This is a genomic window from Streptomyces avidinii (assembly GCF_014650695.1).
Taxonomy (GTDB): domain Bacteria; phylum Actinomycetota; class Actinomycetes; order Streptomycetales; family Streptomycetaceae; genus Streptomyces; species Streptomyces avidinii.
Map to the genome: position 1 here is coordinate 252449 of NZ_BMVL01000001.1, position 56987 is coordinate 309435.

General features: G+C 71.8%; 53 protein-coding genes (2 of these 53 running past the window's edge). 26 read left to right on the forward strand and 27 right to left on the reverse strand.

The genetic code is table 11. From position 1 onward, the window contains the following. Window positions 1-336 carry the 3' portion of a cysteine desulfurase/sulfurtransferase TusA family protein gene (locus tag IE257_RS01175; RefSeq protein WP_189963619.1) on the forward strand. It extends 1044 nt beyond the left edge of the window, so the window shows 336 of its 1380 coding nt (coding positions 1045-1380); its start codon lies off the left edge, out of view; its stop codon occupies window positions 334-336. 188 nt (window positions 337-524) lie between these two features. Here the strand turns inward: IE257_RS01175 and IE257_RS01180 are convergent, their stop codons facing one another. Then, the gene (locus tag IE257_RS01180) at window positions 525-1499 is read right to left on the reverse strand and encodes a carbohydrate kinase family protein (protein WP_189963621.1); all 975 of its coding nucleotides are present in this window, start codon (window positions 1497-1499) and stop codon (window positions 525-527) included. A gap of 131 nt (window positions 1500-1630) precedes the next feature. On the opposite strand from IE257_RS01180, the gene IE257_RS01185 reads away from it, so the two are divergent. Together IE257_RS01185 and IE257_RS01190 are read left to right on the forward strand one after the other, a co-directional pair. Next, on the forward strand, window positions 1631-1870 hold the full coding sequence (locus IE257_RS01185) for a hypothetical protein (RefSeq protein ID WP_189963623.1): 240 nt from the start codon (window positions 1631-1633) through the stop codon (window positions 1868-1870). Between the two features lie 72 nt (window positions 1871-1942). Beyond that, window positions 1943-3391 (forward strand): hypothetical protein, encoded by a 1449-nt coding sequence (locus tag IE257_RS01190; RefSeq protein WP_189963625.1) that lies wholly within the window; start codon window positions 1943-1945, stop codon window positions 3389-3391. 128 nt (window positions 3392-3519) lie between these two features. Here the strand turns inward: IE257_RS01190 and erpA are convergent, their stop codons facing one another. Further along, a complete protein-coding gene (gene erpA, locus IE257_RS01195) occupies window positions 3520-3876 on the reverse strand; it encodes an iron-sulfur cluster insertion protein ErpA (RefSeq protein WP_030010511.1) in 357 nt (118 codons plus the stop codon). A gap of 293 nt (window positions 3877-4169) precedes the next feature. On the opposite strand from erpA, the gene nadA reads away from it, so the two are divergent. Beyond that, window positions 4170-5357 (forward strand): quinolinate synthase NadA, encoded by a 1188-nt coding sequence (gene nadA, locus IE257_RS01200; protein ID WP_189963628.1) that lies wholly within the window; start codon window positions 4170-4172, stop codon window positions 5355-5357. A 123-nt stretch (window positions 5358-5480) separates the two neighbouring features. On the opposite strand, the gene IE257_RS01205 is transcribed toward nadA, so the two are convergent. The 3 genes from IE257_RS01205 to IE257_RS01215 form a co-directional block, all read right to left on the reverse strand. Continuing rightward, entirely contained in the window at window positions 5481-8609 is a 3129-nt protein-coding gene (locus IE257_RS01205) for an efflux RND transporter permease subunit (RefSeq protein WP_189963630.1), read from the reverse strand. A 136-nt stretch (window positions 8610-8745) separates the two neighbouring features. Continuing rightward, on the reverse strand, window positions 8746-9474 hold the full coding sequence (locus IE257_RS01210) for a response regulator (protein WP_189963632.1): 729 nt from the start codon (window positions 9472-9474) through the stop codon (window positions 8746-8748). A gap of 34 nt (window positions 9475-9508) precedes the next feature. After that, window positions 9509-10330: an adenosylcobinamide-GDP ribazoletransferase gene (locus tag IE257_RS01215; RefSeq protein ID WP_189963634.1), complete on the reverse strand. Its 822-nt coding sequence runs from the start codon at window positions 10328-10330 to the stop codon at window positions 9509-9511. Between the two features lie 70 nt (window positions 10331-10400). Between IE257_RS01215 and IE257_RS01220 the strand changes: the two genes are divergently transcribed. Further along, entirely contained in the window at window positions 10401-11186 is a 786-nt protein-coding gene (locus tag IE257_RS01220) for a hypothetical protein (protein ID WP_189963636.1), read from the forward strand. A gap of 69 nt (window positions 11187-11255) precedes the next feature. Here IE257_RS01220 and pspAA read toward each other — a convergent pair whose 3' ends face one another. Both pspAA and IE257_RS01230 read right to left on the reverse strand, forming a co-directional pair. Further along, on the reverse strand, window positions 11256-11534 hold the full coding sequence (gene pspAA / locus IE257_RS01225) for a PspA-associated protein PspAA (protein ID WP_189963638.1): 279 nt from the start codon (window positions 11532-11534) through the stop codon (window positions 11256-11258). A gap of 13 nt (window positions 11535-11547) precedes the next feature. Beyond that, entirely contained in the window at window positions 11548-12342 is a 795-nt protein-coding gene (locus tag IE257_RS01230; RefSeq protein ID WP_189963640.1) for a PspA/IM30 family protein, read from the reverse strand. A 262-nt stretch (window positions 12343-12604) separates the two neighbouring features. Between IE257_RS01230 and IE257_RS01235 the strand changes: the two genes are divergently transcribed. Next, entirely contained in the window at window positions 12605-13213 is a 609-nt protein-coding gene (locus tag IE257_RS01235; protein WP_229920042.1) for a DUF3043 domain-containing protein, read from the forward strand. A 101-nt stretch (window positions 13214-13314) separates the two neighbouring features. After that, on the forward strand, window positions 13315-14058 hold the full coding sequence (locus IE257_RS01240; RefSeq protein ID WP_189963643.1) for a class I SAM-dependent methyltransferase: 744 nt from the start codon (window positions 13315-13317) through the stop codon (window positions 14056-14058). 36 nt (window positions 14059-14094) lie between these two features. On the opposite strand, the gene IE257_RS01245 is transcribed toward IE257_RS01240, so the two are convergent. After that, on the reverse strand, window positions 14095-14307 hold the full coding sequence (locus IE257_RS01245) for a hypothetical protein (protein ID WP_030389078.1): 213 nt from the start codon (window positions 14305-14307) through the stop codon (window positions 14095-14097). Between the two features lie 92 nt (window positions 14308-14399). Between IE257_RS01245 and IE257_RS01250 the strand changes: the two genes are divergently transcribed. The 5 genes from IE257_RS01250 (at window position 14400) to IE257_RS01270 (ending at window position 20732) form a co-directional block, all read left to right on the forward strand. After that, window positions 14400-15605 (forward strand): bifunctional adenosylcobinamide kinase/adenosylcobinamide-phosphate guanylyltransferase, encoded by a 1206-nt coding sequence (locus tag IE257_RS01250; RefSeq protein WP_189963645.1) that lies wholly within the window; start codon window positions 14400-14402, stop codon window positions 15603-15605. A 160-nt stretch (window positions 15606-15765) separates the two neighbouring features. Next, the gene (cobT, locus tag IE257_RS01255) at window positions 15766-16821 is read left to right on the forward strand and encodes a nicotinate-nucleotide--dimethylbenzimidazole phosphoribosyltransferase (protein WP_189964693.1); all 1056 of its coding nucleotides are present in this window, start codon (window positions 15766-15768) and stop codon (window positions 16819-16821) included. A gap of 83 nt (window positions 16822-16904) precedes the next feature. Next, a complete protein-coding gene (locus IE257_RS01260; RefSeq protein ID WP_189963647.1) occupies window positions 16905-18770 on the forward strand; it encodes a phosphatidylglycerol lysyltransferase domain-containing protein in 1866 nt (621 codons plus the stop codon). 53 nt (window positions 18771-18823) lie between these two features. Continuing rightward, window positions 18824-19474: a hypothetical protein gene (locus tag IE257_RS01265; protein WP_189963649.1), complete on the forward strand. Its 651-nt coding sequence runs from the start codon at window positions 18824-18826 to the stop codon at window positions 19472-19474. 76 nt (window positions 19475-19550) lie between these two features. Beyond that, window positions 19551-20732, forward strand: a complete 1182-nt coding sequence (locus IE257_RS01270) for a sensor histidine kinase (RefSeq protein ID WP_189964695.1) — start codon at window positions 19551-19553, stop codon at window positions 20730-20732. Window positions 20733-20924: 192 nt separating this feature from the next. On the opposite strand, the gene IE257_RS01275 is transcribed toward IE257_RS01270, so the two are convergent. The 5 genes from IE257_RS01275 to IE257_RS01295 all read right to left on the reverse strand — a co-directional run bounded on the left by IE257_RS01275 (window position 20925) and on the right by IE257_RS01295 (window position 27650). Continuing rightward, the gene (locus tag IE257_RS01275; protein WP_189963650.1) at window positions 20925-21734 is read right to left on the reverse strand and encodes an endo alpha-1,4 polygalactosaminidase; all 810 of its coding nucleotides are present in this window, start codon (window positions 21732-21734) and stop codon (window positions 20925-20927) included. After that, window positions 21731-22426, reverse strand: coding sequence for a spherulation-specific family 4 protein (locus tag IE257_RS01280; protein ID WP_229920043.1), 696 nt, complete (start codon window positions 22424-22426; stop codon window positions 21731-21733). Before IE257_RS01280 ends, IE257_RS01275 begins: the two co-directional genes overlap by 4 nt. Beyond that, on the reverse strand, window positions 22423-24006 hold the full coding sequence (locus IE257_RS01285; RefSeq protein WP_189963652.1) for a hypothetical protein: 1584 nt from the start codon (window positions 24004-24006) through the stop codon (window positions 22423-22425). Before IE257_RS01285 ends, IE257_RS01280 begins: the two co-directional genes overlap by 4 nt. Continuing rightward, window positions 24003-25529, reverse strand: coding sequence for a GT4 family glycosyltransferase PelF (gene pelF / locus IE257_RS01290; RefSeq protein ID WP_189963654.1), 1527 nt, complete (start codon window positions 25527-25529; stop codon window positions 24003-24005). The genes IE257_RS01285 and pelF overlap by 4 nt, the downstream gene beginning before the upstream one ends. A gap of 93 nt (window positions 25530-25622) precedes the next feature. Beyond that, on the reverse strand, window positions 25623-27650 hold the full coding sequence (locus tag IE257_RS01295; protein ID WP_189963656.1) for a hypothetical protein: 2028 nt from the start codon (window positions 27648-27650) through the stop codon (window positions 25623-25625). A gap of 345 nt (window positions 27651-27995) precedes the next feature. Between IE257_RS01295 and IE257_RS01300 the strand changes: the two genes are divergently transcribed. The 6 genes from IE257_RS01300 to IE257_RS01325 all read left to right on the forward strand — a co-directional run bounded on the left by IE257_RS01300 (window position 27996) and on the right by IE257_RS01325 (window position 37640). Further along, window positions 27996-29534, forward strand: coding sequence for a leucyl aminopeptidase (locus IE257_RS01300; protein ID WP_189963657.1), 1539 nt, complete (start codon window positions 27996-27998; stop codon window positions 29532-29534). A gap of 377 nt (window positions 29535-29911) precedes the next feature. After that, window positions 29912-31300 (forward strand): dihydrolipoyl dehydrogenase, encoded by a 1389-nt coding sequence (lpdA, locus tag IE257_RS01305; RefSeq protein WP_030731050.1) that lies wholly within the window; start codon window positions 29912-29914, stop codon window positions 31298-31300. 54 nt (window positions 31301-31354) lie between these two features. Then, window positions 31355-33145 (forward strand): 2-oxoglutarate dehydrogenase, E2 component, dihydrolipoamide succinyltransferase, encoded by a 1791-nt coding sequence (sucB, locus tag IE257_RS01310; protein WP_189963659.1) that lies wholly within the window; start codon window positions 31355-31357, stop codon window positions 33143-33145. A gap of 261 nt (window positions 33146-33406) precedes the next feature. After that, window positions 33407-34030, forward strand: a complete 624-nt coding sequence (locus tag IE257_RS01315) for a GntR family transcriptional regulator (RefSeq protein WP_189964699.1) — start codon at window positions 33407-33409, stop codon at window positions 34028-34030. A gap of 252 nt (window positions 34031-34282) precedes the next feature. Then, window positions 34283-36967 carry a pyruvate dehydrogenase (acetyl-transferring), homodimeric type gene (gene aceE, locus IE257_RS01320; protein ID WP_189963661.1) on the forward strand — a complete coding sequence of 895 codons (2685 nt, stop codon included), beginning with the start codon at window positions 34283-34285 and terminating at the stop codon, window positions 36965-36967. Window positions 36968-37121: 154 nt separating this feature from the next. After that, a complete protein-coding gene (locus IE257_RS01325) occupies window positions 37122-37640 on the forward strand; it encodes a DUF4240 domain-containing protein (protein WP_052876275.1) in 519 nt (172 codons plus the stop codon). On the opposite strand, the gene IE257_RS01330 is transcribed toward IE257_RS01325, so the two are convergent. Next, window positions 37641-38411, reverse strand: coding sequence for an SDR family NAD(P)-dependent oxidoreductase (locus tag IE257_RS01330; protein WP_189963663.1), 771 nt, complete (start codon window positions 38409-38411; stop codon window positions 37641-37643). It abuts the gene before it with no gap. Between the two features lie 86 nt (window positions 38412-38497). On the opposite strand from IE257_RS01330, the gene IE257_RS01335 reads away from it, so the two are divergent. After that, a complete protein-coding gene (locus tag IE257_RS01335; protein WP_189963665.1) occupies window positions 38498-39154 on the forward strand; it encodes a TetR/AcrR family transcriptional regulator in 657 nt (218 codons plus the stop codon). Window positions 39155-39212: 58 nt separating this feature from the next. Here IE257_RS01335 and IE257_RS01340 read toward each other — a convergent pair whose 3' ends face one another. Beyond that, the gene (locus IE257_RS01340; protein ID WP_189963667.1) at window positions 39213-39776 is read right to left on the reverse strand and encodes a hypothetical protein; all 564 of its coding nucleotides are present in this window, start codon (window positions 39774-39776) and stop codon (window positions 39213-39215) included. 443 nt (window positions 39777-40219) lie between these two features. Beyond that, a complete protein-coding gene (locus IE257_RS01345; protein WP_189963671.1) occupies window positions 40220-41650 on the reverse strand; it encodes a hypothetical protein in 1431 nt (476 codons plus the stop codon). Between the two features lie 283 nt (window positions 41651-41933). Between IE257_RS01345 and IE257_RS01350 the strand changes: the two genes are divergently transcribed. Continuing rightward, a complete protein-coding gene (locus IE257_RS01350) occupies window positions 41934-42791 on the forward strand; it encodes a hypothetical protein (protein WP_229920045.1) in 858 nt (285 codons plus the stop codon). Window positions 42792-42945: 154 nt separating this feature from the next. On the opposite strand, the gene glnA is transcribed toward IE257_RS01350, so the two are convergent. After that, window positions 42946-44355 (reverse strand): type I glutamate--ammonia ligase, encoded by a 1410-nt coding sequence (glnA, locus tag IE257_RS01355; RefSeq protein WP_189963674.1) that lies wholly within the window; start codon window positions 44353-44355, stop codon window positions 42946-42948. Window positions 44356-44540: 185 nt separating this feature from the next. On the opposite strand from glnA, the gene IE257_RS01360 reads away from it, so the two are divergent. Then, entirely contained in the window at window positions 44541-45008 is a 468-nt protein-coding gene (locus tag IE257_RS01360; RefSeq protein WP_189963676.1) for an RDD family protein, read from the forward strand. A 93-nt stretch (window positions 45009-45101) separates the two neighbouring features. On the opposite strand, the gene IE257_RS01365 is transcribed toward IE257_RS01360, so the two are convergent. From IE257_RS01365 to IE257_RS01385, 5 genes are all read right to left on the reverse strand, one after another. Further along, window positions 45102-45800, reverse strand: a complete 699-nt coding sequence (locus IE257_RS01365; RefSeq protein ID WP_189963678.1) for a DUF4191 domain-containing protein — start codon at window positions 45798-45800, stop codon at window positions 45102-45104. 10 nt (window positions 45801-45810) lie between these two features. Continuing rightward, window positions 45811-46008 (reverse strand): SCO2195 family GlnR-regulated protein, encoded by a 198-nt coding sequence (locus tag IE257_RS01370; protein WP_030389055.1) that lies wholly within the window; start codon window positions 46006-46008, stop codon window positions 45811-45813. A gap of 257 nt (window positions 46009-46265) precedes the next feature. Continuing rightward, window positions 46266-47213 (reverse strand): lipoyl synthase, encoded by a 948-nt coding sequence (lipA, locus tag IE257_RS01375; RefSeq protein WP_189963680.1) that lies wholly within the window; start codon window positions 47211-47213, stop codon window positions 46266-46268. A 109-nt stretch (window positions 47214-47322) separates the two neighbouring features. Continuing rightward, the gene (lipB, locus tag IE257_RS01380) at window positions 47323-48123 is read right to left on the reverse strand and encodes a lipoyl(octanoyl) transferase LipB (protein ID WP_189963682.1); all 801 of its coding nucleotides are present in this window, start codon (window positions 48121-48123) and stop codon (window positions 47323-47325) included. A 121-nt stretch (window positions 48124-48244) separates the two neighbouring features. Beyond that, window positions 48245-48529, reverse strand: a complete 285-nt coding sequence (locus tag IE257_RS01385) for a hypothetical protein (protein ID WP_229920046.1) — start codon at window positions 48527-48529, stop codon at window positions 48245-48247. A gap of 173 nt (window positions 48530-48702) precedes the next feature. Here IE257_RS01385 and IE257_RS01390 point away from each other — a divergent pair, with 173 nt between their 5' ends. Beyond that, window positions 48703-50142 (forward strand): NsdA family TPR-like regulatory protein, encoded by a 1440-nt coding sequence (locus IE257_RS01390; protein ID WP_189963684.1) that lies wholly within the window; start codon window positions 48703-48705, stop codon window positions 50140-50142. Window positions 50143-50205: 63 nt separating this feature from the next. Here the strand turns inward: IE257_RS01390 and IE257_RS01395 are convergent, their stop codons facing one another. From IE257_RS01395 to IE257_RS01405, 3 genes are all read right to left on the reverse strand, one after another. After that, complete coding sequence (locus IE257_RS01395; protein ID WP_189963686.1) at window positions 50206-51477, reverse strand: NAD(P)/FAD-dependent oxidoreductase; 1272 nt, start codon at window positions 51475-51477, stop codon at window positions 50206-50208. Window positions 51478-51655: 178 nt separating this feature from the next. Beyond that, on the reverse strand, window positions 51656-52552 hold the full coding sequence (locus IE257_RS01400) for a TIGR01777 family oxidoreductase (protein ID WP_189963688.1): 897 nt from the start codon (window positions 52550-52552) through the stop codon (window positions 51656-51658). A gap of 215 nt (window positions 52553-52767) precedes the next feature. After that, the gene (locus tag IE257_RS01405) at window positions 52768-53478 is read right to left on the reverse strand and encodes a VIT1/CCC1 transporter family protein (protein WP_189964703.1); all 711 of its coding nucleotides are present in this window, start codon (window positions 53476-53478) and stop codon (window positions 52768-52770) included. 170 nt (window positions 53479-53648) lie between these two features. Between IE257_RS01405 and IE257_RS01410 the strand changes: the two genes are divergently transcribed. After that, on the forward strand, window positions 53649-54746 hold the full coding sequence (locus IE257_RS01410) for a PP2C family protein-serine/threonine phosphatase (RefSeq protein WP_189963690.1): 1098 nt from the start codon (window positions 53649-53651) through the stop codon (window positions 54744-54746). Window positions 54747-54764: 18 nt separating this feature from the next. Here the strand turns inward: IE257_RS01410 and IE257_RS01415 are convergent, their stop codons facing one another. Next, the gene (locus tag IE257_RS01415; RefSeq protein ID WP_030012991.1) at window positions 54765-55016 is read right to left on the reverse strand and encodes a hypothetical protein; all 252 of its coding nucleotides are present in this window, start codon (window positions 55014-55016) and stop codon (window positions 54765-54767) included. A gap of 107 nt (window positions 55017-55123) precedes the next feature. Here IE257_RS01415 and IE257_RS01420 point away from each other — a divergent pair, with 107 nt between their 5' ends. Next, window positions 55124-55495 (forward strand): ArsC/Spx/MgsR family protein, encoded by a 372-nt coding sequence (locus tag IE257_RS01420; protein WP_189963691.1) that lies wholly within the window; start codon window positions 55124-55126, stop codon window positions 55493-55495. Here the strand turns inward: IE257_RS01420 and IE257_RS01425 are convergent. Then, window positions 55492-56391, reverse strand: coding sequence for an alpha/beta fold hydrolase (locus IE257_RS01425; RefSeq protein WP_189963693.1), 900 nt, complete (start codon window positions 56389-56391; stop codon window positions 55492-55494). The two genes, IE257_RS01420 and IE257_RS01425, sit on opposite strands and share 4 nt — an antisense overlap. 91 nt (window positions 56392-56482) lie before the next feature. Here IE257_RS01425 and IE257_RS01430 point away from each other — a divergent pair, with 91 nt between their 5' ends. Together IE257_RS01430 and pdxR are read left to right on the forward strand one after the other, a co-directional pair. After that, a complete protein-coding gene (locus IE257_RS01430) occupies window positions 56483-56962 on the forward strand; it encodes a MarR family transcriptional regulator (protein WP_229920047.1) in 480 nt (159 codons plus the stop codon). Further along, window positions 56959-56987: the start of a MocR-like pyridoxine biosynthesis transcription factor PdxR gene (gene pdxR / locus IE257_RS01435; RefSeq protein WP_189963695.1), read on the forward strand. Its footprint extends 1396 nt past the window's final position; the window shows 29 of its 1425 coding nt (coding positions 1-29); the start codon lies at window positions 56959-56961; its stop codon lies beyond the right edge, outside the window. Before IE257_RS01430 ends, pdxR begins: the two co-directional genes overlap by 4 nt.

Below are 56987 nucleotides of genomic sequence, written 5' to 3' on the forward strand. Positions count from 1 at the left end.
GGCACCCCGGCGGAGGAGGTCAACGCGTTCCTGGAGGTACTGCCGCGCGCGGTGGCCGGCGTACGGGAACGGCTCGGCGTGTCGGAGCCCCCGGCCGTGGCGCCGGTGGCGGACTCGCTGGAGCTCGACGCGCTGGGGCTGCGGTGTCCGCAGCCGGTGATCGAGCTGGCTCGGGCCATCGTGACGGTCCCGGTGGGCGGCACCGTCACGGTCGTCTCCGACGACGAGGTGGCCCGGCTGGACATTCCGGCGTGGTGCGCGATGCGGGGGCACACCTACGTGGGCGAATCCCCCCGCCCCACCGGCACGGCCTACACGGTCCGCCGAGCCGCCTGACCGGCCCCGCCCTCGTCCGGCTCCGCCGGGCCGCATCCCGCCTCGCCGAGCACCGTCCGGCCCCGCCGGCGTTTGAGGCGCGGGTCCGGGCGGAGCCCGGTGCCCGGCGGAGCCGGGTTTCCCGGGGCTCCGCCCCAGACCCCGCTCCTCAAACGCCGGAGGGGCTGAAAGTGGCCCGGGCGGGGCGGCTACGCGAGGTGGGCGCGGACCTCCGCCGCCGCCTCGTCGCCGTACGCCTTGGTGAAGCGCTCCATGAAGTGGGCCCGGGCCAGGGTGTACTCCTGGGTGCCCAGCGTCTCGATGACCAGCGTCGCGAGCATGCAGCCCAGCTGCGCCGCGCGCTCCAGGCCGACGCCCCAGCCCAGACCGGTCAGGAACCCGGCACGGAACGCGTCGCCGACACCCGTCGGGTCGACCTTCGCGGTCTCCTCGGGGCAGCCGACCACGATCGGGGCCTCGCCGACGCGCTCGATCTTGACGCCGTTGGAGCCCAGCGTGGTCACTCGGGTGCCGACCTTGGCCAGGATCTCCTCGTCGGTCCAGCCGGACTTCGACTCGATGAGTCCCTTCTCGTACTCGTTCGAGAAGAGGAAGGTCGCGCCCTCCATCAGGGTGCGGATGTTGTCGCCGTCCATGCGGGCGATCTGCTGCGAGAAGTCGGCGGCGAAGGGGATCCCGCGGGTGCGGCACTCCTCCGTGTGGCGCAGCATCGCCTCGGGGTCGTCCGCGCCGATGAGGACCAGGTCGAGCCCGCCCACCCGGTCGGCGACGGCCTTCAGCTCGATCAGCCGGGCCTCGCTCATCGCGCCCGTGTAGAAGGAGCCGATCTGGTTGTGGTCGGCGTCCGTGGTGCACACGAAGCGCGCGGTGTGCAGCACCTCGGAGATCCGGACGGACTCGGTGTCGACGCCGTGCCGGTCCAGCCAGGCGCGGTACTCGTCGAAGTCGTAGCCGGCGGCGCCGACGAGGATCGGGCGGGTGCCGAGCTGCCCCATGCCGAAGCAGATGTTCGGGCCGACCCCGCCCCGACGGACATCGAGGTTGTCGACGAGGAAGGAGAGGGAGACCGTGTGCAGCTGGTCCGCGACGAGCTGGTCCGCGAAACGGCCGGGGAAGGTCATGAGGTGGTCGGTGGCGATGGAGCCGGTGACTGCGATGCGCACGGCGAGGACGCTCCTGCTGAGGACGGCGAGGGACAGTCAAAACTACCCGGTCCGCGACCCAAGGCCGAACCCCAGAAACTACCCCTTAGTAGGTCTTTCTTCGCATGAGCTCCGATGCCTACGGTGCCTCCATGACCTATACCGACGGATTCGGCTACCCCGAGTACACCGCCGACAAGCGCGGCGCGGAAGCCCCACGACAGCCCGGCTTCGCCCGTCTGCTGGGTGACTGTGCCCGGATGGCCCCGCACTGGGCGGTCCCGGCGGGTCCCCGGCCGGTCCGCGTGGCCCCTTCGCAGATCCACGGGATCAGCGTTCCGCCCGCCTCGGCCCGGCTGATCGCCGCCACGTCCGTGTACGGGGACCAGTAGGAGGGAACCGGTTGCCCGCCGGCTCCGTCACACCCGCATCAGGTACGACGGAACCGGAGAAGGAGCGATGCGGTGACCAGCGAACAACCCGACACATCACGCGGCACTCGGCGGCGGCCCGCCTGGGCCGTCGGCTCGATCGCGGCCGCCGTCCTGCTCGCGGGCGGCGGCACCGCGTACTGGGCGTCGACCGCCCACGGCGACGGCGGGTCGGGCCACCGTACGGGTGAGAGCGCGGCCTCCGCGCCCCGCGACGCGGGGAACCCCTCGGGGCCGGGCATCGCCCCCGGGGAGCCCGACCCGTCCGGCGGCGGGGTGGTCTACCGGGCCGACGTGAAGCTTCCGGAGGCCCCGGCGAGCGCGCCGACGTACTCCCTGTCGGGCGAGATCACCTCGGCGGAGGTGGCCCGGCTCGCGGCGGCCCTGGGCCTGCCGGGCGAGCCGCGGCTGAGCGGGGACGTCTGGCTGGCCGGGGAGGCCGCCGACGGGTCCGGCCCGCGGCTCACGGTGGCCCGTACGGCGTCTGGTACGTGGAACTTCGCGCGCTTCCAGGGCCCGGGCAACGGAACCGGCAACGGCGCCGGGGACGACTGCGTGCGCGGCAAGGACACCTGCGGCCCGGCCACCCTGCCGCGGGACGCAAGCGGCGCGGGCGGGGCAGAGGCGGGCAAGCCGGTGTCCGAGGAGGCCGCCAAGGCCGCCGCGGCCCCGGTGCTGGCCGCCGCGGGGGTGGAGGGGTCGAAGCCGGACGCCCGGCTCACCCAGGACTCGGTGCGGGTGGTGTCCGCGGACCCGGTGGTCGGCGGCCTGCCCACGCAGGGCTGGTCCACGAAGGTGAGCGTGGGCGGCGACGGCTCGGTGGTGGGGGGCAACGGCGAGCTGAAGGCCCCCGCACGGGCCGGCGAGCAGCCGGTGATCGGGGCCGTGGAGGCGTTGGCCAGGCTGAACGAGAAGTCGGGCGGCGGGTCGGGCGACCCCGAGCCCAGCGGCTGCGCGAGCGCGGTCCCGCTGACGGCGGACGCCCCGGCGGCGGGCACGGACACGGTGCCGTGCAACCCGGAGCCGCGGCCCATGAAGCCCCCGCGGACGGAGACGGTCCGCGGCGCCGTGCTCGGGCTGGTCCCCGGCACGGTGAACGGGGCGCAGGGCCTGGTTCCGGCCTGGCTCTTCGAGGTGGCGGGCCGGGACGGCGGTCCCGGCCACACGGTGGCGCAGCCGGCCGCGGCCCAGGAGGACGCCCCGGGCCCGAAGGACGGCCGTACCGTGCCCGGCTTCTCGTACGCGGAGGCGGACCGGAAGCTGACCGTGAACTTCTGGGGCAGCCCGTGCAGCACGTACGCCGTGGAGGCACGGGAGCAGCCGGAATCGGTCATGGTGAAGATCACCGACACGCCGAAGCAGCCGGGGCAGGCCTGCATCATGCTGGCGCAGGAGATGTCCTCGACGGTGACGCTCCAGCAGCCGCTGGGCGACCGCAAGGTGGTCGACGCGACGACGGGCAAGCCGCTCCCCCGGCAGTAGCCGGCACCCCGGGCGGTCCCGGGCGCTTCCGGGCATGACGCGAGGGCCCGCCTCCTGGTCGGATTCGACCGGAGGCGGGCCCTCGCGTCATGCCGGGGTGGTGCGGCGTTCAGGCGTGGCCCTCGGGCTTAGCTGAACGAGTCGCCGCAGGCGCAGGAGCCGGTGGCGTTGGGGTTGTCGATCGTGAAGCCCTGCTTCTCGATGGTGTCGACGAAGTCGATGGAGGCACCGTGGAGGTACGGGGAGCTCATCCGGTCCGTGACGACCTTCACACCGTCGAAGTCCTTCACGACGTCGCCGTCGAGGGAGCGCTCGTCGAAGAAGAGCTGGTAACGCAGGCCGGAGCAGCCGCCGGGCTGGACGGCGACGCGGAGCGCCAGGTCATCGCGGCCCTCCTGCTCCAGCAGGGTCCTGACCTTCTCGGCGGCGGCGTCGGACAGGAGGATGCCGTCGCTCACAGTGGTCTTGTCGTCCTGTACGGACATCTGCATTCACTCCCGAAGTGGGCGGCTCCCCGCCGGAGGCGAGGAAACGTCGGACTCTTGCCGTCGGTGGCAACGAGCGGGACCGCGGATTCATTCCGGGACCCGACGCTTGTTTCAGATATTCCATGCTCGCACACCGCGCGCGGGGGCGGGCCCGGCGAATCGTGGGCTGATGCGTCACATTGACACTATCGGCATCGTCAAACTGACGTGAAGCGGTTATGATAGATAACGTCAAATAGACGAGAAGTCGAAGCGATGATCCAGAAGTCCCTTGTCGCAGAACAGAAAGGGTGCGTGTCGTGACCACCGCCCAGCCCTTGGACGTCCAGCCGACGCCCCTTGCCCTGCTGCTGCTCGGCCGTGAGGCCGACCCCAAGAGCGAGCGCGGGGTGGAGTGCCCCGGCGACCTGCCCTCGCCCTCGGACCCGAACCTCGTGGCGCGTGCCCGCGCGGCCAAGGAGAAGCTCGGGGACAAGGTCTTCATCCTGGGCCACCACTACCAGCGTGACGAGGTCATCGAGTTCGCGGACGTCACCGGCGACTCCTTCAAGCTGGCCAAGGACGCGGCCGCCAAGCCGGAGGCCGAGTACATCGTCTTCTGCGGCGTGCACTTCATGGCCGAGTCCGCGGACATCCTGACCTCGGACGACCAGAAGGTGGTCCTGCCGGACCTGGCCGCCGGCTGCTCGATGGCCGACATGGCCACCGCCGAGCAGGTCGCGGAGTGCTGGGACGTGCTGACCGAGGCCGGCATAGCCGGGACCACGGTTCCCGTCTCGTACATGAACTCCTCCGCCGACATCAAGGCCTTCACCGGCAAGCACGGCGGCACGATCTGCACCTCGTCCAACGCGAAGAAGGCCCTGGAGTGGGCGTTCGAGCAGGGCGAGAAGATCCTCTTCCTCCCGGACCAGCACCTGGGCCGCAACACCGCCGTCCGCGACATGGGCATGTCCCTGGACGACTGCGTGCTCTACAACCCGCACAAGCCGAACGGCGGCCTGACCGTCGAGCAGCTGCGGAACGCCAAGATGATCCTGTGGCGCGGGCACTGCTCGGTGCACGGCCGGTTCTCGGTCGACTCGGTCAACGACGTTCGCGCCCGGATCCCCGGGGTGAACGTCCTGGTCCACCCCGAGTGCAAGCACGAGGTCGTGGCGGCCGCGGACTACGTCGGCTCGACGGAGTACATCATCAAGGCGCTGGAGGCGGCCCCGGCCGGCTCCAAGTGGGCCATCGGCACCGAGCTGAACCTGGTCCGCCGCCTGGCGAACCGATTCGCCGCCGAGGACAAGGAAGTCGTCTTCCTCGACAAGACGGTCTGCTTCTGCTCGACCATGAACCGCATCGACCTCCCGCACCTGGTGTGGACCCTGGAGTCCCTGGCCGAGGGCAACCTCGTCAACCAGATCCGGGTCGACAAGGAGACGGAGAGCTTCGCGAAGCTCGCGCTGGAGCGGATGCTGGCCCTCCCGTAGGGGCGACCCGGCACGGCTGTGGCCCGCAGATGCCCGAAGGGGCGGTTCCCGTACGGGAACCGCCCCTTCGGGCATTCGGTCGGGTGGGCGGGCCGAGTGGCTCGGCCCGCCCACCCGGGCCGATCAGACGTGGGCCGGAGCGTCGTCCGAGGAGTCGGACGGGGCCGGGACCGTCGTCGGGCGGGCCGTCTTCCTGGCGCGGCGGCGCTCCTTGCGGAGTTCGACCATCGTGTAGAGGGTCGGCACCAGCAGCAGCGTCAGCAGGGTGGAGCTGACCAGGCCGCCGATCACCACGACCGCGAGCGGCTGCGAGATGAAGCCGCCCTCGCCGGTGACGCCCAGCGCCATCGGGAGCAGCGCGAAGATCGTCGCCAGGGCCGTCATCAGGATCGGGCGCAGTCGGTGCCGGCCGCCCTCGATGACCGCTTCGACGACGCCCAGGCCCTGGGCGCGGTACTGGTTGACCAGGTCGATCAGGACGATCGCGTTGGTCACGACGATGCCGATGAGCATCAGCATGCCGATCATCGCCGGGACGCCCATCGGGGTGCCCGTGACGAGCAGCAGGCCGAGTGCGCCGGTCGCCGCGAACGGGATGGAGACCAGCAGGATCAGCGGCTGGACCAGCGAGCGGAAGGTCGTGACCAGCAGCATGAACACGATCGCGATCGCCGCGAGCATGGCCAGGCCGAGCGAGCCGAAAGCCTCGTCCTGATCCTGGGAGACGCCGCCGATGGAGGCGGTGGCGCCGTCCGGCAGGTCCAGCGCGTCGAGCTTGGTCTGGAGCTCGGCGCTGACCGCGCCGGTGTTGTCGCCGAGCGGCCGGGCGGTGACGGTGGCGGCGCGGGCGCCGTCGATCCGGGTCATCGCGACCGGGCCGGGGACCTCCTTGACCTCGGCGATGTCACCGAGCTTGACGGGGCCGACCGGGAGCGCCTGCAGTTCGGCCAGGGTGGTGGCCGGCTGCGCGGACCTGATGACGATGTCCCGCTCGGTGTCGTCCAGTACGGCCTTGCCCGCCGGGTTGCCCCGTACGGCCTGCGCGACGATGGCACCGAGCGCGGCCTGGTTCAGGCCGGCCTCGGCCGCCTTGGGCGTGGCGGTCACGGAGATGCGGGGCACGGACTGGGACAGGTCGCTCTGCACGTCGGCGACGTTCTTGAGCTTCGCCACCTCGGCGCGGACCTGCTCGGCGGCCTCGGCGAGGACCTTGGTGTCACCGGCCTTGACGACCACGCTGAGGTTCTGGCTGCCGAAGCCGTCGCCCGCCACGATGCGGGTCTCGCCGATGCCGTCGAGGGCGGCCAGCTTGTCCTCGATGCCCTTCTTGACGGAGTCCGCCTTGCCGGAGTCCTTCAGCGTGATCTGGTACGAGGCCTGGTTGGAGCCCGTACCGCCGCCGAAGGCCGCCAGGAAGCCGGAGGAACCGACGGTGACCTGGTAGCTCTTGACGCCCTCGACCGAGCCCAGCACCTTCTCGATCTTGCGGCTCGCCTCGTCGGAGGCGGCCAGCGAGGTGCCCGGGGCGAGCTCCTGCTTGACCGTCAGGACTTCCTGCTCGCCCTGGTCGAAGAAGTTGGTCTTCAGCATCGGGGTCATCCCGAGGGTGCCGACGAGGACGACCACCGCGATGGCCACACTGGTCAGCCGGCGCCGGGTGGCGAAGCCCAGGACGCGGACGTAGAAGAGCTGGAGGCGGCTGCGCGCCTCCTTCTCCTCGGCCTCGCGGCGGGCCTTCGCCGCGCTCTCGGGGTTCGCGGGATCGACGCCCTTGGGGGCGCTCAGGAACCAGTACGAGAGCACCGGTACGACCGTCAGCGACACGAGCAGCGAGGCCAGCAGGGCCGCGGTGACGGTGAGCGAGAACGAGCCGAAGAGCTCGCCGATCATGCCGCCGGTGAGACCGATCGGCAGGAAGACGGCGACGGTGGTGAGGGTGGAGGAGGTGACCGCGCCGGCGACCTCCTTGACCGCGGTGAGGATGGCGGCCTCGCGCTCCTCGCCGTAGCCGAGGTGGCGCTTGATGTTCTCCAGGACCACGATCGAGTCGTCGACGACACGCCCGATGGCGATGGTGAGGGCGCCCAGGGTCAGCATGTTGAGCGACAGGTCCTGGGTCCACAGCACGATGAGCGCGAGGACCACGGACAGCGGGATGGAGACCGCGGTGACCAGCGTCGAGCGCAGCGAGGCGAGGAAGACCAGGATCACGATCACCGCGAACAGCAGGCCGAGCAGGCCCTCGGTGGTCAGGCTGGAGATGGACTTGGCGACGGCCGGGCCCTGGTCGCTGACGACGGTCAGGTCGGCGCCGGCGCCGAGCGTGGTGCGCAGCTCGGGGAGTTTGTCCTTGACCGCGTCGGAGATGGCGACGGCGCTGCCGTCCTTGTCCATGGTGAGGACGAGGGCGAGGCTGGGCTTGCCGTTGGTCCGGGTGATGGAGACGGCCTTGGCCGGCTCCTGCTTGACGGCGGCGACGTCACCGAGGCGGACGGCCGGCTTGCCCGGGCCGGGGCTCAGGCGCAGCTCCTGCAGCTGGGCGAGCGAGGTGTAGCCGGAGCCCACGCGCACGGTGCGGTTCTTGCCCGCCTCGTCGAAGGAGCCGGCGGGGACGGCCGCGCCGCCCGCCTGGAGGCCCTGGGCGAGGGAGGCGCCGTCGAGTCCGGCGGCCGCGAGCTTGGCGTCGTCGGGGGTGACGGTGACCTGGAGGTCCTGGACTCCGTCGACGGTGACCTGGCCGACGCCCTCGATGTCCGACAGGACGGGGACGACGGAACGTTCCAGCTGGTCGGCCAGCGCCTGCTGGTCCTTGTCGGAGGTGACGGCCAGGATGACCGTCGGGATGTCGTCGGTGGAACCGGCCACGACCTGCGGGTCCACCTCGGCGGGCAGCCGGACGCGGGCCCGGTTGACGGCCTGCTGGACGTCGGCGACGAGCTGCTTGGTGCCGCTGTCGCCGTAGTCGAAGGTGGCCATGATGAGGGCGTTGCCCTCGCTGGCGGTGGAGGTGATGCCGGTGAGGCCGTCGACGCCCTTGAGCATGGCCTCGATCGGTTCGACGACCTGCTTCTCCACCACGTCGGGCGAGGCACCCTGGTACGGCGCGAGCACGGAGACCATCGGCAATTCGATGGAGGGCAGCAGTTGCTGCTTGAGCTGCGGGATGGCTATGGCGCCGAAGAGGAGCGCGACGATCGACACGAGGCCGACCAACGACCTTTGGGCCAGGCTGAAGCGGGACAGCCACGACATGGGTATGAGATCTCTCTGCAGTGACGAACGCGAGGGCACCACCACCCTGTCCCACCGCGGTGGGGCATTTCGTCGCTCGCAGGTGCCGTCCTTATGTGCGGCATACCGCGTCTGCAGTACGTCGCAGCGGGCGCTGCTACTCCGCGCGCGGGCGGACCAGTCCCGATTCGTACGCAATAACCACCAATTGGGCCCGGTCGCGGGCGCCGAGCTTGGCCATGGCCCGGTTCACGTGGGTCTTGACGGTCAGCGGGCTGACCTCCAGCCGTCCGGCGATCCCGTCGTTGGACAGGCCCGCCGCGACGTGTACGAGGACCTCGCGCTCCCGGACGGTCAGCGCGGCGAGCCGCTGCGCGTGCGCGTCGGCCGAGTCCATGGCCGCCGTCGGGTCGGCGCCGCCGCCCTGGGCGAGGAAGGTGGCGATGAGCCCTTTGGTGGCGGCCGGGGAGAGCAGGGCCTCGCCGGCCGCGGCGACCCGGATGGCGTTGAGCAGTTCGTCGGGCTCGGCGCCCTTGCCGAGGAAGCCCGAGGCGCCGGCCCGCAGCGCCGAGACCACGTACTCGTCGACCTCGAAGGTCGTCAGCATCACCACGCGCACGCCGGCGAGTTCCGGGTCCGCGCTGATCATGCGGGTGGCGGCGAGCCCGTCGGTGCCGGGCATGCGGATGTCCATGAGGACGACGTCGGGGCGCGTCCGGCGGGCGAGTTCGACGGCCTGCGCCCCGTCGGACGCCTCCCCGACAACCTCCATGTCGTGCTCGGAGTCGACGAGCACCTTGAAGGCGCTGCGCAGCAGTGCCTGGTCGTCGACGAGCAGCACCCTGAGGGGTGCGGCGGTGGGCTGCTCCGGGGCTGTGTGGTCCACGGGGTGAGGGTACGCGGCCCCGCCGCCGACCGACTCAGCCCAGGGCGAGGACGATCAGGGCGGTGGTCGCCGCGACCTCCGCGAGGGCGCCGAAGACGTCGCCGGTGACCCCGTCGAAGCGGCGTACGCAGCGGCGGAGCAGCAGTTCGGCGGCGAACAGGGCCGCCAGGACGGCCCCCGCGCACCGGGCGGCGGCGGCCGGGCCCAGCGGGAGGGCGGCGGCCGCGGCCGCGACGACGGCGAGCAGGGCGATCAGTGCGGCGGCGGGCCGCGGGACCACTCCGGCGACCGCGGCGCCGAGTCCCCCGGGGCGGGCCGCCGGGACGCCTTCGCGGGAGGCCAGGGTCATGGCGAGGCGGGCCGCGACGGCGGCGACCACGGCGGCCAGGGCGCCGCGGACCCAGCTCTCGGCGTAGATCTCGGACAGGGCGGCCACTTGCAGCAGCAGCACGATGATCAGCGCGACGACACCGAAGGGGCCGATGTCGGACTGCTTCATGATGCGCAGGGCCTCGCCGGCGGGTTTGGCGCTGCCCAGGCCGTCCGCGGTGTCGGCGAGGCCGTCCAGGTGCAGCGCCCGGGTCAGCGCGGCCGGCGCGGCGACGGTGAGGGTCGCGGCGAGCAGCGGACCTCCGCCGAGCAGCAGCAGGAGCACGCCCGGTGCGGCCGCGAGCAGGCCCACGACCAGACCGGCGAGCGGGGCGCAGGCCATTCCGGTGCGGGCGGCGGGGCGGTCCCAGCGGGTGATGCGGGCGGGCAGCACGGTGAGGGTGCCGAACGCGAAACGGACGCCGTCGAGGAACGAGGCGCGTTCCGGGGGCGGCGTCAGGGGCGGGCCGTCGAACGAATCTGTCATCGGCCGGAACGGTACCCGGTCGACGCGAGCGGTAAATTACCCATTACGTGCTAAATAGGGAGTCAGTGGGATGGGTCACTGGTGGTATCGGAACATCGTCGAACCGGGGAAGCTGCCCCTCCTGCTCGCCCTGCTCTCGTTCGTGATGTCGTTCCTGGTCACCCGCGTGATCACCCGGTTGATCCGGGCCGGCCGCGGCCCCTTCAAGAACGTCACCCCGGGCGGCCTGCACATCCACCACGTGGTGCCCGGGGTGATCCTCGTGATCATCGGCGGGTTCGGCGCGGTGGGCAGCGGCCGGCACGGCTTCGGCGCGTGCGCCTCCGCCGTGATCTTCGGGCTGGGCGCGGGCCTGGTCCTGGACGAGTTCGCGCTGATCCTGCACCTCGACGACGTCTACTGGAGCGAGCAGGGCCGCAAGAGCGTGGAGATCGTCGTGGTCACGGCCGCCCTGGTGGCGCTGGTCCTGGGTGGGTTCGTGCCCTTCGGCGTGAACGACCTGTCCGCCGAGGAGCGCCAGAGCCGCAGCCTGGTCATCATGAACGCGGCCACCAACTTCTTCCTCGCCCTGATCGCCCTGTGGAAGGGCAAGGCGCGCACCGCCCTCTTCGGCCTGGTGGTCCCCTTCGTCGCGCTGGTCGGCGCGATCCGGCTGGCCCGGCCCGGGTCCCCGTACGCGAACAAGTTCTACGCGAACCGTCCGCGCGCCCGGGCCAGGGCCGGGCTGCGGGCCTTCCACCACGACCGGCGCTGGGCGGGACCGCGCCGCAGGTTCGAGAACTTCATCGGCGGGACGCCCGATCCGGAGCTCGACCCGGACCACGTGGTGTCCCTGGAGAAACGTCCCCCGCAGTGAGAACGGCGGCGGGCCCTCCCCCGGAAGGGGAGCGCCCGCCGCCGTTGCGTCGGTGTGCCCGGCCGGGACTCAGCCCGGGATCAGACCGTCGTCACTGAGCATCTCCCGGACCTCGTCGAGTGTCGCGTCGGGGGCCGGCAGGATCAGCTCGGACGGCTCCAGCGCGTCGTCGGGCAGCGGCTGACCGAGCCGCCGCACCTCTTCGAGCAGTGCGCCCAGCGTGCGCCGGAAGCCCTCCTCGTCGCCGTTCTCCATCTCCGCGAGCAGTTCGTCGTCCAGCTTGTTGAGCTCGATGAAGTGGCCGTCCGCCAGCTCCACCTGGCCTTCCCCCATGATGCGGACAATCATGACGGGCCCCGTCCTACTGCTTGTCGAACCGGTGCGGAGTCTGCGACTGCTGCCCGTTGCCCTGGGCGCCGCCCTCGATGGCCTGCTGCTGGGCGGACGGACCGCCCGCCAGCTCGGCCTTCATGCGCTGGAGCTCCAGTTCCACGTCGGTACCGCCCGAGAGGCGGTCCAGCTCGGCCTGGATGTCGTCCTTGGAGCCGAGTCCGCTCTGGTCGTCGAGCGCGCCGGAGGCCAGCAGCTCGTCGATCGCACCGGCGCGGGCCTGCAGCTGGGCGGTCTTGTCCTCGGCCCGCTGGATGGCCAGGCCGACATCGCTCATCTCCTCGGAGATGCCGGAGAAGGACTCCGCGATCCGGGTCTGCGCCTGGGCCGCCGTGTAGGTGGCCTTGATGGTCTCCTTCTTCGTGCGGAAGGCGTCCACCTTGGCCTGGAGCCGCTGGGCGGCGAGGGTCAGCTTCTCCTCCTCGCCCTGCAGGGTCTGGTGCTGCACCTCCAGGTCGCTGACCTGCTGCTGGAGCGAGGCACGGCGGGACAGGGCCTCACGGGCCAGGTCCTCGCGGCCGAGGGCGAGGGCCTTGCGGCCCTGGTCCTCCAGCTTGGCGGACTGCCCCTGGAGCTGGTTGAGCTGCAGCTCGAGGCGCTTGCGTGAGGTCGCCACGTCGGCGACTCCGCGGCGCACCTTCTGCAGCAGCTCGAGCTGCTTCTGGTACGAGTAGTCGAGGGTTTCGCGCGGGTCCTCGGCCCGGTCAAGGGCCTTGTTCGCCTTCGCGCGGAAGATCATCCCCATACGCTTCATGACACCGCTCATGGGCTTCGCGCGCCCCCTTCTAGACGGACTGTGCTCCAGGTCACCGACAGAACCCACAGTACGGGCCCTGTCTCCATTACCGCACTGTTCGAGTACGGATGCGCTCCTCCTCCAGGACGACTACGCCCGCGCCCCATCAGGCGTAAGGAGTAGGTGATCCCAGGAGAGCGGGCCCACCGCACACACCGTGCAATGGGAAGACGCCCGCCGTTGCCGGATCGTTCCCAAGCGGGGTGGGGGCCATGCCCGCAACCACGTAGGCTTGGGTTTTGTGTTTGGTAGCCGCTCCTCCAAGGAAGAGAAGGCCGCCGCCACCGACAAGGTGAGCGCCGACCTCTCGCAGCCCCGTGACCCGCAGGCCCCGAAGGGCCGCCCTACGCCGAAGCGTGCTGTGGCCCAGTCGCAGCGCAAGGCCGTGGTGGCCTCGACCGGCAATCGCAAGGAGGATGCCAAGCGAGCGCGTGAGCGCCGCCGTACCGAGATGGCCAAGCAGCGCGAGGCGCTGGCCAACGGCGACGAGCGTTATCTGCCGACCCGTGACAAGGGGCCCGTGCGCCGGTTCGTCCGTGACTACGTGGACTCCCGCTACTCGGTCGCCGAGATGTTCCTGCCCCTGGCCGTCATCATCCTGGTGCTGAGCATGGTGCGGCAGCCGGCGATCCAGAGCATCGCGCTGATGCTGTGGCTCGGTGTGATCGCCCTGATCCTGCTGGACTCCATCGTCCTGGTCTTCCGCCTCCGCAAGTCCCTCGTCGAGCGCTTCCCGAACGAGCCCCGCCGCGGTGCCATCGCCTACGGCCTGATGCGCACCCTCCAGATGCGCCGGCTCCGCCTGCCGAAGCCGCAGGTCAAGCGCGGGGAACGGCCCTGAGCCGAGCGACGCCCGGCACGTCGGGGGAAGGCTTCGCGGAAGGCGCCCGGCTCTGGCTCGAAGGCCTCGGCGGACTGCGCAACGCCGTCCGGCAGGAGCTCGTGGGCCGGCAGGTCGACGAGCAGATCGCGCAGCGCTTCCCGGTCGGGCAGCGGCTGCGCGTGCTCGACGTCGGCATGGGCCAGGGCACGCAGGCACTGCGGCTGGCCCGCGCCGGGCACAAGGTGACGGGCCTGGAGCAGGACCCCGGCATGCTGGCTGTCGCCCGTGAGGCGCTGGCCGCGGAGCCCCCCGGGATCCGTGACCGGGTCAGCCTCATGGAGGGCGACGGCCGCGAGACCGGCGCCCACTTCCTGCCGGGCAGCTTCGACGTGGTGCTGTGCCACGGGGTGCTGATGTACGTACCCGAGCCGGACGCCATGCTGGCCGGTCTGGCGCGGATGTTGGCCCCGGGCGGGCTGCTGTCCCTGCTGGTGCGCAATGGCGACGCGCTCGCCATGCGGCCCGGGCTGGACGGCGACTGGAAGGCCGCGCTGGCCGCGTTCGACTCCATCGACTACACGAACCGGCTCGGCCTGGACGTCCGCGCGGACCGGCTGGCCGGGCTGACGGCCACCCTGTCGGGGATCGGTGCGCCGCTGCAGGCCTGGTACGGGGTACGCGTCTTCACCGACGGCACCGAGGCGGGCGAGATCCTGCCGCCCGACGAGGAGCTGGAGCGGCTGTTGGCCGCCGAGGACCGCGCCGGACGCAGCGATCCCTACCGCGGCGTGGCCGCACTGCTGCACCTGTGCGGGGTACGGGGCTGGATCGTCGGCGGAACGACGGAGCCGCCGGGTCTGTGACCCGGCGGCTCCGTCGTTCCCGCGCCTACCGAGCGGCTACGCGTCCAGCGCGGCGCGCAGGCTCATCGTGTAGAGCTCGGTCCCGGCGTCGTCGGACAGCTTGACCTGCTCGACGCCGCCTTCCAGCAGGTCCTTCCAGTACTCGCCGATCCAGGACTCCGCATCGCCCTGCGTGGTGAACTCCTCGGGCACCACCGACGGGCTCGTCTCGGTGCCGTCGGCCGTCTCGAACCGCCACGTCCACGCCATGTCGCCTCCGTTGCTCGCACACTTCGTGTCCTGAGTCTGCCCGCAGAGTAACCGGGCGCGCAGCAGTCTCGGCGACGCGGGAGGATCATCCTGTGGAACTCACTCTGCTCGGCACCGGCACACCCGAGGGGCTGCCCCGCCCCGACTGCCCCTGTGCTGCCTGCGCGGTCTCCGTCGGGTCGCGCTCCCGCGCCGCCACGGCCCTCCTCGTCGACGGGGCGCTGCTGCTGGACCTGACCCCCGGGGCGGTACTGGCCGGGGCCCGGGCCGGGCATTCGCTGGCCGGTGTGCGGCAGGTCCTGCTGACCCACCCGCACGACGGGCCCGCGGTCGAGCTGCCGCCCGGTCTGCCGGCCGCCGGGCGGGTGCCGGACGGGCGGGAGCTCGCGGTGATCTCCGGGCACCGGGTGCGGGCCGTGCCGATGGACGCGCCGGGCACCGGGTACGAGGTGACCGGACCGGACGGCGGCCGGCTGCTGTACCTGCCGCCCGGCGGCTCCCCCTCCGGGGTGGCGGACCGGGCCGGGCAGCGCCCGTACGACATGGTCCTCGCCGATGTGCTGGGCCGGCCCGAGGCGCTGGCCCGGCTGCGGGCGAGCGGCGCCGTCGGCCCGGCCACGGACGTGATCGCCGTCCACCTGGACCACGACACCCCGCCGGGTCCGGAGCTGGCCCGCCGGTGCGCGGCCGCCGGGGCCCGGGCGGTGCCGGACGGGACCACGCTGATCGTCGGGGAGTACCGCGCGGTGCCGGAGCTGCCGCGCCGGACCCTGGTGCTGGGCGGGGCCCGCTCCGGCAAGTCCGTGGAGGCGGAGCGGCGGCTGGAGTCCTTCCCCGAGGTGGTCTACGTGGCCACCGGCGGCACCCGGGAAGGGGACCCGGAATGGGCGCAGCGGGTCGGACTGCACCGGGAGCGCCGGCCGGGGACGTGGCGGACGGTGGAGACCTGCGAGCTGGTCCCGCTGCTGGCGGCCGACGGTCCGCCGCTGCTGATCGACTGCCTCGCGCTGTGGCTGACGGACGCGATGGACCGGGCCGGGGCCTGGGACGACGCCGTGTGGGCGGGCGGCGGGCAGCGCCGGCTCGCCGAGCGGACCGCGGAGTTGGTGGCGGCCGTGCGCGCGACGCGTCGGCAGGTGGTGCTGGTCAGCAACGAGGTCGGCTCGGGCATCGTCCCGGCGACCGCCTCCGGCCGCCGCTTCCGCGACGAGCTGGGCCGGCTGAACGCCAGGGTCGCGGGCGAGTGCGAGCACGTGCTCCTCGTCGTCGCGGGCCTCGCCGGCGTGCTCAAGGAGTAGGGCCGGTCCCGGGCGCCATCCGGTCCCGGGCGGCCGGACAAGTCCCGGCCGTCAGGGGCGGATCGGTCCTGCCGGACGCTCGTGCGGCAGCGGGCCGGAACAGGGCGCCCAAGGCCTGAGGGAAGGCCTCACCGGCTGTACTCTCTGGCAGATGAGCACGCTGAATCTCGACGACTTCTCCGATCTGATCGAGCGCCCCGACGGGGGCGTCCGGCGTGATGCCGAGGAACGCCGTGAGCGCCTCGCCGTCCCGCCCGGCGCGCTGGGCCGGCTCGACGAGCTCGCCGAATGGCTCGCTGCCGCGCAGGGGCAGGTTCCGGTCAGGCCGATCGAGCGTCCCCGCGTGGTGCTGTTCGCCGCCGACCACGGGATCGCCGCCGAGGGCGTCTCCGCCCGGGCCGCGTCCACCGGCCACGAACTGGTGCGGGGCGTCCTCGACGGGACCAGCCCCGTGGCCATCCTGGCCGGCCGGTTCGGCGCCACCATACGGATCGTCGACGCCGGGCTCGACTGCGATCCCGAGCTGCTCCCCGCGGACGTGGTCGGGCACCGCGTGCGGCGCGGCAGCGGCCGGATCGACGTGGAGGACGCGCTGACGGCCGAGGAGGCCGAGGCCGCGGTGCGACTCGGGATGCGGATCGCAGACGAGGAGGCCGACTCCGGAACGGACCTCGTCGTCCTCGGTGACCTCAGCGTGGGCGGCACCACCGTCGCCGCCACCCTCGTCGCCGCCCTGTGCGGAACCGACGCCTCCGTGGTCACCGGGCGCGGCGGACTGCCCATCGACGACCTCGCCTGGATGCGCAAGTGCGCGGCGATCCGCGACGCACTGCGCCGGGCCCGCCCGGTCCTGGGCGACCAGGTGGCGCTGCTGGCCGCGGTCGGTGGTACGGACGTGGCCGCCATCACCGGTTTCCTCCTCCAGTGCGCGGTGCGTCGCACCCCGGTCATCCTCGACGGGGTGGTTTCGGCCGCGTGCGGGCTGGTGGCCCAGCGGGCCGCGTTCCGGGCTCCCGACTGGTGGCTGGCCGGTCAGGCCAGCGGCGAGCCGGGTCAGGCGAAGGCACTTGACCGAATGGCGCTCAACCCCGTGCTCGATCACGGCGTCACAGTAGGTGAAGGTACCGGGGCACTGCTGGCTCTCCCCCTCGTCCAGGCGGCCGCCGCACTCGCGGCGGAACTCCCTGAGCGGGCGGTGGAGGAGCCGACGGAATGAGCCGCCGGGGCCCTGGGTCCTGACCAGGCCGAGGCTCCCGACCGCGCAATCACGGACAGCTGCGCCCCATATGATCGCTTTTTATGGGAGAGGTCCGTTTGACCAGCGCAGAGACCGACCGCACCGCCGTACCGGCGACCGGTCCGTCAGCCGGCAGGAAAGAGACCGGCGGCGACCCCGCCGGCAGGGCGGCGGGGGGTGGCCGGGAGACCGGCCGGGGGAGCACCCGCTCGCGGCGCGGCGCCGCCTTCGCGGTGTGGTACCTGCGCGCCGTCACCTTCATCAACTTCCTCAGCGCGGTGTGGGTTTCGCTCGGGCAGGACCTGCGGCGCCACAACATCGAGGACTTCTACACCCCGTACATGCTCACCGCGGGCTTCGCCTCCGGGCTGTTCACCCTTCTGCTCGCCGTCACCCTCGGCCGCCGCAAGCGGGCCTCCTGGATCCTCAACCTCGTCCTCAGCGGTCTGCTGGCCCTGCTGCTCGCCTACGCGCTCTACGCGTACGAGGAGATCCGCGAGCATCCGCAGAACTGGGTCTCCCTGGCCCTGACCGCCGCCTTCACGGCGGCCCTGCTGCTGGGCCGTCGCGAGTTCTACGCCCGGGGCGACCGCTCCAACCCGGCGCTCGCCACCGCCGTCGCCGCCGTCGGCCTGCTGCTCACCTCGCTGGTCGCGGCCCTGCTCGTCGGCGCCACCAACACCTCACCGCTCAGCGCCGAGGCCTCCTTCCCGGCCCGCTGGAAGTACGGCGTGATGCGGCTGATCACCCTGGCGCCGGACGACCGGGCCTACGAGGCGATCACCACCCCCGGCTGGGTGGACGTCTGCATCAACGTCATGTCGATGCTGCTGCTGCTCGCCGTGCTGTTCGCCGCCTTCCGCTCGCGCCGCGCCGTCGACCCGCTCAGCGAGGAGGACGAGGAACGGCTGCGCGCGCTGCTGGCCCGCCAGGGCGACCGCGACTCGCTCGGCTACTTCGCGCTGCGCCGCGAGAAGTCCGTCATCTGGTCCCCCACCGGCAAGGCCGCCGTCACCTACCGCGTCGTCGGCGGGGTCTCACTGGCCTCCGGCGACCCGATCGGCGACCCCGAGGCCTGGCCCGGCGCCATCGACCCGTGGCTGGCCGAGGCCCGCGAGCACGGCTGGGTGCCGGCCGTGATGGGCGCGAGCGAGGAGGCCGGGCAGATCTACGCCCGGCACGGCCTGGACGCCCTCGAACTCGGTGACGAGGCCATCGTCGAGACCGCCGAGTTCACCCTGGAGGGCCGCGCCATGCGGACCGTCCGGCAGGCGTACAACCGCGTCAAGCGGGCCGGATACACCGTCCGCATCCGCCGCCACGCGGACATCCCGGCCGAGGAGATGGACGTACTCCTCGAACGCGCCGACGACTGGCGCGACGGCGCCACCGAGCGCGGCTTCTCCATGGCACTGGGCCGGCTGGGTGATCCCGCCGACGGCCAGTGCGTGATGCTGGAGTGCACCGACGGCAACGGCGACCTGCGGGCCGTGCTGTCCTTCGTACCGTGGGGACCCAAGGGCCTGTCGCTGGACCTGATGCGCCGCGACCGGGACTCCGAGAACGGCCTGATGGAGTTCATGGTCATCGAACTCCTCGAACGCTCCAAGGAGATCGGCGTCACCCAGGTCTCGCTCAACTTCGCGATGTTCCGGTCCGTCTTCGAGCGCGGGTCCAAGCTCGGGGCGGGTCCGGTGCTGCGGATGTGGCGCTCGCTGCTCAGCTTCTTCTCCCGCTGGTGGCAGATCGAGTCCCTCTACCGGGCCAACGCCAAATACCGGCCGATCTGGGAACCGCGGTTCATGCTCTTCGAGAAGAGTTCGGACCTGCTGCGGATCGGTGTCGCGGCCGGCCGGGCCGAGGGCTTCCTGGAGGCCCCCGGCCTTCCGAAGTGGCTGCACCGCAGACACCTGGAGACCCGCCGTTGACAGCGTGGAACACCTCCCCACTACGGCGGTTCGCCCGCCGTGAGTGGGGGCCGATGTTCTGGACCGTCCGGAACGCACTCGTCCACGACAAGTGGCGGGCGATCCCGATGACCGTCGGCGCGGTCTGCCTGACCTCCGTCTTCCAGATCGTGCAGAACACCCCCTGGGGCTTCCAGCCCGTCCAGAACCTCGGCTCGGTCAAGGCTGCCGATCCGCTCTGGCTGGCCCTCCTGCGCACCCCGCTGTCGCTGTTCGTCCCGGCCCTGGACCTGCCGGTGTGGGGGGCGCTCGCGCAGATCCTGCTCGTCTTCGGGATCGCCGAGATCTGCATCGGCTGGTGGCGCACCCTGCTGGTCGGCTACGTCGCCACCCTCGCCGGGACCACGTACGCGCGGATCGGGCTCGCGTTGGGCCCCGAACACCCCCTCGGCCTGCCGGTGTCGGACCGGATCGTCAACGACACCGGCCCCTCGGCGGCGGTGGTGGGGCTGGCCATCTACGTCTGCTGGCGCTACCGGGCGTACCTCACCGGCGCCCTGGTGATCCTCGTGATGATCGTCGAGGTGCTGTTCAAGGACAATCTGGCGGGCAAGGAGCACCTGGCGGCCATCGCCGCGGTCATGGCGGTGTGCGTGGTGCGGGCGCAGTGGGGGCCGGCGCGCTCCCGCGTCCCGCTGGGACAGCACTCCCACCCCCCGCCGTAGGGGGCGGCGGCGGGTGAGGCCGTACCGTATCCGGGTGACGACAGACCTCGGGCGGTTCGCCCCCACCCGGCAGTGGATGCGGGCCCATCCGCTCGCCACCGATGCCGTGCTGGCCTTCGGGGCGTTCGTCTCCATGGTCGTCGGTTCCTTCGCCGATCCGCACGGACCGCACGGACCCACCTTCGGGACGCGCACTCCCGAGCCGTTCTCACTGCTGCTGATGCTGCTCGGCGCGGCCGCCCTGGTCTTCCGGCGCCGTCAGCCGCGCGTCGTGCTCGCCGTGACCTGCGGGTTGTCCCTGCTGGAGCTGACCACCGGGGAACCGCGGGCGCCCGTCGCCATGTGCACGGTGATCGCCCTGTACACGGTGGCCGCCCGCACCGACCGGCCGACGACCTGGCGGATCGGGCTGCTCACGATGGCGGGGCTGACGGGCGTGGGCATGCTGGCCGGGCCGCTGCCCTGGTACGCGCAGGAGAACATCGGGATCTTCGCCTGGACCGGCATGGCAGCGGCCGCCGGGGACGCCGTACGCAGCCGGCGGGCCTTTGTCGGCGCGATCCGGGAACGGGCCGAGCGCGCCGAGCGGACCCGGGACGAGGAGGCCCGGCGGCGGGTCGCCGAGGAGCGGCTGCGGATCGCCCGGGACCTGCACGACGTGGTGGCCCATCACATCGCCCTGGTCAACGTGCAGGCGGGAGTGGCCGCGCACGTCATGGACAAGCGCCCGGACCAGGCGAAGGAGGCGCTGGCGCACGTACGGGACGCCAGCCGGTCGGCGCTGAACGAACTGCGGGCCACGGTCGGTCTGCTGCGGCAGTCCGGCGACCCGGAGGCACCGACGGAGCCCGCGCCCGGGCTGGGCGTCCTGAACGAGCTGGTGGACACCTTCCGGCATGCCGGGCTGCCGGTGGAGGTGATAGTCCAGCTGGACGGGGCGGCCGGGCCGCTGCCGGCGGCCGTGGACCTGGCGGCGTACCGGGTGATCCAGGAGGCGCTGACGAACGTCCGCAAGCACGCGGGGCCGGGGGCGAAGGCGGAGGTCAGCGTGGTCGGGGTGGGGCCGTCGGTGGAGGTGACGGTCCTGGACGACGGCGGCCTGTCGGCGGACCCGGCGGCGGAGCCGGCCGATGCGCCGGGCGGCGGGCACGGACTGCTCGGCATGCGCGAACGCACCGGCGCGCTGGGCGGCACCTGCTTCGCGGGCCCCCGCTACGGCGGCGGCTACCGCGTCCACGCCATCCTCCCCCTGGCGTAGCCCGCCCTTCCGCGCCACTTCCAGCCTCGCCGGCGTTCGAGGCGCGGGTCCGGGCGGAGCCCGGTGCCCGGCGGAGCCGGGATCCCTGAGGCGCCGCCCCAGCCCCGCGCCTCAAACGCCGGCGAGGCTGAAGGTGGCCCGGCCGGCCTGAAGGTGGCACCGAGCACACCGGCTGCGGAAGTGCCGGCGAGGCTACTGGCAGACCTGGCGCCACGCGTCGAGGTCGTACCGTTTCTGCATCGAGCTCAGCTTCGCCGCGCGCGCCCCCGGGCACCAGCGGTTCAGCCGGCCCTCGTACTCCACGTGGAACACCGCCTTGCCCGCGTCGATGAACGGAACGTACCGGTCGCATTCCTCGTACTCCATGCACTGCTCGTTGACCGCGAAGTCGAAGTCGCCCACCAGCTGCGGGATCTGGTCCAGGTCGTTCTTCAGCCCCACCGACATGCCCCGGTCGTGCGCCAGCCGCGCGACCAGCCGGTTGTACTTCAGCTGGTCCTCCGCGGTCAGCGGGAAGCCCGACCTGTTGGCGTAGCCGTCCATGTTGTCCGGCTCCACCGCGTCGAAGCCCTTCTCCTTGCACATGTCGAACCGTTTGCCGATCAGCGGTTCCAGTTCCGCCAGGCGCCGGATGTCCAGCCAGCGCTCGCCCTCCCAGCCGTTGCCCTCGCCCAGCATCGTCTTCGGGAAGGCGTCGGCGTCCGGGCGGAAGTCCTCCCAGGCACCGGTGGAGATGTAGCAGATCGTCTTGCGGCCGTCCTTCTTCAGGGTGGCGACCTGCTCCTTCGTGGTGTTGAACCCGTCGACGTCGTACACCGCCGCCTTCACCGAGGTGTCCAGCCTGCCGGTGAGCTGCCACTGCCAGCCCACCCCCGGCTTCGGCTGCCAGCGCTGCCCCGGCGGCGGATCGGGCGACAGCTCGTCGCGTTCCGGTTCCGGCTGGGCCGTGCACGCGGCGAGCAGCAGCAGGGGTACGGCCAGCAGGGCCGCGAGCCGTCTCATCCCGCCGCCTCCAGTGCGTACGGCAGGGTCCCCCACGGGTGCGCGCCGCTGCCCGGGACGGCGCAGTGCACGCCCGCTCTGCGTTCGGCGGCGAGTTCCTCGGCGAGCCGGGCGGCGAGCGCGCCCGGCGGGACGGCGTAGACGAGGTGGCAGAACCGCTGGGCCGGGTGGTCGGCGGTCCAGGACGGTGCCGCGGCCGCGTCCCGGTAGGCGTCCCAGGGGCCCTCGAAGGTGACGAGCAGGTCGGCGAGTTCGGCGTAGCCGGGGTGCGGGTGGACCCCGTGGTTGAGGACGAGGGTGGAGGCTCCCGCGGCCCGGGCGGCCACCGCGAGCCGCCCGTAGTGCGGGAGCAGGTCGGGGTCGGCGGAGGCCTGGTCGAGGAAGGCCCCGTCGGTGGCGTACCAGTCGCGGTGGCGCAGCAGGTCCTGCACCACCGCGGCGTGCGGGCGCCGCCCGTAGTCGGTGTCGGCGTATCCGAGGACGGGCACCCCGGCCTCGCGCAGCCGCTCGGCGACGAGGGCGAACCGTTCGTCGCGGGCGGCGCCCGGCCCGCTGTCGGGGTTGAGCACCACCGAGTGCAGCCGGCTCGCGGAGCGGATGAGCCGCTCCCAGGCTTCGGGCCGTTCGGCGGGGTGCTCGTAGAGGGGCACCAGCAGCATGGGGTCCTTCTTCTCGGACGGACGGTGCGTCATCGGTGGGCGGTCGCGCGGCCGAGGAGCAGGCAGACCAGGGCGGCCAGTACGGTGGCGGCCGCGCCCGCCACCACCAGTTGCACCGCCCGGGGCTGGCCCAGCCCGGTCAGCAGGGCCAGGCTCTGGGCGACGGCGGCCGAGGAGCAGACCACGGCCGCGGGCCGGACGGCCCCGAAGGACTGCAGGAGCAGTCCGGTCCACATGACGGCCCCGAGCAGCAGCAGGGTCGCGATCCGGACTCCGGTGAGGACCGGTGCGCCCGGCCAGAGCAGGGTGCCGGCCAGGCCCAGGGCCAGCAGTACCGTCAGGTAGAGCGCGAGGCAGCGGGCCAGGGTGGTGAGCATCCGCCGCCGGAAGGCTCCGGGCGAACGGGCCCCCTGGAGGCCGGAGAGGCTTCCGCTGCGGAACCGGTGGAGCAGCCATTCGGCCGGGCCCATGCTGAGGGTGAGGGCCACCGCCGAGGGGGCGGCGACCGCCTCGGCGGGACCGCCGGCGAGCACCTCCCCGAGGGCGGCGTACAGCACGAGCAGGCCGGTGCCGAGGCCGAACACCCCGTACGGGACCGAGTCCCCGAGCCGGGGCCCGCGTGGGGCGAAGTCCTCCTCGGCGCCGCGCAGCATCTGCCAGCGCACGGGGCCCTGGCCGGGCCGGCGGGCCGCCCAGCCGCGGATCCGGTGCGCGACGGCCCGGAGCCCGTCGGCCAGCGGGAGCTCCCGTACGGCCAGGGTGCAGGCGGCCAGCAGGGAGATCGCGAGCAGGGTCACTCGTACGGGTAGGGGCAGGTCGACGAAGAGGGCGAGCGCTGCGCCGACGGCCATCGGGGCGAGCGCGGCGAGCAGCACCCGTTCGCGGCCGAGGACGAGCAGGACGGTGGCGGCCCCGACGTACAGGGCCTGTCCGGCGGCGAAGGCGTAGGAGAACGGTGGTCCGCCGGGCACCGCGAGTGCGGCGGCGGTGCCCAGCAGGGCGCCGACGGGGGCTCCGACGAGCAGGGTCCGCCCGGCGGCGCCCCGGTCGCCGAGGCCGAGCCAGGAGTAGGCGCGGTGGGACAGCGTCTGATCCCAGACCCAGCCGATGAGCGCGCCGGCGAGCAGGGTCAGCGTCCCGGCGGGCAGGCCGAGGCGGTCCTGCGGGCCTTCGAGCAGGGGCGCTCCGAGCAGGTAGGCGAGGCCGGGCAGGGCGAAGATCACCCCGCGCAGCAGGCAGGCGGTGAGGGAGACCTTCCAGGGGTCGGGGGCGGCGCCCGGGTCCGGGAAGGACCGGGGCACCCGGGCGTAGAGCTCCTCGGCGAGTCCGAAGGAGTCGTGCCGGCCGTAGGTGAGCCGGATGTACTCGTCCGTCATGCCGTCGGATTCGAGGATGGCGGCGATCTCGTCGGGGTGGACGGCCGAGGCGATGAACACGTCGAGGCGTTCGGCGAGTTCGTCCATCGGGTCGGCGGCGGGTGTGCCGCCGGGGCCGTCGCGGCGCGGGCGCGGGAGGGCCGGCAGCGTGTCGGCGCCGTGGCCGTGGCCGTTCCGGGCGCCGTGGCGGGGGCCGTTGCCGGGGCCGGGCGGCTCCAGCCAGAGGGACCCGCTCACCACAGGCTCCCGTCGGCCGCGAGTTCGCGGTACCAGGGATCCGCGAGCCGCTGGGTCCACACGTCGCCCGCGTGGACGGGCAGGACGGGCTGGCCGGCGAGTTCCCGGTAGATGTGCCGGAAGCCGTCGACGGACTGGTGGAGGGTGAACTTCTCCACCACCCGCTTGCGGGACATCCGGCCCAGCTCGGCCCGGCGTTCGTCGTCGCGCAGCAGGGCGAGGGTGGCGCGGGCCATGGTCTCGGGCTCGCGCGGCGGTACGACGAGGCCGGTGTCCCCGACGGCCTCGCGGACCCCGCCGACGTCGGTGGAGACGGTGGTGCGGCCGCAGGACATGGCTTCGATGATGCTGAAGGGGAAGCCCTCGCTGATGGAGGAGAGCATGACGACGCTGCCGGCCGCGTAGGCCCGGGCCACCTGCTCGATGCGGCCCTCGTAGGTGATGCCGTCGGTCACGCCCAGCTCGGCGGCGAGCTTTTCCAGGCGGAGCTTGTACTCCTCGCAGCCGGGCGGCACGGGCCCGAAGAGGCGCAGCCGCAGGGCGGGGAGTTCCTCGCGCATGAAGGCGTAGGCCCGGATGAGGGTTTCGAGGTCCTTGATGGGGTCGATGCGGCCGCACCAGCTGAGGGTGGGGACGTCCGGTTCGGGGCCGGCCTCGGGGAAGGCGTGCGGATCGACGCCGTTGTAGACGGTGCGGATACGCGTCGACTCGGCGCCTCCGCGCTCCTCCCAGCGGCGGTTGTACTGGTTGCACGGGGTGATCAGGTCGGCCTGCCGGTAGCCCTCCGAGTTGAGCTCGCGGTAGAAGCCGAGCATGAGGGCCTTGACGGGCCAGCGCTGGGCGGCGCTGCGGTAGCCGAGGTAGCGCTCGCGCAGGTAGATGCCGTGCTCGGTGAGGAGGAAGGGGACTCCGTCGAGGTATTTGGCGGCGAGGGCCGGGAGGGTGGCGAGGCCGCTGCTGACGGCGTGCGCGACGCTGTCGGGCGGGATCCGGACACCGAGCGGGCGCAGCGCGTGCTCCAGCAGGTCGGTGGCGGTGAGCGCGTCGTGGATGGTGGGCGCCGCGTCGGCGGTGGCGAGGCCGGGGCGGGTCCATACGGTCATCAGCAGGCGCAGAACCGATTCGGAGCGCAGGGCCGGTGCGAGTTTTCCGGCCCGGGCGAGAACGGCCAGTTCGCGCAGGGCCTCGGAGAAGCTGTGCCGGGCGGGATCGCCCGCGGGGTCGAGCAGGGAGAGCAGGAAGCTCTCGTAGACCTCGGTGAAGCGGCGGTGGGCCTTGCCGCGCAGGGCCGACCGGCGGATGCGGGACGGGAGCGGTCCCCACAGCGGGAAGGCGGTGTGCCGGTAGACGTTGCGGGGCAGTTCCCAGGTGACCGGCTCTCGTCCGGAGCCGGTGAGGGCTATGACGTTGAAGTCGACCTCGGGCATCCCTCGTACCAGTTGGTCGCACCAGGTGCTGACGCCCCCGTGGACGTGCGGGTAGGTGCCTTCGGTGAGCATGGTGACGTGACGCCCATGACTCATGCGGTGTGTCCCCCCAGGACGGAAAAGGGGCCGGCGCCCGTGGATTCGCGGAGCGCCGGCGCTAGGTGGTACTCGTGGTGGCTTGCGGGACGGTCAGACGGGCAGCTTGAGCGTGACGGCGCTCTGGAGCAGCTCCGGACCGGCCCAGGCGGAGCGGGTACCGGCGTACGCGGTGCCGAAGTCGGCGGTGCCCAGCAGCATCTGCTTCTTGGTGCCGGTGGGGGCGGTCACCGGGGCGACGACCCCGGAGGGCGCCTTGATGGTGACGTCGTTGCCGATGCGGTAGGCGGTGACCTTGCCGTCCGCGAGCGCCTTGTCCCAGGCGGCGCGGCGCTGGAACTCGACGCCGGTGTCCTTCATGCTCTGGTTGACGATCGGCGCGCTCGGTGCGTACAGGGTCCGGTAGGTGTCGAGGACCTGGTTGAGCACGGGGTAGAGGGTGCGGTCCTCGGCGAGGTTGGACTGGTGGACGTAGTGCGGGCGCGGGTCGTTGGCCAGGACGTGGCGCAGGGCGGTGCGGGCCTCGGCCGGGACGATGCTGTCGAGGTAGCCGGTGTTGGCGTCCAGCGGGGCCGGCAGGCAGGTGGAGGTTCCCGGGTTGTCCTCGCAGATGCCGCTTCCGCCGTGGGCGCGGCTGGTGTAGATCCAGTTGTACTCGTCGGCCATCTCGGCGTTGGTGCCCGTGTTGTAGTACACGTTCATCGGGTGCCGGGGGACCGTGAGGGCGGAGCCGACCGCGCGCTGCGCCGGTTCGCGGGAGTTGTCGCTTCCGGCCCACTTGACCCCGTTGTCGGCGAGGGCGCCGGCCAGGTTGGGGTTGTCGACGGGCTGCTGCGGGGCCGTCTTGAGGCCGGAGTGCTCGCCGGTGACCAGCTCGGTCCGGTCGGTGGCGATGCCCTTGGTGGCGGCCCAGTTGTTGTTGTCGCGGATCTGGGCGGAGATCTCGGCGCGGCTCATGTACTGGATCACGCCCTGGGCGTTCTTGGTGCAGGTCCAGGGGGTGACCGCGGTGTTCTGGACGCAGCCGAGGAACGGGTGGGTGTAGGTGTGGTTCATCCAGCGGTACTTGGCGCGGTCGGCGACGAGCTGGGCGGTCAGCGCGTCGACGCCGCCGTTCTCGGCCTTCCACTCCTCACCGGCGCCGCCGTTGAAGAGCATGTCGAGCTTGAAGTTCTTGGACGTCTGCCACTGCGCCGCGTACACGGCGTCGGCGGCGGACATCCGGATGGTGCTCTCCTTGCCCTCGCCGCCCGCACAGGCGTAGTCGCCCGGCGTGCAGTTCAGGTCCTTGTTCCAGCGGGCGTCGGGGGCGAAGACGTCGTCGACGTGGACGGCGAAGTAGTTGCGGCTCTGGCCGAGGTGCACCCCCTGGGTCAGCCAGTCGACGATGCCGCGGGCGATCAGCCGGAACTGCTGCTGGTACTGGTTGTAGCCGAAGGTGACGACCAGTTCGCTGCGGCCGTCGTGGGTGTACTCGCCGACGAGGGAGGCCCGGCCGGAGCCGACGGGCGCGTCGACGTAGCTGGTGTAGCCGGGGCGCGGCTTGCCCATGAAGCCGTAGCTCTCGGGCACCAGGGCCGAGTTGTCCTCGAAGGTGACCTGACCGCCGAGGTAGCCGAAGGGGCCGGCCTTGCCGGCGGTGGTGACGGCGGCCTGGGTACCGTCGAGCTGGCCGCTGAAGCCGCCGTTGTCGGTGTATTCCAGCCCGACGCCCGGGTGGGCCCAGGTGTAGGCGTCGACCTGGCGGATCCCGTACGTCGTCTCGTAGGCGGCGAGCGCGGCCATCTCGGCCGATCCCTCGCCGAAGGGGTTCTCGTTCGGCAGGACGACACCCTGGTACTTGGCGCGCGGACGGCCGTCCACCGTGTCACTGAGGAAGCCCGCGTTGATGACCGGGCGGCCGCTGCTGCCCAGCTGGACGCGGGTGTACGGCACCCCCGTGTCGCGGAGTTCCGCGGTGATCGCCTCGACCGAGCTGCCGCCGTCGTCGACGACCAGCACCTTCAGGTCGATGCGCGGCGTCACGGCCGCCGTGGCGGTCGCGGCGGGTACTGCCACGGACACCAGGGCGGCTGCCGCCATCATCGCGGCGACCCTGTTCATCCGATTCTTCTTGACCATTTCGGCCTTTCCCCCCGCAGGCGTCCCTCGACTCGGCCCTTGGCGGACAGCCGGGCCCGGGAGGCTCTGTGGAAATCATGCAAAGGAACCCCGCGTCCCCTTGCGAGAGTGGACCGAGTCTCTCGGACCTCGTCAGGTCTACGGGGCAAACCTGGAGCAGAGCCCACAGATGGGTGAACCTGATGGCCTCTTGATCGAACAACTTGCCAAACCTTCGAGTGACGTACGGACGAGCGCGTACGCGTAGGCTCATTTCTGGCGGCCGTCGGGCCCGAATACGATCGCTACGGATGGCCGTCCACCCACTCGGCCCACACACACAAACGGAAGCGAGACTTCACCACCGTGACTGCTCTGACTCTCAGCACTGCCGGCGCGGCGACGCTCCGCGCCGACGCCCTCGTGGTCGGCGTGGCGAAGGGCCCCAAGGGACCGATCGTCGCCGCGGGCGCCGAGGCCGTGGACAAGGCGTTCGACGGCAAGCTCGCCGGTGTCCTCGACGCACTCGGCGCATCGGGCGCCGAAGGCGAGGTCACCAAGCTGCCGGCTCCGGCGGGCCTGAAGGTCCCGGTCGTGCTGGCGGTGGGGCTGGGCTCCGTCCCCGAGAAGGACGAGTCGTTCGACGAGGAGGTGCTGCGCCGCGCCGCCGGCGCCGCCGCCCGCGCGCTGCACGGCAGCAAGAAGGCAGCCTTCGCCCTCCCGCTGGAGGACGCCTCCGCCGTCACCGCCGTCGCCGAGGGCGCGCTGCTGGGCGCGTACGCCTTCACCGCCTACCAGGGCGGCGAGAACAAGGCCCGCAAGGAGGCCAAGGGCGCGGCCCCGAAGGCTCCGCTCGCCGAGGTGGCGCTGCTGGGCGCCAAGCCCCGCGACAAGGAGCACAAGGCCGCGGTCGAGCGCGCCGCGGTCGTGGCGGCCGAGGTCAACGTCGCCCGCGACCTGGTGAACACCCCGCCGAACGACCTGACCCCCGAGGCCTTCGCCGCGATCGCCTCCGCGGCCGCGAAGGAGAACGGCGTCAAGGTCCAGGTGCTGGACGAGAAGGCCCTGGTCAAGGGCGGCTACGGCGGCATCATGGGCGTCGGCAAGGGCTCCGAGAACCCGCCGCGCCTGGTGAAGCTCAGCTACACGCACCCGAAGGCGGAGAAGACCCTGGCCTTCGTCGGCAAGGGCATCACCTACGACTCGGGCGGCATCTCCCTGAAGCCGGCCGGTCACAACGAGACGATGAAGTGCGACATGGCCGGCGCCGCCGCCGTCTTCGCCTCCGTCGTCGCGGCGGCGAAGCTGGGCCTGCGGGTCAACGTCACCGGCTGGCTCGCGCTCGCCGAGAACATGCCGTCGGGCTCTGCCACCAAGCCGGGTGACGTGCTGCGCATGTACAGCGGCAAGACCGTCGAGGTCCTCAACACGGACGCCGAGGGCCGTCTGGTCCTGGGCGACGCGCTGACCAAGGCATCCGAGGACAACCCGGACGCGATCGTCGACGTCGCCACCCTGACCGGCGCCATGGTGCTGGCCCTCGGCGACCGCACCTTCGGGATCATGGCGAACGACGACGCCTTCCGCACCTCGATCCACGAGATCGCGGAGGAGGTCGGCGAGTCCTCCTGGCCGATGCCGCTCCCCGCCGAGCTGCGCAAGTCCATGGACTCCCCCACCGCCGACATCGCGAACATGGGTGTCCGCATGGGCGGCGGCCTGGTGGCCGGCCTCTTCCTCCAGGAGTTCGTCGGCGAGGGCATCACCTGGGCCCACCTCGACATCGCCGGTCCCGCCTTCCACGAGGGCGCGCCGCACGGCTACACCCCCAAGGGCGGCACCGGCTCGGCCGTGCGCACCCTGGTGCGGCTGGCCGAGCGCACGGCCACGGGCGACCTTGGCTGACCACCGCATGTGATCAGGCGTGTGTCACGCGTGTGTTCACGCGTGTGATGTGACGTGACGCACCCCGGGCCCGGGTCAGGGCCCGGGGTGCGTCACGTTCGGCACCCGCCCGCGCCGCTCGGCGTCCGTCTCACGACGAAACCTCAAGGAATCGGTAGGTATCTCCGTAGGTATCTACGCAACGGTAACCATCGGTCCGGGCGGATCGCCCGATCACATCGTGGGCCCGGCGTCCCGTGTTCCCCCGACAAATGCGAAGATGGGTTCTCGGCAGGACAGGGCCCCCACCACAGGGCCGAAGAAACAAGCGGCCGATTACCAGCCGCCGCCCGGTCACAGAGGACCGGTGCCCGGCGCACATGCATGGAGGACGTGACGTGGCGAACGACGCCAGCACCGTTTTCGACCTAGTGATCCTCGGCGGTGGCAGTGGCGGTTACGCCGCGGCGCTGCGCGCATCCCAGCTGGGTCTGGACGTTGCCCTGATCGAGAAGAACAAGCTCGGCGGCACCTGCCTGCACAACGGCTGCATCCCCACGAAGGCTCTGCTGCACGCGGGTGAGATCGCGGACCAGGCTCGTGAGGCCGCCCAGTTCGGTGTCAAGACCTCCTTCGAGGGGATCGACATCGCGGGTGTCCACAAGTACAAGGACGAGGTCATCTCGGGCCTGTACAAGGGTCTGCAGGGCCTGGTCGCCTCCCGCAAGGTGACCTACATCGAGGGAGAGGGCCGCCTCTCCTCCCCGACTTCCGTCGACGTGAACGGCCGGCGCATCCAGGGCCGCCACATCCTGCTGGCGACCGGCTCCGTGCCGAAGTCGCTGCCGGGCCTGAACATCGACGGCAACCGCATCATCTCCTCGGACCACGCGCTGGTCCTGGACCGCGTCCCCGAGTCGGCGATCGTCCTGGGCGGCGGCGTCATCGGCGTCGAGTTCGCCTCGGCGTGGAAGTCCTTCGGCTCGGACATCACCGTCATCGAGGGCCTCAAGCACCTCGTGCCGGTCGAGGACGAGAACAGCTCGAAGCTGCTGGAGCGCGCGTTCCGCAAGCGCGGCATCAAGTTCAACCTGGGCACCTTCTTCGACAAGGCCGAGTACACCGAGAACGGCGTCCGCGTGACGCTGGTCGACGGCAAGACCTTCGAGGCCGAGGTGCTGCTGGTCGCCGTGGGCCGTGGCCCCGTCTCCCAGGGCCTGGGCTACGAGGAGCAGGGCGTCGCGATGGACCGCGGCTACGTCCTGGTCGACGAGTACATGCAGACCAACGTGCCGACCATCTCGGCCGTCGGTGACCTCGTCCCGACCCTCCAGCTCGCGCACGTCGGCTTCGCCGAGGGCATCCTGGTTGCGGAGCGTCTGGCCGGCCTCAAGGCCGTCCCGATCGACTACGACGGTGTCCCGCGCGTCACCTACTGCCACCCCGAGGTCGCTTCCGTCGGCATCACCGAGGCCAAGGCCAAGGAGATCTACGGCGCGGACAAGGTCGTGGCCCTGAAGTACAACCTGGCGGGCAACGGCAAGAGCAAGATCCTCAAGACCGCGGGCGAGATCAAGCTCGTCCAGGTCAAGGACGGTGCCGTGGTCGGCGTCCACATGGTCGGTGACCGGATGGGCGAGCAGGTCGGCGAGGCCCAGCTGATCTACAACTGGGAAGCTCTGCCGGCCGAGGTCGCGCAGCTCATCCACGCGCACCCGACCCAGAACGAAGCGATGGGCGAGGCCCACCTGGCCCTCGCCGGCAAGCCGCTTCACTCCCACGACTAATTCGTCACGGGCGCGACGACCACTTCCGCACTTTCGTTAGGAGCAACTGAAACCATGTCGGTTTCCGTAACCCTTCCGGCGCTCGGTGAGAGCGTCACCGAGGGCACTGTCACCCGCTGGCTGAAGGCCGAGGGCGAGCGCGTCGAGGCCGACGAGCCGCTGCTCGAGGTCTCGACCGACAAGGTCGACACCGAGATCCCCTCCCCCGTGTCGGGCATCCTTGCCTCCATCAAGGTCGCCGAGGACGAGACCGTCGAGGTCGGCGCCGAGCTGGCCGTCATCGACGACGGCTCCGGCGCTCCGGCCGCGGCTGCGGCTCCGGCCGCCGAGCCGGCCGCCGCCGAGGCCCCCGCGGCTGCTCCGGCTCCGGTTGCCGAGGCCCCCGCGGCCCCGGCTCCCGCCGCCGAGGCTCCCGCCGCCGCTGCTCCGGCTGCCACCGGTACCGATGTCGTGCTCCCCGCGCTGGGCGAGTCCGTCACCGAGGGCACCGTCACCCGCTGGCTGAAGCAGGTCGGCGAGTCCATCGAGGCCGACGAGCCGCTGCTCGAGGTCTCCACGGACAAGGTCGACACCGAGATCCCCGCGCCGGTTTCCGGCACCCTGCTGGAGATCCTCGTCGGCGAGGACGAGACCGCCGAGGTCGGCGCCCGTCTGGCCGTCATCGGTGCTGCCGGTGCCGCTCCGGCCGCTCCGGCTCCGGCTGCCGCCCCGGCCCCCGAGGCCGCTCCGGCCCCGGCTGCCCCGGTCGCCGCTCCGGCTCCGGCCGCCCCCGCTGCCCCGGTCGCCGCTCCGGCTCCGGCCGCCCCGGCTGCTCCGGCCGCCGCCCCGGCTCCGGTCCAGGCCGCCGCCCCGGCGGCCGCTCCGGCTCCGGTCACCCCCGCCGCCCCCGCTCCGGCCGCCGCCCCGGCGTCCGCCGGTGACGAGGCCGCGTACGTGACCCCGCTGGTGCGCAAGCTCGCCTCGGAGTCCGGCGTCAACCTGTCCACGGTCTCGGGCACCGGTGTCGGTGGCCGTATCCGCAAGCAGGACGTCCTCGCCGCCGCCAAGGCCGCCGCCGCCCCGGCTCCGGCCCCGGCTCCGGCCGCTGCTCCGGCCGCGAAGGCCCCGGCCGCCGCGGTGTCCGAGCTGCGCGGTCAGACGGTCAAGATGACCCGCATGCGCAAGGTCATCGGCGACAACATGATGAAGGCCCTGCACTCGCAGGCTCAGCTCAGCTCCGTGGTCGAGGTGGACATCACCAAGATCATGAAGCTGCGCGAGAAGGCCAAGGGCGCGTTCCTGGCCCGTGAGGGCGTCAAGCTCTCGCCGATGCCGTTCTTCGTCAAGGCCGCTGCCCAGGCGCTGAAGGCCCACGCGGTCGTCAACGCCCGGATCAACGAGGACGAGGGCACCATCACCTACTTCGACTCGGAGAACATCGGCATCGCCGTGGACTCCGAGAAGGGCCTGATGACCCCGGTCATCAAGGGTGCCGGTGACCTCAACCTGGCGGGCATCTCCAAGGCGACCGCCGACCTGGCCGCCAAGGTCCGCGGCAACAAGATCACGCCGGACGAGCTGTCGGGCGCGACCTTCACCATCAGCAACACCGGCTCGCGCGGTGCGCTGTTCGACACGGTCATCGTGCCGCCGAACCAGGTCGCCATCCTGGGCATCGGTGCCACGGTGAAGCGCCCGGTGGTCATCGAGACCGCCGAGGGCACGAACATCGGCATCCGCGACATGACGTACCTGACCCTGTCCTACGACCACCGCCTGGTGGACGGCGCGGACGCGGCCCGGTACCTCTCGGCCGTCAAGGCGATCCTCGAGGCCGGCGAGTTCGAGGTCGAACTCGGCCTGTAAGGCTCACGCCCTGCGGCAGCCACTCGATACGGCGCCCCTGCCCGGATCCATTCCGGGCGGGGGCGCCGTCGTCATACGCTGAGCGGTCCGGGACGAGGCTGCGACAGGCGCGGGCTCCGGCTCTCGGAGCCCTGATCCGGGGCCTCTTGTAACCAGCCTCACCCGGCGTCCCTGACCAGGAACGCATCCGGTGGGGCTACTCGGCCGTATTGTCTACGCATCGAAGCGATGCATGCCCCTACAGGAGATGAAGCCCCGATGATCACCCCACCCGTCGTGCACTCGCTGCGCGAGCAGATCCGCGAGCACATCGTGGAGGGGATCGTCAGCGGGCGCTGGAAGCCCGGCGAGCGCATCGTCGAGCGGCGGATCGCCGTGGAGCTGGAGGTCAGCCAGACGCCCGTGCGGGAGGCCCTGCGCGAGCTGGAGACGCTGCGGCTGATCGAGTCGGCGCCGAACAAGGGTGTACGCGTACGGAACCTGTCCGCGGCCGATCTGGAGGAGATCTACCCGGTCCGGGCCGGTCTGGAGCAGATCGCGGCCGAGCTGGCCGCCCCGCGGCTGGCGACGGACTGCTCGGCGCTGGAGCCGCACGTGGCGGCGCTGTGGGAGGCCGACCGGACCGAGGACGGGACCGCGCAGGTGCGGCACACCGTCGGGTTCCACCGGGAGGTGGTCCGGGCGGCGGGGAACAGCGTTCTGCTGCACACGTGGGAGAGCCTGGGCATCGAGGTCTTCACGGCCCTGTCCATCCGCTGGCTGGGGACCGTCCAGAAGTCGTACGCGGAGGAGCACGCGGCCCTCGTCGAGGCCTTCCGCAGCCAGGATCCTGACATCGGCGTGCTCGTGAAGCGGCATGTTCTGGGGTGCGCCCCGCGCGCCTGACCGCGCGCCCGGCACCGCCCGACCGCGACCGACCCCGCCGTCTTGTACCGGTTTGCCCGGCACCGCGTGCCTTTTTCGCTGGCACGCGGTGCCGACTTTCGCCGGATGGACGTTTCTTTGTCACTTTCATTTGATCGATCATCGATCAGCGATTTACAGTCGTCGCGGACCTCAACCAGGTCCACCACCCCTGTCCTGCCCGTCAGGGATTTTTTCACCACCTCTCCTTTGTCCGGAAGGCGGCGCACAGCAATGTCCGACCCCGTAGGAAAGCTTCCGAGCGAGCTCGACCAGCTCCCGGATCGCGACACCGAGGAGACCGCCGAATGGGCGGCCTCTCTCGACGCCGTCGCACAGGCCGCCGGTACGCGCCGCGCCGAATACCTGCTCCGCCGCACGCTCCAGCACGCCGAGGCCGCCGGCCTCGCCCTGCCCAAGCTGCTGGAGACGGACTACGTCAACACCATCCCGACCGCCGCGGAGCCCGAGTTCCCCGGTGACGAGGCGATGGAAGCCAGGATCACCGCATGGAACCGCTGGAACGCGGCCGCCATGGTGACCCGCGGCTCCAAGTACGGCGTCGGCGGCCACATCGCCACCTTCGCCTCCGCCGCGTGGCTCTACGAGACCGGCTTCCAGCACTTCTTCCGCGGGAAGGAGGCCGACGGATCGGGCGACCAGCTCTACATCCAGGGCCACGCCTCCCCCGGCATCTACGCCCGCGCCTTCCTCGACGGCCGGATCTCCGAGCAGCAGCTCGACAACTTCCGCCAGGAGTCCGGCGGCAACGGCCTGCCGTCCTACCCGCACCCGCGGCGCCTGCCGTGGCTGTGGGAGTTCCCGACGGTGTCCATGGGCCTCGGCCCGCTCTCCGCGATCTACCAGGCGCGTTTCAACCGCTACCTGCAGAACCGGAGCATCAAGGACACCGCGAACTCGCACGTCTGGGCCTTCCTGGGCGACGGCGAGATGGACGAGCCCGAGTCGACCGCCGCCCTGGCCCTCGCCTCCCGCGAGCAGCTCGACAACCTGACCTTCGTCATCAACTGCAACCTGCAGCGCCTCGACGGTCCGGTTCGCGCCAACTTCCGCGTGGTCCAGGAGCTGGAGGCCCAGTTCCGCGGCGCCGGCTGGAACGTCATCAAGTCGCTGTGGGGCTCCGCCTGGGACGAGCTGTTCCAGCTCGACACCACGGGCGCCCTCGTACGCCGCCTGCGCGAGGTACCCGACGCGCAGTTCCAGACGTACGCGACCCGCGACGTGGCCTACATCCGCCAGCACTTCTTCGGCGCAAACGCCGACCTCGTGCAGCTGGCCGGGGTGCTCTCCGACGCGAAGATCGCCGAGTGCTTCCACAGCTCCCGCGGCGGCCACGAGCCCCGCAAGGTCTATGCCGCGTACAAGGCCGCCCTGGAGCACAAGGGTGCGCCGACGGTCATCCTCGCGCAGACCGTCAAGGGCTACACGCTGGGCGCCGGGTTCGAGTCGAAGAACGCGAACCACCAGATGAAGAAGCTGACGATCGACGAGTTCAAGGACATGCGTGACCTCCTTGGCCTCCCGATCCCGGACAGCGCCTTCGCCGACGGCCAGGTCCCGTACGGCCACCCGGGCGCGAACAGCCCCGAGGTCCAGTACCTGAACGAGCGCCGCGCGGCGCTCGGCGGCCCCGCCCCGGCCCGCAAGGTCGAGCACGTGGCCCTGCCCGCTCCCGCGGACCGTTCCTTCGCCCCGCTGCTCAAGGGTTCCGGCAAGCAGGAGATGGCCACCACCATGGCCTTCGTCCGCCTCGTCAAGGACCTGATGCGGGACAAGGAGACCGGCAAGCGCTGGGTCCCGATCGTCCCCGACGAGGCCCGTACCTTCGGTATGGAGTCCCTCTTCCCGTCGGCCGGCATCTACTCGCCGCTGGGTCAGACGTACGAGCCGGTCGACCGCGACCAGCTGATGTACTACAAGGAGGCCAAGGACGGCCAGATCCTCAACGAGGGGATCACCGAGGCCGGCGCCATGGCCGACTTCATCGCCGCCTGCACGTCGTACGCGACGCACGGCGAGCCGATGATCCCGTTCTACATCTTCTACTCGATGTTCGGCTGGCAGCGCACCGCCGACCAGATGTGGCAGCTCGCCGACCAGCTCGGCAAGGGCTTCATCGTCGGTGCCACCGCCGGCCGCACCACGCTGACCGGTGAGGGCCTCCAGCACGCGGACGGCCACTCGCACCTGATCGCGTCCACGAACCCGGCGTCGCTCAACTACGACCCGGCCTTCGCGTACGAGATCGCGGTGATCGTCAAGGACGGTCTGCGCCGGATGTACGGCGAGCAGCCGGAAGACGTCTTCTACTACCTGACGGTCTACAACGAGCCGAAGGTGCAGCCCGCGATGCCCGAGGGCGTCGAGGAAGGCATCCTCAAGGGTCTGTACCGCTTCAACACGGCGGCCGACCTGGCGGAGGCGGCCCCGGCCGCCGACGCCCCCAAGGTCCAGCTGATGGCCTCGGGTACCGCGATCCACTGGATCCTGGAGGCGCAGAAGCTGCTCGCCGCCGAGTGGAACGTGGCCGCCGACGTCTGGTCCGCCACGTCCTGGGGCGAGCTGCGGCGCGAGGCGCTGGAGTGCGACGAGGCGCTGCTGCGCGGCGAGGTCCGCACCCCGTACGTCACCCGCGCCCTGGAGGGCGTCACCAGCCCGGTGCTCGCCGTCTCCGACTGGATGCGTCAGGTCCCGGACCAGATCAGCCAGTGGGTGGAGCAGGACTACACCTCGCTCGGTACGGACGGCTTCGGTCTGTCCGACACCCGAGAGGGCGCCCGCCGCCACTTCGGTGTCGACGCCCAGTCGATCGTGGTGGCCGCGCTGGCCCAGCTCGCCCGCCGCGGCGAGGTACCGGCGTCCGCCGTCAAGGAGGCCCGGGAGCGCTACGGCCTCTGAGCCGTCCGCGAGGTACCGGAAGGCGGTCCACCCCTGCGGGGGCGGGCCGCCTTCCGGCGTTCGAGGAGAACCCGGCCGGGCAGGGGACGGACACCGGCCTTTGGCCGTATGCGCGGTGGCGGCGCGGGGGTGAACCCGTGATGCTGGAGCGGTGATGGACGAGACGGAGTTCTGGGAGATCGTGGACCGTTCCCGCGAGGCCGCCGACGGCGACCCCGAGGAACACGCCGAGCTGCTCGTCGAGCGGCTCGCACAACTCGATCCGGACTCCGTCCTGGACTTCGCCCGGCACTTCGAGTCCCGGTACAACCGGGCCTACACCTGGGACCTGTGGGGCGCGGCCTGGGTGCTGCTCGACGGGGCGAGCGACGACGCCTTCGACTACTTCCGCTGCTGGCTCATCGGCCAGGGCCGGGAGGTGTTCGAGGGCGGGGTGCACGATCCCGACCAGCTGGCGGAGCTCCTGGGCGACTTCGACGAGGAGATCGACGGGGACGGCGAGGAGCTGGGGTACGCGGCCGACGAGGCGTACGAGCAGCTGACCGGGGCGGTGGCGCCCGATCTGGGCATCCCGCTGCAGGCGGCGGAGCCGGAGGGCGCCCCGCTGGACTTCGAGAACGAAGCCGTGCTCGCGGAGCGCTTCCCCCGGCTGTGGGACCGGTTCCGCGCCTGATCAGTAGTGCGTGCCGCCGTCGATGCGGATCTCCGTGCCGGTGATGAACGCACCGTCCTCGGAGCCCAGCATGGCGACGACGCCGGCGACGGTCTGCGGGCCGGCGAAGCCCTGGCCGAGGGCCGGGGCGAGCTTGGCGAAGAGGGACCAGTCGGTGTCCTCCGGCAGGCCGGGGCCGTTGCCGGTGGTCATCCCGCTCTCGATGGAGCCGGGTGCGACGCTGACGAAGCGCAGTCCCTGCTTGCTGTACTCGGCGGCCAGCGCGTGGGTCATGGACTGGATGCCGCCCTTGCTGGCCGCGTAGGCGGACATGTAGGGGTGGGCGAAGGACGCCGAGGTGGAGCTGAAGTTCACGACGGCCGGCCGGTCGCCGGCGAGCAGCGCCGGGAGGGACTCGCGGATCATCAGGAAGGTGCCGGTCAGGTTGACCCCGATGACCTGGTTCCACAGGTCGAGCGTGGTCCGGTGGGTGTGCGCGGAGCGCAGGATGCCGGCGGCGTTGACCAGTACGTCGATCCCGCCGAGGGTGTCGACCGCGGCGGCCACACCCTCCTTGACGGCGTTCTCGTCGGATATGTCGAGGAGCGCGGTGGTGAGCCGGTCGGCGTGGCCGTCGGCGGCTGCCTGATCGGCGGTCGCCTTCAGACCGGCCTCGTTGACGTCCACGGTGTGGACCCGGCCGCCCTCGGCGAGGATGCGGTGGACGGTGGCCCGGCCGATGCCGGAGCCACCGCCGGTGATGAGGACACGACGTCCTTCGTAACGGTTCATGGCGCGAGCGTACCGAAGGCATGACACGTTTTGCCATGACGACAAAGAACGCAATTACCGAGGCGGCCGGAAGGTACGCTTCAACCGTGAGATCCCCTCGTCCGTACTCTCCCCAGGCCGGCCCCGGAGCCCAGTCGCTGACCGAGCGCCGCAAGGCCGCCACCCAGCTCGACATCGCCCGCGCGGCCTGCGAACTCTTCGCCGAACACGGCCCCGACGGCACCACCGCCGAGGACATCGCCCACCGTGCGGGGGTGGCGCTGCGCACCTTCTACCGCTACTTCCGCAACAAGCAGGAGGCCGTGGCCCCGCTGCTGGCGGGCGGCGGCGACGCGTGGCGCGCACTGCTGGCCGAGGAGGACCCCGGCACACCGCTGGCCGAGGCGCTGGAACGCGCGGTGACCCGGTCGCTGAGCGGGCAGCAGGCGGTCGAGGAGGGCCTGGAGGTGACCCGCGGCCTGCTGCGCGCGGCGGCGGACGACCAGGCCCTGCGCGCGGTCTGGTACCGCGTGAACCAGGACTCCGAGGAGAACCTGGTACCGGTGATCACCCGCCTGGTGGGCCCGGAGGCGGACGCCCTGGAGGTGCGCCTGCTCGCGGCGGCGGCCACGGACGCGATCCGCGTCTCGCTGGAGCTGTGGTCGACGACGGACGCCCCGGTCTCGGGCCCCGGCTCCCCCGCGGAACTCGCGGTCCGCTGCCTGCGGGACCTCACAGGGGCGATGCCCCTGCTCCTGGACTGAGGTCCGGAGCAGAGGCACCGTCGGCTCGGGCCTGCGGCCCTAGGTCTGCCGGTGGGGTTCAGCGGCCACCCCAGCCGCCACCACCGCCACCGCCGCCCCCTCCGCCGCCGCCGCCGGTCCAGTTACCGCCGCCACCGCCGCCGCCCCAGTTGCCGCCACCGTCGCCGCCGTTGCCACCGCCGCCCCAGTTGCCGCCGCCGTTGCCGCCGTCACCACCGCGGCCGCCGCCCCAGTCACCGTTGCCGCCGCGACCGTTGCCCCAGTCGTTGTGGTTGCCCCAGTCGCCGTTGCCACCACGGCCGGAGTCGTTCCAGTTCGACCAGTTCGAGTCACGCCAACTGGCGTCGCGCCAGCTGTTGTTGTCGCGCCAGCTGTCGTTGTACCCGCCGACACCGCCCTGGTCCCAGCACCAGCTCGGACGGTCACGCCAGTCGCGGTCGCAGCACCAGTTCCACCGGGCGTCGGAGCGGTTCGAGGGGTACCGGTAGCAGTCGTAGCCGCCGTTCCCGCCACCGCCGCCACCACCGGTGACGACCGAGGCCGAGGCGCCTGCGACGGGCAGCAGACCTATCGCGATTCCCGCGGCGCCCGTCATGGCTGCCGCAACGATCTTACGGCGCATTCTCATGCACCTCCGCACATGTCTCGCTTATGGGGCTTTTAGGTCATTTCCACCCTCACTCGCCCATGCGGCCCTGTCAAAGCGGAAAGGCCCCCTGCCGCTCTCCGTGGAGAGTCGCAGGGGGCCTTTCATCAGGCATTTCCAGTGGTCGGGGCACAGTATGGAATTGCTTCCGCACAACCGGTACACCTCGCGACACACGGCGAGCGCGTCGAGCGGTTACTCGTCGGCACTCCGCGCGGACGGCCCTCCACACTCATCGCCCTCCTGCTCCTGCGTGGCCCTCCGGCAGTCATGATCCGCCCCGTTGCGCAGCTCGTTCCGTACGTCACGCCAAGCACGGATGATCTCCGGAAGCTTCGCCAGCACCTCGCCCACCTGTAGCAGCAGGAGCGTGAGGCACCCGAAGGCGGCAAGGATGACCAGGCTGAGGTTGTCCCAGTTCACGGGGCGCGCCAACCGAGCAGCGCGTGGTGAGAAATCCAGTCGAGGGCGTCCGCCCCCAGCCGGTCGGGCGCTTCCAGCAAGGAAACCTCCACCGCCGCGAGGTCGGCCAGCGCCCCGGGCGCATCCGACCGGTCAAGTAGGGCGAGACGTTCCATCGCCGAGGCGACGACGCCGGGCCAGCCCGGCATTCCGAAGTGAGCGGGAGCCTTGAACACGGCCGAAGCCGCTCTGTGCAGCACTCCCGCGCGCCAGCCCTGTTCCCGCATCACCTCCGCGGTGAACCGGACCCGGTCGTCGACGTGCTGGACGAACTCCGCCGTGGATGCGGACACCGTCCGCATCGCGAAGCGCGAGCCGCCGGCCCAGGGAAGGTCCACGTTCGAGGCTACAGCCACGAACGCGAGCAACACCTCGGGCCCGTCCTCCTTCGCGCCCACCAGGGCTGCGCGGGCCCTGCGGTACAGATCGATGCTCTGAGCGAAGATCTCCCCGTCGCTCGGCCCGTCGTCGGCCGCGTGGATCACATCCAGAGGCCCCTCTCGCCAGGCGTCGGCCACCAGGCCGACCGCCGCCGCGCTCACCAGGACGGCCGTGTCGTCCGCGTCGATCCCGTGGTGTGCCAGGACGACGGGGGCCTGCTCCTCGATGTCCGGAAGCGGCGAGTGCTTCTCTTCGGCCTCGGTCCTCCCCAAGAGGGCTGCGAGTCGAGGCGCCAGGGATTCGGGCTCGGGCTGCTCCACGGTGATGCCGTGATGCGCCAGATCTTCGAAGACCGAGTCCGGCCCGCAGTCGATGTGCGTGGAGTCGTGGCGTCCCGAGCAGTCTTCCGGGCATTCGAACTCCTCGCACATCTCCGGCTCCTCGGGCTGCGCTTCGTTGAGAAGGTGATAGGCCAGCCGCTCCGCCACCGCCTCCCGTGCCGCGATCATGGCCAGGTCGAGCCGAAAGGCCTCGTCCTTCATCTCCGAGTCCTTACGATCCACAGACGCGGGTGGCTCCGGAGTATCGGGGACCCAGGTGTACGCGGACTCGAGCGAGACCAGGAGCCAGGCGACGCGCAGTGCCTCGACATCTGTGCCCCGCGCCAGCCCCGCCACGGCCTCGGCGGCCTGCCGCACACTGTCGAGCCGGGCGAGGTGGCGTTCGCGTACCGGCATCCAGGCCGCGGACTCCGCTCGGGCCCGCTCGGCGTCGTGGGTCCGCGCGGCGTCGCGGGACCGTCGAGCCCGGGTTACCGACCGGGTCAGACAGGGGCGACACCCGAACAGCCCGGACCTAGGTGTCGGCCCGAGCGGTATGGCGGCGAGGTCCTTGCCGAACGGCTTGTCGCACAAGCAGCAGTCCAAGCCGCCCACCTGCCGGGACGTGGGCATGCTGGGCAGCGCGGCGGCGCGGATCGCGTCATGGGCATAGGCAGGGATGTGCATGGGCGGCAACTCCTTGGGCGAAGGCGCTCCGTCGGCGCCTTCTCCATGCTCACCTCGCCGCTCGGCCGCGAGTCACGGTTTGGCGGGCCGACCGGCGAACTTGACGAATACTGACTCGGCCCTGGCCTGCGGCTTCTACCGTGTTGACGGAACTTGACACCGTGAACAGGGAGGAATCCCCTTGACCGCTCCCACCCCAACCCAACCGGCAGGGCGACAACGAGAGTTGGCAGAAGCGTTGCAGGAGCTGCACCGCTCGGCAGGCCGGTTGAGCTTCCGGAAGGTGAGCGCGCTCATCCGCAGCCGCGATGACCAGTTATCGGACGCCAGCCATGAGACCGTTCGCTCCGCCGTCAACGGGATACGGGTACCGCGCTGGGAGACCGTCCACGACATCGTCGTCGTCCTGGCCGGACTGTGCAGCCCGCCCCGGGACGAGGACTCCGAGACAGCCAGGTTCCTGCTGCTGTGGCGCACGATCGGCGAGGGGGACTCCGGCGCGCTGAAGTCGTTCCAGGAGCTCGTCCACGGCGGCTGGGGAGGTGAGGACGGCACGTGGACGCCAGAGCTGGTCATGGGCACGTTGGTCAACCCTTTCAGCGCCATCGAGATCCATCCCTCGCTCACCGTCCCGCACGAGCCGCTGATCCCCGAGGACCAATGGGTCCACGGAATGGCGCGGCTCATCGAGGAGCAGGGGGCCGAACATGCGATGAGGGTCCTGCTGCACACACTGAAGGGTGACTACGTCGGCGCGGAGGAGGGTGCGCCGTACGGCTACCGCAATCCCGACCGGGAGGCCATGGAGGCTTACGCGGCCTTCCAGTACGGCTGCCGGGAGATTCTGCGGCGACTCGGCCGCGAGCCGAATCTCCTCGCGGAGTCGATCCGTGCCATGCGTGCCGACGAGGCAATGGACAGGGACGACCGGGCGGAGATGCTCGAGAACGAGTCGGATCTGAGCCTGATGCGCGAGGTGATGATCGTGACTCCCCACACCTGGGGCGAGGTGTCGGAGGAGGCCCATCACATGGTCTTCGGCTACCTGATCAAGCAGATCAGCCCGGTGGCCCCGCTCGGGCTTCCCGACGCCGAGCGGTTCCACATCGTTTGGCGCATCCCCGAGGTGCCCGCGGCGTAGCCCGCACGCCGGTCCGGGTCCTCTCCGATGAGGACAGCGCTCACAAGCCAGTGGGGCCGCCGCTCCGGACGGAGTGGCGGCCCCACTGCTGTGCTGACACAGCTCAGGCGTCGGTCGGTCGGGGCGGGCCGTTCAGGTCACCCGACCTCGCCTTCTAGAGGTCGAAGTACAGCTCGAACTCGTGCGGGTGCGGGCGCAGCGCGATCGGGGCGATCTCGTGCGTGCGCTTGTAGTCGATCCAGGTCTCGATCAGGTCGGGGGTGAAGACACCGCCGGCCAGGAGGTACTCGTGGTCCTCCTCCAGGGCCTTGAGGACGTCCTCGAGGCTGGTCGGGACCTGCGGGACGCTCGCGTGCTCGTCGGGCGAGAGCTCGTAGAGGTCCTTGTCGATCGGCTCCATCGGCTCGATCTTGTTCTTGATGCCGTCGAGGCCCGCGAGCAGCAGCGCCGAGAAGGCGAGGTACGGGTTGGACGACGGGTCCGGGGCGCGGAACTCGACGCGCTTGGCCTTCGGGTTCGAGCCCGTGATCGGGATGCGCATGGCGGCGGAGCGGTTGCGCTGCGAGTACACCATGTTGACCGGCGCCTCGAAGCCCGGGACCAGGCGGTGGTAGGAGTTCACCGTCGGGTTGGTGAACGCCAGCAGCGACGGGGCGTGCTTGAGGATGCCGCCGATGTAGTAGCGCGCGGTGTCCGACAGGCCCGCGTAGCCGGCCTCGTCGTAGAACAGCGGGTCGCCGTTCGCCCACAGCGACTGGTGCACGTGCATGCCCGAGCCGTTGTCACCGAAGATCGGCTTCGGCATGAAGGTCGCGGTCTTGCCGTTGCGCCAGGCGACGTTCTTCACGATGTACTTGAAGAGCATCAGGTCGTCGGCCGCGGCGAGCAGCGTGTTGAACTTGTAGTTGATCTCGGCCTGGCCGCCGGTGCCGACCTCGTGGTGCTGGCGCTCGACCTGGAGGCCCTGGGCGTCGAGCTCCAGGGAGATCTCGGCGCGCAGGTCGGCGAAGTGGTCGACCGGGGCTACGGGGAAGTAACCACCCTTGTAGCGGACCTTGTAACCACGGTTGTTCTCCTCGGAGCCGGTGTTCCAGGCGCCGGCCTCGGAGTCGATGTGGTAGAAGCTCTCGTTCGCGGAGGTCGCGAAGCGCACGCTGTCGAACACGTAGAACTCGGCCTCGGGGCCGAAGAACGCGGTGTCGGCGATGCCGGTGGAGGCGAGGTACGCCTCGGCCTTCTTCGCGATGTTGCGCGGGTCGCGGCTGTAGGCCTCGCCCGTGATCGGGTCGTGGATGAAGAAGTTGATGTTGAGCGTCTTGTCCTTGCGGAACGGGTCCAGACGCGCGGTGCTGATGTCGGCACGCAGCGCCATGTCGGACTCGTGGATCGCCTGGAAGCCGCGGATCGAGGAGCCGTCGAAGGCCAGCTCCTCGTTCGGGTCGAACGCGCGCCCCGGGATGGTGAAGTGCTGCATCACACCAGGCAGGTCGCAGAAGCGGACGTCAACGAACTTGACGTCGTTCTCCTTGATGTACTGCGTCACTTCGTCGGCGTTCTTGAACATCCAACTCCTCCTACTCCCGGCCCCGGGGCAGGGACGGGCTTTATAGCTCGTGGTGCGTCAGTGCGGTGCCGCACGCTGACCCGACCATAAGCAGACGGGATTTCCCAAGCATGACCCATTTGTTTCGCACAAGTTAACCAGGGTCCGGGCGGAGGGCCGTGCGACGCCACGGGTACCGTGTTCGGGTGGACAACAGACAGGCAATCGGATCCTGGCTCTCCGGCCCCCGCGCGGCCGCCGAGGACATGGGCGTCGACTTCGGCTATCCGGGCCAGCGGCTCGGTCTGCCCCAGCAGGGGCCCGGCTCGGTGGCTCGGTTCGGGCGCCGGCTCGGCGCCGTCGCGATCGACTGGATCGGCTGCCAGCTGATTGCCTACGGGCTGATCACCGGCGGCAATCTGGCCGCGGCGGGCAACTGGACCCTCGGGCTCTTCGTGGCCCTCACCATCCTGACGGTCGGCACCGTGGGCTTCACCCCCGGCAAGCGGATCCTCGGCCTCCGGGTGATCTCGGAGTCCGGCGGCCGCCTCGGCATCGTCCGGGTGGTCCTGCGCACGGTGCTGCTGGCCCTGGTCGTCCCGGCGCTGATCTGGGACCGGGACGGCCGCGGCCTGCACGACCGGCTGGCCCGCGCGGTCCAGGTCCGCATCTAGGACGTCGACACGGACATACGACACAGGGGTGCCCCCCGAGCCTTCGGGCTCGGGGGGCACCCCTGTGTCGTATACGAAAATCAGGTGACCGGGTCAGCGCATCTTTCCGCCGCGCGGCATCTTCATGCCCTTCGGCATGGGGCCCTTCGGCAGCGGCATGTTGCTCATGAGGTCGCCCATGGCCCGCAGCTTGTCGTTGACCTGGGTGATCTGGGGTCCGGCCAGCACGCGCGGCAGCTTGAGCAGGGTGGTGCGCACCTTCTTGAGCGGCACCTCGCCCTCGCCCGTGCCCACGATGAAGTCGTGGACCGGCACGTCCGGCATGATCCGGGCCAGCTTCTTCTTCTCGTTCGCGAGCAGCGGCTTCACGCGGTTCGGGTTGCCCTCGGCGATCAGCACGACGCCGGCCTTGCCGACGGCCCGGTGGACGATGTCCTGCTGTCGGGTCATCGCGACGGCCGGGGTGGTCGTCCAGCCCCGTCCCACGTTGTCCAGTACGGCCGCGGCCGCTCCCGGCTGCCCTTCCATCTGCCCGAAGGCGGCCCGCTCGGCCCGTCGCCCGAAGACGATCGCCATCGCGAGGAACGCCACCAGGAATCCCAGGATGCCCAGATAGAGCGCGAGCCCGGTCAGGAAGCCGATCGCGAGAAAGACACCGAAGGTGACGATTCCCACGCCCGCGACGATCAGACCGACCTTCGGGTCGGCCTTGCGCGTCATCTTGTACGTGAGGGCGATCTGCTTCAGTCGCCCGGGGTTCGCAGCAGTCTCTGCGTTTGACTTCCTCGCCATACAGCGAAGTTTACGTGGCCTGCGGGGTTCGGGTAGCCGCGGCCTCAAGTACATGTTCGGTTTCGACCCGGTCCTTGGCCCGCTTGCGGTCCTCCAGGACCGCCGTCCAGGCGTTGCGGCGGGCCCCGCTCATCAGCAGGGACTCAATGCCCCGGAAGGCGTCGGAGAAGGTCGGGATGGCAATGGCGCGTACGGGCGCGGCCTGCATGATGTCGATCCCTTTCACGATGCTCGCCTCGGCGTGATGCGAGCGGTGTGTGCGGTGCGTGGACCAAGCGTCACTGACTGGTGTTACCAGGGCGTGACCGGTCGGTCAAATGTGATGTACACGTTGCAAACACTGACGCGGCCCGCCGGACTCTTCCTCGAGAAAGAGCCTAGGGGCCGCGTCAGTGCGGTGTTACTCGTTAGTAACGCTTTGTGTGCGACTTCACACGTTCGCCGCACGGCCGATCGCGCATGCGATCAAACAGTCGCGCGCTTCTCCATCGCCTGCTGGTACAGGCGGCCCGCCCGGTACGAGGACCGGACCAGCGGGCCGGACATCACGCCGGAGTAGCCGATCTCCTCGGCCTCCTTCGCCAGCTCCACGAACTCGGCCGGCTTCACCCAGCGCTCCACGGGGTGGTGCCGCGGCGAGGGCCGCAGGTACTGGGTGATGGTGATGAGCTCGCAGCCGGCCTCGTGCAGGTCCTTCAGGGCCTGCGAGACCTCCTCGCGCTCCTCGCCCATGCCGAGGATCAGGTTCGACTTGGTCACCAGGCCGTAGGCGCGGGCCTTGGTGATCACTTCGAGCGAGCGCTCGTAGCGGAAGCCGGGGCGGATCCGCTTGAAGATCCGCGGCACCGTCTCGACGTTGTGCGCGAAGACCTCGGGGCGGGAGGCGAAGACCTCCTCCAGCAGCTCCGGGACCGCGTTGAAGTCGGGGGCCAGCAGCTCGACCTTGGTGTGCCCGCTCTCGCGGCCCGCCGTCTGCTGGTGGATCTGGCGCACGGTCTCCGCGTACAGCCAGGCGCCGCCGTCGGCCAGGTCGTCGCGCGCGACGCCCGTGATGGTGGCGTAGTTCAGGTCCATCGTGACCACGGACTCGCCGACGCGCCGCGGCTCGTCACGGTCCAGCGCCTCGGGCTTGCCCGTGTCGATCTGGCAGAAGTCACAGCGCCGGGTGCACTGGTCACCACCGATGAGGAAGGTGGCCTCGCGGTCCTCCCAGCATTCGTAGATGTTCGGACAACCGGCTTCCTGGCACACCGTGTGCAGTCCTTCGCCCTTCACCAGGGCCTGCATCTTGGTGTACTCGGGACCCATCTTCGCCCGGGTCTTGATCCACTCGGGCTTGCGCTCGATGGGGGTCTGGGCGTTACGGACCTCCAGGCGCAGCATCTTGCGTCCGTCGGGTGCGACTGCGGACACGACCGGCTCCCTGTGACTTCGATTGTTCGGGCGCCCACCAGGGTACGCCCGTAATTTCGTACGCTCTTACGTCGGCCAACCTGCGAGCGACCGGCCGCATTCCCGAGGGCTAGGCGCCCGCGACCGGCTCGATTTCGCGGGGGCGCAGTTCGGCGTGCTCCAGTACGTCCTTCAGATGGCGCTCGGCCACCGGCAGCACCTCGGCGATGGTGATCTCGCGGCCCAGCTCGTAGGAGAGCGAGGTCACACCGGCATCCCGGATCCCGCAGGGGATGATCCGGTCGAACCAGGTGCTGTCCGGGTTCACGTTGATCGCGAAGCCGTGCATCGTGACGCCCTTGGCGACCCGGATGCCGATGGCGGCGAGCTTGCGGTCCTCGCGGCGCTGGCCGGCGTTGGACGGGGCGTACTCGGGGCCGTTCAGCCGCGCGTCGAACTCCTCGTCGTGCAGCCGGGGGTCGAACTCCAGGGAGAGGCCGCCGATCGTGGGGCGCTCCTCGACCGGGTCGCCCAGGACCCAGACGCCGGAGCGGCCCTCGACCCGGGTGGTCTCCACGCCGAACTCGGCGGCGGTGCGGATCAGGGCCTCTTCGAGGCGGCGGACGTGTGCGACCACGTCGACCGGGCGGGGCAGCTTCATGATCGGGTAGCCGACCAGCTGGCCCGGCCCGTGCCAGGTGATCTTGCCGCCGCGGTCCACGTCGACGACGGGAGTGCCGTCGAGCGGGCGCTCGCTGGGGTCGGTGCGCCGGCCCGCCGTGTAGACCGGCAGGTGCTCCAGCAGCAGGCAGGTGTCCTCGATCTCGTCCGCGAAGCGGGCGGCGTGCACCCTGCGCTGCTCTTCCCAGGCCCGGGTGTACTCGACGGATTCCGGCCCGAAGCCCAGATGGACAAACCCAAGCTCAGCCACCGCAGCGCCTCCTCATTGAACCTGCTGTGTGCACGTACCTCACTGAGCAAGGGTACGGCGGCCCGTCCCGGCCCCTTCGGGCCCCCTTCGAGCCGCTCCCGGGGCCGCCTCCGGGGCTCCTTCAGGACCCCGGCGCAGGCTCCACCGGGGGCCACGGCAGCTGCTTCGGCCGGCGCCGCCCCTTGGGCGGCCGGTCCGGGTCCTCGTCGGCGCGCGGCAGGCGCCGGTGGCCCTCCGAGTGGTCGTTGACCCAGCCGCACACCCCGCACGCGTACCGGCCGTCGAGCCCCGCGATGTAGGTGCCGCAGCGCCGGCACTCCGCCTCGGTCAGTTCGGGCGGGGACAGGGGGGCTGTGGATTCGGTTCGCTCCTCGGGGAGGTGCGCCCCGTGGGGCCGAGGGGTCATGGGCCGCAGCGTACGCGGGCGGAGGGGTCCGGTCCGTAAAGGACCCTACGCATTCTGCACACGATCGGATGAATGTGGGGCAGAGAGGGCGGCATCGGCGAAGTTCGCCGCTACATTCACGCCGTTCACAGGGCCGGGACCCCGGTCCGTCACGTCAGGAGACCGTGGAGCCGATGACGGAACGACCTGCCCAGCGCGTCCCCAACCGGCAGCTCGCGGCGCTGATCGCGGAAGCCGGGTTCTCCAACGCCGGGCTCGCCCGCCGTGTCGACCAGCTCGGCCTGGAGCACGGTCTTGATCTGCGGTACGACAAAACCTCGGTGACCAGATGGCTGCGCGGGCAGCAGCCACGCGGCACCACCCCCGCGCTGATCGCCGAGGTGTTCACGCGGCGCCTCGGACGGCGGCTCTCCGCCCAGGACCTGGGCCTGGACGCCTGTGCGCCCGTCTACGCGGGCCTGGAGTTCGCGGCCACCCCCGAGGAGGCCGTCGACATCGCGAGCGGGCTGTGGCGCAAGGACTCCGGCTCGCACGCCGAGCTCCGGAAGATCGCCTTCACCCCCGCCGGGCTGGTCGTGCCCAGCCGCGACTGGCTCATCGGGCGGGCCGACGAACGGGTCGGCCGGGGCGCGGAGCCCGCGGCGGCCCGCGTCCCGCTGCAGGGGCGGGCCTCGGTGCCCCGGCAGCGCCAGATCGACCGCGGCCCCGGGCAGCGCGTGACCGGCGGGGACATCGCCGCGCTGAGATCGGTGAGCGAGCTGTTCCGGACCCTGGACCAGGCCTACGGCGGCGGGCACGCCCGGCAGGCCCTGGTGCGCTACCTGGAGCACGAGGCCGAGCCGATGCTCCGCGGGACCTACGGGGAGACCACCGGGCGGCGGCTGTTCTCGGCCGCCGCCGATCTGACCCGGCTCGCGGGCTGGACCTCCTACGACATCGCCGCGCACGGGCTGGCCCAGCGGTACTTCGTGCAGGCGCTGCGGCTCGCGCAGGCGGCCGCCGACCGCCCGTACGGCTCGTACGTGCTCGTCACCATGAGCCGGCAGGCGGTCTACCTCGGCCACGGCCGCGAGGCCGTCCAGCTGGCCCGGGTGGCCCAGCAGGGCGTCGGCTCCGGCCCGCCGCCGGTGGTCCAGGCGCTGCTCCACTCGGCCGAGGCGCGCGGACACGCGGTTCTCGGCGAGGTCCGCGCGGCGACCGCCTCCCTGGTGCGGGCCGAGCGGGCGCTGGGCGCGGCCCGGCCGGGGGACGACGTACCGCACTGGGCGCGGCCCTTCGACGAGGCGCAGCTGGCGGACGAGTTCGGGCACTGCCACCGGGACCTCCAGCAGTACCGGGCCTCGGCGCAGCACGCGGAGCGGTCCCTGCAGCTGCGGGCGCCCGGGTACGCGCGGTCCCGGTTGTTCTGCCGGGTGGTGCTGGCCACGGCCCGGCTGGGGCTGGGCGAGCTGGACCAGGCGTGCGCGCTGGGCGCGGAGGCGGCGCAGCAGGCGATGGAGATGCGGTCGGTGCGCGCGGTGGAGTACGTACGGGACTTCGAGCGGCGGCTGGAGCCGTACCGGGACGCCTCGGCCGTGCGGACCTACCGGGACCGGGTGGCGGCCCTGTCCTGAGCGGACGCGCAGCAGGGGCCCGGTCCCGTGGCGGGACCGGGCCCCCGGGGGCGTCTGTGGTTCTCAGGCCGCCACCGGAAGGGCGGGCTCCGGGGCGACCGGGAGCGGGATGCCGAAGTCGCGCAGGACGGCGCCGGCGGCGCGGCGGGCCGAGTGCAGGGCTCCCTGGACGGTGTTGGTGTCGCGGTGGTCACCGCATACGTACAGCCCGGCCAGTACCCGTACGGGACGCCGCAGGTCGTGGGGCGGGGGCATCGCGGGTACCGCCTCCGGGGTGTGGTGGACGGCCAGCAGCTCCCACTCGCGGGTGGGGGTGTCGTAGAGCCGGGCCAGCCGGGAGGCGACCGAGCGCGCGGGCGGCGGCGGGCCGAGCACGGTGGTGGTGACCAGGCTCCGGCCGGCCGGGGCCCGCGTCGGGTCCACCGCGCTCATCACGGCCGTGTGGGCGACGGGCCACCTGGGGTCCCCGTCCAGGAGCAGCGAGCCGTCCCTGGGCAGGGGCGCGGCGGTGGCGTGGTGCAGGACGGTGACCTCGTGGAAGGCGGGCACGCGCAGGCCGGGCAGCAGCTCGGCGGCGGCCCGGGCTCCGGTGGCCAGGAGGACGGAGCGGCAGCGGAAGTCGCCGTGCTCCTCAGTGGTGACCAGGTTGGTCGCCACCGACCGGACCCGGACCCCGGTGCGTACGGTGCCGGGGGGCAGGGCGGCGGCGAGCAGGTCCGGCAGGGCCGCCGCGCCGCCCTCGGGCACGGCGAGCCGGCCGCGGGCGAAGGTGCGCAGGGCGAGGTCGGCGACCCGGCTGGACGTGCTGAGCTCCGGGTCGCGCAGCAGGGTGGCCAGGAGCGGGCGGAGCGCCCCGTGCAGGGTGCGCGGTGGCAGCCCGCGGGAGCGCAGGGCGGCGTACGCCGTGCGTTCGGGCCGGGCGAGCAGTTTCTCCTCGGGCAGCGTGGCGAGCCGGCCGAGGGCGGCGCTGATCCGGGCCTGGTCGAGGGAGCCGCTGGCCAGGGCCCGGGCCGGGGTGAGGACCCCGACCCGAAGCTGTTTCCCGTCGGTGTGGACGAGGACTCCCGGTGTGAACGGTCGCAGGGTCAGGGCCTGCAGGCCGGGGGTGCGTTCGAGCTCCGTGTACGAGGTGTTGAGCAACTGGCCGATCCGGTCCAGCCGGAACCCGTCGGCGGACTCGGTGGCCATCCGTCCGCCGGGGTCGTCCGCGGCCTCCAGGACGGTGACCGTGACTCCCGCTGCGATCAGGTGCTGCGCTGCCGCGAGTCCTGAGACTCCGGCTCCTACGATGACGACGTCCGCATGGTGTGCGGCATGGTGTGCGCTGCTGAGCACGTGCCCCTCCCCGAGGTCGGCGCGGCTGTGTGGGGATCCTCCTTCCCCCAACCGGCTAAAGGGGAACCCGAGTTCGGTGTGGTATTGCGGTCAAGTCCGGTCGCACGACGGTCGCATACGGATCACAAACGGTCGCACGGTGGTCGCACGCGGATCTCGTGGGGCTCCCGGGGAGCCCTCAGGGGGAGGGCAGTGCGGCGCGGATCGCCTGCTCGATGCCCGGATCGCGGAAGACGAAGCCGGACTCCAGCAGCCGCGCGGGCCGGGCCCGCTGACTGCCCAGCACGTCCTCGGCGAACTCCCCGAGCACGACGCGCAGCGCCACGGCCGGTACGGGCAGCACCGCGGGCCGGTGCAGCACCCGGGCCATGACCTCGGTGACCTGCCGGTTGGTCAGCGGCTCCGGAGCGGTCAGGTTGACCGGGCCGGACAGGGCGGGGGTGTCGATGATGTGCCGCAGAGCGGCGACCTCGTCGCGGAGCGAGATGTACGACCAGTACTGGCGGCCGTTGCCGAGCCGGCCGCCGAGACCGGCGCGGAAGAGGGGGAACATCCGCCCCCAGGCTCCGCCCTCGCGGGCGACGACCAGGCCGGTACGGGCGAACGCCGTCCGGATCCCGGCCTCCTGGGCGGCGTCGGCCGCCGCCTCCCACTCCACGCACACCGAGGGCAGGAACCCCTGCCCGGCCGGGGCGTCCTCGTCGACGGGCCGGTCGCCGGTGTCCCCGTAGTAGCCGACGGCGGAACCGCTGACCAGGACCGCGGGCGGCTCGTCGAGGGCGGCGAGGGCGTTCGCGAGCGCGGCGGTGCCGAGCACCCGGCTGTCGCGGATCTCCCTCTTGTACGCAGCCGTCCACCGGTGGTCCCCGACCCCGGCCCCGGCCAGGTGCACGACGGCTCCGCAGCCGGCCAGCCCGGCCGGGTCCACGTACCCGCCTGCCGGATCCCACCGCGCCTCGTCCGCCCCGACCGGCTCCCGCCGCACGAACCGCACCACCTCGTGCCCGTCCGCCCGCAGGGACCGCACGAGTGCACTTCCGATGAGCCCGGTCGCCCCGGTGACAGCAATCCGCATGCCCCCATCCTGCCGGGCCGCTGCGCGGGCTCGGCGGGATTCGGGGGGTGTGCCGCCCCGTTTTCCCCACGGGCCGAGCCCGGCCCGGGCCACCACACGGCGCTCCGCGCCCGCGCCTCAAGCGCCGGCGGGGCTGAAACACCGGCCCGCCGGCGTGTGAGGCGCGGGGTCCGGGGCGGAGCCCCGATGTCCGGCCGGGCCGGGGCGGGGCCCGGTCAGGTGGTCGTGCCGAGCCAGGTGCCCACCGTGTAGGTGACCGCCATGGCCAGGGCGCCGCCCAGGACGTTGCGCGCGACCGCCCTCGGCACGGGCGCCCCGCCCAGCCGCGCACTGATCACGCCGCACAGCGTGAGCGCCGCGAGCACCGCGACCACCGTCACCGGCACCCGCACCGACGGCCCCGGCAGGATGATCGCCAGCAACGGGAGCAGCGCCCCCACCGTGAAGGCGACGAGGCTGGCGAAGGCCGCGTGCCACGGGTTGGCCAGCTCGTCCGGGTTGATGCCGAGCTCCACCCGGGCGTGGGCCCGCAGCGCGTCCCGTTCCGTCAGCTGCTCGGCGGCCTCCCGCGCCACGTCCCGGCTGAGCCCCCGCTCGGCCAGCAGGTCGGTCAGCTCGTCGAGCTCCGCCGCCGGTTCCTCGGCCAGTTCCCGGCGCTCCAGGTCCAGCGCGGCCCGCTCGGAGTCCCGCTGGGAGCTGACGGAGACGTACTCCCCCGCCGCCATCGACAGCGATCCCGCCAGCAGCCCGGCGACACCCGCCGCCAGGATCGCCGAGCGCGAGGTGGTGGCCCCCGCCACGCCGACCACCAGGCCCGCGGTGGAGATGATCCCGTCGTTGGCGCCGAGCACACCCGCGCGCAGCCAGTTGAGCCGTGTGCTGATCTCCGCGCTCTGCGTCCCGCCGCCCGCGCCGTGCGCCTCGATGTGCGCCCGGGTGGGCCGCCTGCCCGTGCCGTCGCCCCTGCCGTCGCCCCTGCCTTCGCCCGCGCCTTCGCTCGCCGTCACGCCCCCACTGTCGCGGCCCGGGGCGTACGGGGCCACCCGGCGGACCGGTCCGGGGTGCGCGGGCCCCGCCCCCGTACCAGGGTGGAGTAGTGAGACGCCGACGTCAGGAGACGGGCTGGCTGCGCGGCGAGCCGCCGCCGCGCTGGGCCCGGATCGCGCCCGCGGTCGCCCTGGTCGTGCTGGTCCTGGCCCAGGCGATCACCCCGGGCGATGTGGAGCTCGGGTTCTTCCTGGCCGGGCTGCCCCCGGTGGCCGCCTTCGCGTACGGGGCGGCCGGGACCGCCGTCTTCGCCGCCGTCGTGCTGCTGCTGCTGGGGGTGCACGAGCTCGGTGTGGCGCACGCCCGGGGAACGGACCTGGCCACGGTGGCCGTCGTCGGCGTGCTCAGCGTGGTGATCGCCTGGGTCCGGCAGCGCCGGGACGCGCAGCTGGTCAGCGTACGGACGGTGGCGGAGGCGGCCCAGCTCGCCGTCCTTCCACCGGTACCGGAGCGGGTGGGTCCGGTGCGCTGCTCGGGCCTCTACCGGGCGGCGCAGCAGGGCACGCTGGTCGGCGGCGACCTGTACGACGTACGGGCCGGGCCGTACGGGGTGCGGGCGCTGGTCGGGGACGTGCAGGGGCACGGCCTGGCGGCGGTCGGCACGGTGGCGGCGCTGCTCGGGGCCTTCCGCGAGGGCGTGATCGACGACGCCGGGCTGGCGGCGGTCGCGGCCCGGCTGGACCGGCGCCTGGTGGCGGACGCGGCGGCCACCTCGGTCGAACATCCGGAGCTGTTCGCGACGGCGGTGCTGGTGGAGTTCCCGCCCGGGCTGGACCGCGTACGGATCGTGTCGTGCGGGCATCCACCGGCGCTGCGGATGCGCGGACGGCTGGTCGAGGAGGTGGCCGTGGATCCGGGGCCGCCGCTGGGCCTGGGCCTCGCCGGCCCGACCCCGCTGAGGGTGACGGAGCTGCCGGTGCGCCCCGGGGACCAGCTGCTGCTGCACACCGACGGCGTGACGGAAGCCCGGGACGTGACCGGGCACTTCTACCCGCTGGCCGACCGGGTGCCCGTACTGGCGCGGGACCCGGCGGGCCTGGTCGGGGCGGTGTGGCGGGACCTCGCGGCCTTCACGGACGGCGGTCCGCACGACGACGTGGCCCTGCTGCTGCTCTCGCTGGACGGAGAGGTTCCGGCCGCCGGCTAGGGCGGCCGGCCCTTCTGCCTACGACTCCATGATGAACGCGCGCACCATCTTGCAGGTGACATTCGACGGCCGGTGGATCCCCGTCCGGACGGCCATCGTCCGGATCTTCCGGTTGGTGGCGCGCCGGGCGTCGTACGTCCCCGAGTCGAGCAGGGATATGGCCAGCCGCATCGCCTTCAGACGGCGGTTGTGGCTCTCGTACCACTCGCGGGGCAGGCCCGCCGGCAGCGGCTTCTTCTTGACGTGCTGGACGGTGGTGGCAGTGGCCATCTACAGCCTCCCAAACGGTAGTTGGCTTCCTGTCGTTCTCCCTCGATTTTACCGGGGACCACTGACAGAAGACCCTGGCCAGACCGGCTCTGGGTAGGGTTCGCGCCATGGAGATCTGGATCAATCCCGCATGTTCCAAGTGCCGCAGCGCCCTGACCCTGCTGGACGCGGAGGGCGCCGAGTACACGGTGCGCCGCTACCTGGAGGACGTGCCCTCCGAGGACGAGATCCGCGAGGTGCTCGGCCGCCTCGGGCTGGAGCCCTGGGACATCACGCGCACCTCGGACCCGCTCGCGAAGGAGACCGGAGTACGGGAGCTGCCGCGCGAGGAGACCGACGCGGCGCGCGGGCTCTGGATCGCCCACCTGGCCGCCCACCCGAAGCTCATCCAGCGCCCGATCATCACGGCCGAGGACGGCACGGCCGTGGTCGCCCGCTCCGAGGAGGCCGTCCGCGAGGCCCTGTCGCGCAAGGGCTAGAGGACGCGTCGGGCGATCTCCGCAGCGGCCGTCAGCGGCAGCGCGTGGTGCGCGACCCCGGGCAGTACGTCGACGCGCGCGCCCGGCAGCGCCTCGCGCGCGGCGCGGGCCGCGCGGCCGGAGTCGTGGCAGCGGGCCTGCTCGGCGAAGAGGACGTCGACGTCGACCTGCCGGCCCGCGAGCTCGGCCGGGTCCGGGCGCGGCCCGGTGACCGGCCGGACGCCCGGGAAGCGGGCGGTCTCCTCCTGCAGCCGCAGCCAGGCCGGTTCGAGCACGGCCCCGCGGGTCTCCCAGGTGAGGAAGGAGCGAATCCGCTCCGGGGTGGGCCGCGCCAGCACGGGCAGCGCGCGCAGGACGTAGCCGGGGCGCAGCCCGGCGAACACCTGGGTCGGGTCGAGCAGCACGAGGCGCCGGAGCCGGGCCGGACGCCGGGCGGCGTAGTGGGCCGCGATCCAGGCCCCGTACGAGTGGCCGCCGAGGGTCACCGGCCCGTGCGGGCCGGGCCCGTCCTGGAGTCCGTCCTGGAGCCCGTCGACGACCGCGTCGAGGACCGCGTCGAGCCATCCGACCAGGTCCCCGACGGTTCTGATCGGCCGCCCGGGCGCCGGGACGCTGAGCCCGGGGTCCCCGACCAGGTCCACGGCGTGCACCCGGTGGGTGCGGGCCGCCCCGGCGGCGGCGCAGGCCCCCCACACGGTGGAGGTGGCCCCTCCGCCGGGCAGCAGCACCAGCGGAGGGGCGCCCGCGGGTCCGCAGCGGTTGACGCGGGTGACCCCGTAGGGGGTGGGCAGGTCGACGGCCTCGACGGGGCCGGGCCACTGGCCGAGCGCGGCCTCGTAGGCGGCGCGGAAGGAGGCCGTGGAAGACGTGGAAGACGTGGAAGACGTTCGGGGCATGTCCCGCTCCAATGCCTCGTCCAGTATCTCGCTGGGCGATAATCTCGCTCAGCGAGATATTAGCGGGGAATGGCACTGGACAGGAGTCGATGTGCACGACGAAGCGAACCACGCGGCGAAACCGGAGCCGGACAACCTCCGGCTGGTGCACCTACTGAGGGCGGTGACCGTCGAGTTCGGCCTGCGCCAGGCGGACTTCGCCGCGCGCAACGGCATGCACCCCACCGACGTACGCGCACTGATCTGCCTGCTGGACGCGGCCCGCGCGGGCGAGGCGGCCACCGCGGGGCTGCTCGGCACCCGGCTCGGCCTCAACTCCGCGGGCACCACCGCCGTGATCGACCGCCTCGAACGGCTCGGCCACGTGGCACGGGTCCGCGACGACCACGACCGGCGCCGGATCCTGCTGCGCGTGGAGCCGGCGGCGATCCGTCTGGGCCGCGACTTCTTCGGCCCCCTGATCGACGGGGTGCTCCAGGTGCTCGACTCCTTCGATCCCGCCGAACGGGAGATCGTACGCCGCTTCCTGACGGCCACCCACACCGTCTTCGCCATGGAGCCGCGCCCATGACCACCCCCGACCCGGGCGGCTCCGA

Coding starts and splice junctions, on each gene's coding strand:
- IE257_RS01415 (WP_030012991.1), bottom strand. CDS start 55,016: ATGGCCACTGCCACCACCGTCCAGCACGTCAAGAAGAAGCCGCTGCCG.
- pspAA (WP_189963638.1), bottom strand. CDS start 11,534: ATGATTGTCCGCATCATGGGGGAAGGCCAGGTGGAGCTGGCGGACGGC.
- IE257_RS01365 (WP_189963678.1), bottom strand. CDS start 45,800: ATGGCGAGGAAGTCAAACGCAGAGACTGCTGCGAACCCCGGGCGACTG.
- IE257_RS01230 (WP_189963640.1), bottom strand. CDS start 12,342: ATGAGCGGTGTCATGAAGCGTATGGGGATGATCTTCCGCGCGAAGGCG.
- IE257_RS01275 (WP_189963650.1), bottom strand. CDS start 21,734: ATGAGACGGCTCGCGGCCCTGCTGGCCGTACCCCTGCTGCTGCTCGCC.
- erpA (WP_030010511.1), bottom strand. CDS start 3,876: ATGTCCGTACAGGACGACAAGACCACTGTGAGCGACGGCATCCTCCTG.
- IE257_RS01280 (WP_229920043.1), bottom strand. CDS start 22,426: ATGACGCACCGTCCGTCCGAGAAGAAGGACCCCATGCTGCTGGTGCCC.
- IE257_RS01185 (WP_189963623.1), top strand. CDS start 1,631: ATGACCTATACCGACGGATTCGGCTACCCCGAGTACACCGCCGACAAG.
- IE257_RS01370 (WP_030389055.1), bottom strand. CDS start 46,008: ATGCAGGCCGCGCCCGTACGCGCCATTGCCATCCCGACCTTCTCCGAC.
- IE257_RS01400 (WP_189963688.1), bottom strand. CDS start 52,552: ATGCGGATTGCTGTCACCGGGGCGACCGGGCTCATCGGAAGTGCACTC.
- IE257_RS01420 (WP_189963691.1), top strand. CDS start 55,124: ATGGAGATCTGGATCAATCCCGCATGTTCCAAGTGCCGCAGCGCCCTG.
- IE257_RS01245 (WP_030389078.1), bottom strand. CDS start 14,307: ATGGCGTGGACGTGGCGGTTCGAGACGGCCGACGGCACCGAGACGAGC.
- IE257_RS01325 (WP_052876275.1), top strand. CDS start 37,122: ATGGACGAGACGGAGTTCTGGGAGATCGTGGACCGTTCCCGCGAGGCC.
- IE257_RS01205 (WP_189963630.1), bottom strand. CDS start 8,609: ATGTCGTGGCTGTCCCGCTTCAGCCTGGCCCAAAGGTCGTTGGTCGGC.
- IE257_RS01295 (WP_189963656.1), bottom strand. CDS start 27,650: ATGGTCAAGAAGAATCGGATGAACAGGGTCGCCGCGATGATGGCGGCA.
- IE257_RS01425 (WP_189963693.1), bottom strand. CDS start 56,391: ATGCCCCGAACGTCTTCCACGTCTTCCACGTCTTCCACGGCCTCCTTC.
- glnA (WP_189963674.1), bottom strand. CDS start 44,355: ATGTTCAAGAACGCCGACGAAGTGACGCAGTACATCAAGGAGAACGAC.
- aceE (WP_189963661.1), top strand. CDS start 34,283: ATGTCCGACCCCGTAGGAAAGCTTCCGAGCGAGCTCGACCAGCTCCCG.
- IE257_RS01330 (WP_189963663.1), bottom strand. CDS start 38,411: ATGAACCGTTACGAAGGACGTCGTGTCCTCATCACCGGCGGTGGCTCC.
- IE257_RS01260 (WP_189963647.1), top strand. CDS start 16,905: ATGGGAGAGGTCCGTTTGACCAGCGCAGAGACCGACCGCACCGCCGTA.
- IE257_RS01345 (WP_189963671.1), bottom strand. CDS start 41,650: ATGCACATCCCTGCCTATGCCCATGACGCGATCCGCGCCGCCGCGCTG.
- pelF (WP_189963654.1), bottom strand. CDS start 25,529: ATGAGTCATGGGCGTCACGTCACCATGCTCACCGAAGGCACCTACCCG.
- sucB (WP_189963659.1), top strand. CDS start 31,355: ATGTCGGTTTCCGTAACCCTTCCGGCGCTCGGTGAGAGCGTCACCGAG.
- IE257_RS01270 (WP_189964695.1), top strand. CDS start 19,551: ATGCGGGCCCATCCGCTCGCCACCGATGCCGTGCTGGCCTTCGGGGCG.
- IE257_RS01385 (WP_229920046.1), bottom strand. CDS start 48,529: ATGACCCCTCGGCCCCACGGGGCGCACCTCCCCGAGGAGCGAACCGAA.
- IE257_RS01265 (WP_189963649.1), top strand. CDS start 18,824: ATGTTCTGGACCGTCCGGAACGCACTCGTCCACGACAAGTGGCGGGCG.
- IE257_RS01220 (WP_189963636.1), top strand. CDS start 10,401: ATGGGTCACTGGTGGTATCGGAACATCGTCGAACCGGGGAAGCTGCCC.
- IE257_RS01215 (WP_189963634.1), bottom strand. CDS start 10,330: ATGACAGATTCGTTCGACGGCCCGCCCCTGACGCCGCCCCCGGAACGC.
- IE257_RS01340 (WP_189963667.1), bottom strand. CDS start 39,776: ATGCGCCGTAAGATCGTTGCGGCAGCCATGACGGGCGCCGCGGGAATC.
- IE257_RS01390 (WP_189963684.1), top strand. CDS start 48,703: ATGACGGAACGACCTGCCCAGCGCGTCCCCAACCGGCAGCTCGCGGCG.